This is a genomic window from Bradyrhizobium sp. CCBAU 25338, from assembly GCF_028128965.1.
GTDB lineage: Bacteria > Pseudomonadota > Alphaproteobacteria > Rhizobiales > Xanthobacteraceae > Bradyrhizobium > Bradyrhizobium liaoningense.
In genome coordinates this window covers 1-56,759 of sequence record NZ_LFKY01000042.1, presented here as the reverse complement: position 1 = coordinate 56,759, position 56,759 = coordinate 1, and the positions used below count along the sequence as shown (strand labels likewise).

The 56,759-nt window shown below is 65.2% G+C and carries 51 protein-coding genes and 1 tRNA gene; 23 read left to right on the top strand and 29 right to left on the bottom strand.

Annotation, left to right across the window (positions count from 1 at the left end; genetic code table 11):
- Positions 1-122 precede the first annotated feature (122 nt).
- Complete coding sequence (locus tag ACM42_RS29995; protein ID WP_271531229.1) at positions 123-566, top strand: MarR family winged helix-turn-helix transcriptional regulator; 444 nt, start codon at positions 123-125, stop codon at positions 564-566.
- Positions 567-807: 241 nt separating this feature from the next.
- On the opposite strand, the gene secA is transcribed toward ACM42_RS29995, so the two are convergent.
- Positions 808-3,648, bottom strand: a complete 2,841-nt coding sequence (gene secA, locus ACM42_RS29990) for a preprotein translocase subunit SecA (protein ID WP_271531228.1) — start codon at positions 3,646-3,648, stop codon at positions 808-810.
- 352 nt (positions 3,649-4,000) lie between these two features.
- Here secA and ACM42_RS29985 point away from each other — a divergent pair, with 352 nt between their 5' ends.
- From ACM42_RS29985 to ACM42_RS29975, 3 genes are all read left to right on the top strand, one after another.
- Entirely contained in the window at positions 4,001-4,939 is a 939-nt protein-coding gene (locus ACM42_RS29985) for a peptidylprolyl isomerase (RefSeq protein WP_271531227.1), read from the top strand.
- 130 nt (positions 4,940-5,069) lie between these two features.
- Complete coding sequence (argJ, locus tag ACM42_RS29980) at positions 5,070-6,311, top strand: bifunctional glutamate N-acetyltransferase/amino-acid acetyltransferase ArgJ (protein ID WP_271531226.1); 1,242 nt, start codon at positions 5,070-5,072, stop codon at positions 6,309-6,311.
- A gap of 4 nt (positions 6,312-6,315) precedes the next feature.
- Complete coding sequence (locus tag ACM42_RS29975) at positions 6,316-6,726, top strand: (deoxy)nucleoside triphosphate pyrophosphohydrolase (protein WP_239620167.1); 411 nt, start codon at positions 6,316-6,318, stop codon at positions 6,724-6,726.
- A 79-nt stretch (positions 6,727-6,805) separates the two neighbouring features.
- Here ACM42_RS29975 and ACM42_RS29970 read toward each other — a convergent pair whose 3' ends face one another.
- Positions 6,806-7,684 (bottom strand): methyltransferase domain-containing protein, encoded by an 879-nt coding sequence (locus tag ACM42_RS29970; RefSeq protein WP_271532232.1) that lies wholly within the window; start codon positions 7,682-7,684, stop codon positions 6,806-6,808.
- A 162-nt stretch (positions 7,685-7,846) separates the two neighbouring features.
- On the opposite strand from ACM42_RS29970, the gene ACM42_RS29965 reads away from it, so the two are divergent.
- The 4 genes from ACM42_RS29965 to ACM42_RS29950 are packed head-to-tail and all read left to right on the top strand — an operon-like array spanning position 7,847 to position 10,324.
- Entirely contained in the window at positions 7,847-8,656 is an 810-nt protein-coding gene (locus tag ACM42_RS29965; protein ID WP_271531225.1) for a ComF family protein, read from the top strand.
- A 35-nt stretch (positions 8,657-8,691) separates the two neighbouring features.
- Complete coding sequence (gene grxC / locus ACM42_RS29960) at positions 8,692-8,967, top strand: glutaredoxin 3 (protein WP_028177457.1); 276 nt, start codon at positions 8,692-8,694, stop codon at positions 8,965-8,967.
- Positions 8,964-9,842: a carbon-nitrogen hydrolase family protein gene (locus ACM42_RS29955; protein ID WP_271531224.1), complete on the top strand. Its 879-nt coding sequence runs from the start codon at positions 8,964-8,966 to the stop codon at positions 9,840-9,842. The genes grxC and ACM42_RS29955 overlap by 4 nt, the downstream gene beginning before the upstream one ends.
- Positions 9,839-10,324: a DUF1178 family protein gene (locus ACM42_RS29950; RefSeq protein ID WP_271531223.1), complete on the top strand. Its 486-nt coding sequence runs from the start codon at positions 9,839-9,841 to the stop codon at positions 10,322-10,324. The genes ACM42_RS29955 and ACM42_RS29950 overlap by 4 nt, the downstream gene beginning before the upstream one ends.
- Here the strand turns inward: ACM42_RS29950 and ACM42_RS29945 are convergent.
- The 4 genes from ACM42_RS29945 to ACM42_RS29930 all read right to left on the bottom strand — a co-directional run bounded on the left by ACM42_RS29945 (position 10,321) and on the right by ACM42_RS29930 (position 13,120).
- The gene (locus tag ACM42_RS29945; RefSeq protein WP_271531222.1) at positions 10,321-11,220 is read right to left on the bottom strand and encodes an EamA family transporter; all 900 of its coding nucleotides are present in this window, start codon (positions 11,218-11,220) and stop codon (positions 10,321-10,323) included. The two genes, ACM42_RS29950 and ACM42_RS29945, sit on opposite strands and share 4 nt — an antisense overlap.
- Before the next feature lie 259 nt (positions 11,221-11,479).
- Complete coding sequence (locus tag ACM42_RS29940) at positions 11,480-11,761, bottom strand: GIY-YIG nuclease family protein (RefSeq protein WP_271531221.1); 282 nt, start codon at positions 11,759-11,761, stop codon at positions 11,480-11,482.
- A gap of 110 nt (positions 11,762-11,871) precedes the next feature.
- A complete protein-coding gene (gene ubiG, locus ACM42_RS29935) occupies positions 11,872-12,639 on the bottom strand; it encodes a bifunctional 2-polyprenyl-6-hydroxyphenol methylase/3-demethylubiquinol 3-O-methyltransferase UbiG (protein WP_271531220.1) in 768 nt (255 codons plus the stop codon).
- Positions 12,640-12,652: 13 nt separating this feature from the next.
- Positions 12,653-13,120: a PH domain-containing protein gene (locus ACM42_RS29930; protein ID WP_194390943.1), complete on the bottom strand. Its 468-nt coding sequence runs from the start codon at positions 13,118-13,120 to the stop codon at positions 12,653-12,655.
- A gap of 153 nt (positions 13,121-13,273) precedes the next feature.
- Between ACM42_RS29930 and ACM42_RS29925 the strand changes: the two genes are divergently transcribed.
- The 5 genes from ACM42_RS29925 (at position 13,274) to ACM42_RS29905 (ending at position 20,433) form a co-directional block, all read left to right on the top strand.
- Positions 13,274-14,530 (top strand): aspartate kinase, encoded by a 1,257-nt coding sequence (locus ACM42_RS29925; protein ID WP_271531219.1) that lies wholly within the window; start codon positions 13,274-13,276, stop codon positions 14,528-14,530.
- Between the two features lie 374 nt (positions 14,531-14,904).
- On the top strand, positions 14,905-17,172 hold the full coding sequence (gene ptsP, locus ACM42_RS29920) for a phosphoenolpyruvate--protein phosphotransferase (protein WP_271531218.1): 2,268 nt from the start codon (positions 14,905-14,907) through the stop codon (positions 17,170-17,172).
- Positions 17,173-17,228: 56 nt separating this feature from the next.
- On the top strand, positions 17,229-18,314 hold the full coding sequence (gene prfA / locus ACM42_RS29915) for a peptide chain release factor 1 (RefSeq protein ID WP_271531217.1): 1,086 nt from the start codon (positions 17,229-17,231) through the stop codon (positions 18,312-18,314).
- 3 nt (positions 18,315-18,317) lie between these two features.
- A complete protein-coding gene (prmC, locus tag ACM42_RS29910) occupies positions 18,318-19,199 on the top strand; it encodes a peptide chain release factor N(5)-glutamine methyltransferase (protein WP_271531216.1) in 882 nt (293 codons plus the stop codon).
- Between the two features lie 460 nt (positions 19,200-19,659).
- A complete protein-coding gene (locus tag ACM42_RS29905) occupies positions 19,660-20,433 on the top strand; it encodes a DUF4167 domain-containing protein (protein ID WP_271531215.1) in 774 nt (257 codons plus the stop codon).
- A gap of 217 nt (positions 20,434-20,650) precedes the next feature.
- On the opposite strand, the gene ACM42_RS29900 is transcribed toward ACM42_RS29905, so the two are convergent.
- Positions 20,651-21,394 carry a methyltransferase domain-containing protein gene (locus ACM42_RS29900; RefSeq protein WP_271531214.1) on the bottom strand — a complete coding sequence of 248 codons (744 nt, stop codon included), beginning with the start codon at positions 21,392-21,394 and terminating at the stop codon, positions 20,651-20,653.
- Between the two features lie 108 nt (positions 21,395-21,502).
- Here ACM42_RS29900 and gloB point away from each other — a divergent pair, with 108 nt between their 5' ends.
- The gene (gene gloB / locus ACM42_RS29895; protein ID WP_271531213.1) at positions 21,503-22,270 is read left to right on the top strand and encodes a hydroxyacylglutathione hydrolase; all 768 of its coding nucleotides are present in this window, start codon (positions 21,503-21,505) and stop codon (positions 22,268-22,270) included.
- A gap of 23 nt (positions 22,271-22,293) precedes the next feature.
- Positions 22,294-22,716 carry a cupin domain-containing protein gene (locus ACM42_RS29890; RefSeq protein ID WP_271531212.1) on the top strand — a complete coding sequence of 141 codons (423 nt, stop codon included), beginning with the start codon at positions 22,294-22,296 and terminating at the stop codon, positions 22,714-22,716.
- Positions 22,717-22,797: 81 nt separating this feature from the next.
- Here the strand turns inward: ACM42_RS29890 and yddG are convergent, their stop codons facing one another.
- The 3 genes from yddG to ACM42_RS29875 all read right to left on the bottom strand — a co-directional run bounded on the left by yddG (position 22,798) and on the right by ACM42_RS29875 (position 25,955).
- Positions 22,798-23,667, bottom strand: coding sequence for an aromatic amino acid exporter YddG (gene yddG, locus ACM42_RS29885; protein ID WP_271531211.1), 870 nt, complete (start codon positions 23,665-23,667; stop codon positions 22,798-22,800).
- A 142-nt stretch (positions 23,668-23,809) separates the two neighbouring features.
- Positions 23,810-24,535, bottom strand: a complete 726-nt coding sequence (phbB, locus tag ACM42_RS29880) for an acetoacetyl-CoA reductase (protein WP_271531210.1) — start codon at positions 24,533-24,535, stop codon at positions 23,810-23,812.
- Between the two features lie 241 nt (positions 24,536-24,776).
- The gene (locus ACM42_RS29875; RefSeq protein ID WP_271531209.1) at positions 24,777-25,955 is read right to left on the bottom strand and encodes an acetyl-CoA C-acetyltransferase; all 1,179 of its coding nucleotides are present in this window, start codon (positions 25,953-25,955) and stop codon (positions 24,777-24,779) included.
- A 302-nt stretch (positions 25,956-26,257) separates the two neighbouring features.
- Between ACM42_RS29875 and phaR the strand changes: the two genes are divergently transcribed.
- Together phaR and ACM42_RS29865 are read left to right on the top strand one after the other, a co-directional pair.
- Positions 26,258-26,848 carry a polyhydroxyalkanoate synthesis repressor PhaR gene (gene phaR, locus ACM42_RS29870; protein WP_271531208.1) on the top strand — a complete coding sequence of 197 codons (591 nt, stop codon included), beginning with the start codon at positions 26,258-26,260 and terminating at the stop codon, positions 26,846-26,848.
- A gap of 41 nt (positions 26,849-26,889) precedes the next feature.
- Entirely contained in the window at positions 26,890-27,510 is a 621-nt protein-coding gene (locus ACM42_RS29865) for a class I SAM-dependent methyltransferase (RefSeq protein WP_271531207.1), read from the top strand.
- Between the two features lie 16 nt (positions 27,511-27,526).
- Here the strand turns inward: ACM42_RS29865 and ACM42_RS29860 are convergent, their stop codons facing one another.
- On the bottom strand, positions 27,527-28,414 hold the full coding sequence (locus tag ACM42_RS29860) for a branched-chain amino acid aminotransferase (protein WP_271531206.1): 888 nt from the start codon (positions 28,412-28,414) through the stop codon (positions 27,527-27,529).
- 109 nt (positions 28,415-28,523) lie between these two features.
- Here ACM42_RS29860 and ACM42_RS29855 point away from each other — a divergent pair, with 109 nt between their 5' ends.
- Entirely contained in the window at positions 28,524-29,465 is a 942-nt protein-coding gene (locus tag ACM42_RS29855; protein WP_271531205.1) for an alpha/beta hydrolase, read from the top strand.
- 3 nt (positions 29,466-29,468) lie between these two features.
- Here the strand turns inward: ACM42_RS29855 and ACM42_RS29850 are convergent, their stop codons facing one another.
- Positions 29,469-29,714: a hypothetical protein gene (locus ACM42_RS29850; RefSeq protein WP_271531204.1), complete on the bottom strand. Its 246-nt coding sequence runs from the start codon at positions 29,712-29,714 to the stop codon at positions 29,469-29,471.
- 214 nt (positions 29,715-29,928) lie between these two features.
- On the opposite strand from ACM42_RS29850, the gene ACM42_RS29845 reads away from it, so the two are divergent.
- On the top strand, positions 29,929-30,801 hold the full coding sequence (locus tag ACM42_RS29845; protein ID WP_333922435.1) for a hypothetical protein: 873 nt from the start codon (positions 29,929-29,931) through the stop codon (positions 30,799-30,801).
- Positions 30,802-30,847: 46 nt separating this feature from the next.
- Here the strand turns inward: ACM42_RS29845 and ACM42_RS29840 are convergent, their stop codons facing one another.
- From ACM42_RS29840 to ACM42_RS29830, 3 genes are all read right to left on the bottom strand, one after another.
- Complete coding sequence (locus ACM42_RS29840; RefSeq protein WP_271531202.1) at positions 30,848-31,408, bottom strand: carboxymuconolactone decarboxylase family protein; 561 nt, start codon at positions 31,406-31,408, stop codon at positions 30,848-30,850.
- 107 nt (positions 31,409-31,515) lie between these two features.
- Positions 31,516-32,679: a PLP-dependent cysteine synthase family protein gene (locus tag ACM42_RS29835; RefSeq protein WP_271531201.1), complete on the bottom strand. Its 1,164-nt coding sequence runs from the start codon at positions 32,677-32,679 to the stop codon at positions 31,516-31,518.
- 106 nt (positions 32,680-32,785) lie between these two features.
- Complete coding sequence (locus ACM42_RS29830; RefSeq protein ID WP_271531200.1) at positions 32,786-33,250, bottom strand: Lrp/AsnC family transcriptional regulator; 465 nt, start codon at positions 33,248-33,250, stop codon at positions 32,786-32,788.
- A 163-nt stretch (positions 33,251-33,413) separates the two neighbouring features.
- Here ACM42_RS29830 and ACM42_RS29825 point away from each other — a divergent pair, with 163 nt between their 5' ends.
- Complete coding sequence (locus ACM42_RS29825; protein ID WP_271532230.1) at positions 33,414-34,427, top strand: 1-aminocyclopropane-1-carboxylate deaminase; 1,014 nt, start codon at positions 33,414-33,416, stop codon at positions 34,425-34,427.
- Between the two features lie 203 nt (positions 34,428-34,630).
- Here the strand turns inward: ACM42_RS29825 and recQ are convergent, their stop codons facing one another.
- The 7 genes from recQ to ACM42_RS29790 form a co-directional block, all read right to left on the bottom strand.
- Positions 34,631-36,496 (bottom strand): DNA helicase RecQ, encoded by a 1,866-nt coding sequence (recQ, locus tag ACM42_RS29820; protein ID WP_271531199.1) that lies wholly within the window; start codon positions 36,494-36,496, stop codon positions 34,631-34,633.
- Between the two features lie 494 nt (positions 36,497-36,990).
- Entirely contained in the window at positions 36,991-37,734 is a 744-nt protein-coding gene (locus tag ACM42_RS29815; RefSeq protein WP_271531198.1) for a polysaccharide deacetylase family protein, read from the bottom strand.
- Positions 37,735-37,837: 103 nt separating this feature from the next.
- Positions 37,838-38,839, bottom strand: coding sequence for a homoserine O-succinyltransferase MetA (metA, locus tag ACM42_RS29810; protein ID WP_271531197.1), 1,002 nt, complete (start codon positions 38,837-38,839; stop codon positions 37,838-37,840).
- Between the two features lie 12 nt (positions 38,840-38,851).
- Entirely contained in the window at positions 38,852-40,153 is a 1,302-nt protein-coding gene (locus ACM42_RS29805) for an O-acetylhomoserine aminocarboxypropyltransferase/cysteine synthase family protein (RefSeq protein ID WP_271531196.1), read from the bottom strand.
- A 283-nt stretch (positions 40,154-40,436) separates the two neighbouring features.
- On the bottom strand, positions 40,437-42,017 hold the full coding sequence (locus ACM42_RS29800; protein ID WP_271531195.1) for an amidase family protein: 1,581 nt from the start codon (positions 42,015-42,017) through the stop codon (positions 40,437-40,439).
- 121 nt (positions 42,018-42,138) lie between these two features.
- Positions 42,139-43,173, bottom strand: coding sequence for an aldo/keto reductase (locus tag ACM42_RS29795; RefSeq protein WP_271531194.1), 1,035 nt, complete (start codon positions 43,171-43,173; stop codon positions 42,139-42,141).
- Positions 43,174-43,188: 15 nt separating this feature from the next.
- Positions 43,189-44,370 carry an MFS transporter gene (locus ACM42_RS29790; RefSeq protein ID WP_271531193.1) on the bottom strand — a complete coding sequence of 394 codons (1,182 nt, stop codon included), beginning with the start codon at positions 44,368-44,370 and terminating at the stop codon, positions 43,189-43,191.
- A gap of 99 nt (positions 44,371-44,469) precedes the next feature.
- Here ACM42_RS29790 and ACM42_RS29785 point away from each other — a divergent pair, with 99 nt between their 5' ends.
- Complete coding sequence (locus tag ACM42_RS29785) at positions 44,470-45,420, top strand: LysR family transcriptional regulator (RefSeq protein ID WP_271531192.1); 951 nt, start codon at positions 44,470-44,472, stop codon at positions 45,418-45,420.
- Between the two features lie 153 nt (positions 45,421-45,573).
- Here ACM42_RS29785 and ACM42_RS29780 read toward each other — a convergent pair whose 3' ends face one another.
- From ACM42_RS29780 to ACM42_RS29770, 3 genes are all read right to left on the bottom strand, one after another.
- The gene (locus tag ACM42_RS29780; RefSeq protein ID WP_271531191.1) at positions 45,574-48,720 is read right to left on the bottom strand and encodes an efflux RND transporter permease subunit; all 3,147 of its coding nucleotides are present in this window, start codon (positions 48,718-48,720) and stop codon (positions 45,574-45,576) included.
- Between the two features lie 24 nt (positions 48,721-48,744).
- On the bottom strand, positions 48,745-49,917 hold the full coding sequence (locus tag ACM42_RS29775; RefSeq protein ID WP_271531190.1) for an efflux RND transporter periplasmic adaptor subunit: 1,173 nt from the start codon (positions 49,915-49,917) through the stop codon (positions 48,745-48,747).
- Positions 49,918-50,879: 962 nt separating this feature from the next.
- A tRNA-Ser gene (locus ACM42_RS29770) sits at positions 50,880-50,969 on the bottom strand.
- A 197-nt stretch (positions 50,970-51,166) separates the two neighbouring features.
- Here ACM42_RS29770 and ACM42_RS29765 point away from each other — a divergent pair.
- Positions 51,167-51,508 (top strand): hypothetical protein, encoded by a 342-nt coding sequence (locus ACM42_RS29765; protein ID WP_271531189.1) that lies wholly within the window; start codon positions 51,167-51,169, stop codon positions 51,506-51,508.
- A gap of 131 nt (positions 51,509-51,639) precedes the next feature.
- Here ACM42_RS29765 and ACM42_RS29760 read toward each other — a convergent pair whose 3' ends face one another.
- The 3 genes from ACM42_RS29760 to ACM42_RS29750 form a co-directional block, all read right to left on the bottom strand.
- Entirely contained in the window at positions 51,640-53,103 is a 1,464-nt protein-coding gene (locus ACM42_RS29760; RefSeq protein WP_271531188.1) for a trehalose-6-phosphate synthase, read from the bottom strand.
- Between the two features lie 241 nt (positions 53,104-53,344).
- On the bottom strand, positions 53,345-54,163 hold the full coding sequence (otsB, locus tag ACM42_RS29755; RefSeq protein WP_271531187.1) for a trehalose-phosphatase: 819 nt from the start codon (positions 54,161-54,163) through the stop codon (positions 53,345-53,347).
- 4 nt (positions 54,164-54,167) lie between these two features.
- Positions 54,168-55,655 (bottom strand): MFS transporter, encoded by a 1,488-nt coding sequence (locus tag ACM42_RS29750; RefSeq protein ID WP_271532229.1) that lies wholly within the window; start codon positions 55,653-55,655, stop codon positions 54,168-54,170.
- Positions 55,656-55,837: 182 nt separating this feature from the next.
- Between ACM42_RS29750 and ACM42_RS29745 the strand changes: the two genes are divergently transcribed.
- Positions 55,838-56,212, top strand: coding sequence for a DUF3175 domain-containing protein (locus ACM42_RS29745; protein WP_271531186.1), 375 nt, complete (start codon positions 55,838-55,840; stop codon positions 56,210-56,212).
- Positions 56,213-56,294: 82 nt separating this feature from the next.
- Here the strand turns inward: ACM42_RS29745 and ACM42_RS29740 are convergent.
- Positions 56,295-56,759, bottom strand: a 465-nt coding sequence (locus ACM42_RS29740; protein WP_271527495.1) for a methyl-accepting chemotaxis protein, incomplete at its 5' end; no start/stop codon positions are given.

The window sequence follows — 56,759 nt, the reverse complement described above, 5'->3', positions numbered from 1 at the left end:
CGCCCTTTTGTTAGGCAATGATCCTATTTTGAAAATATTGAATGTTCAAGAATTGAAGTGCATATAGATGCAGCATCGATTGCAAGACATTCACTCATTTGGGTCAAGACGAAGTCTTAGCCGTGGCAAAACCGTCGAAAGAAAACATCCCGATCACCGAACACCTCGCCTACCTGCTCGCGCAAGCTAACCGGGAGATCAACCGACAGCTCGAACTGCGGTTGAGCAAGGAGGGCGTGCCGGTCGAGCAATGGCGCATCCTGAAAGTGCTGTCGGATGGCAACGGCCATTCGATGGGCGAGCTTGCAGATGCCGTGCTGCTCAACCATCCGACATTGACCAAGATGATCGACCGCATGGTGTCCGACACGCTGGTCTATCGCGTGCAGGACCCGAACGACCGCCGCAAGGTCCTGATGTTCATCTCCGACCGCGGCAAGGGGCTGTGCAAGAAGCTCAACTCGCTCGCGGTGGACCAGGAGGAGCACATCCTTGAGAGCTACGGCGACAAGTCGACCAGCGAGCTCAAGCGGCTGCTGGAGAGCCTGATCGATAGTTCGAATTGAGGCAAGCGGCTCTCGCGTGAGAATGACGCAACCAGCCCCGGCGATGGGGCGGGCTTTGCGCCACACCCATAGCTGTCATCGCCCGAATCGGGCGATCCAGTATTCCCGAGAAGGATGTGATTGAGCCGAGAGGCCGCGGCGTACTGGGTCGCCCGGTCCAGTGCGCACTTGCGCGCGAACCGGGCGACGACAGCGGAGGTTGGGGCCGCGACGTCGCGCTTCATGCCCGCGTAGCTAGCCGCTAAGCATACCTGCCGTGGCAGTGCTTGTACTTCTTGCCTGAGCCGCAAGGGCAGTCCTCGTTGCGGCCGATCTTGCCCCAGCTGGCTGGGTTCTTCGGATCGCGTAGCGACGCATCCGTGGCCGGGGCGCCGAGGGTGACGCTGGCAAGCGCCATTTCGTCTTCGCCGGTATTCGGGTCGAACTTGTGCGCCTCCATCGGCGGCAGCACGGGAGCTTCCTGCTCCGGCGGGACGATCTCGACCCGCATCAGCTGCGCCGTGACCGCCTCACGCAAGTGAGCGCTCATCTCCTGGAAGAGATTGAAGGCTTCGGTCTTGTATTCCTGCAACGGATCGCGCTGGCCGTAGCCGCGGAGACCAATGACCTGGCGCAGATGGTCGAGCATGATCAGATGCTCGCGCCAGAGATGGTCGAGCGTCTGGAGCAGGATGGTCTTCTCGACGTAACGCATCACGTCGGGACCCCATTGCCCGACCTTGGCTGCCATGTGCTCGTCGGCCCTGGTCTCGATGCGGGAGAGCAGCTCCTCGTCGGCGATGCCCTCTTCCTTGGCCCATTCGTCGACCGGCAGGTCGAGATCGAGCACGCGCTTCAGTTCGTCCTTCAGACCCGCGACGTCCCACTGCTCGGCATAGGCATGCTCGGGCACGTGCTTGGCGACGAGGTCGTCGATGAAGGCGTGGCGCATGTCGGTGACGGTCTCGGCGACGCTCTCGTCCTTCATCAGCTCGACGCGCTGATCGAAGATCACCTTGCGCTGGTCGTTCTGGACGTTGTCGAACTTGAGGAGGTTCTTGCGGATGTCGAAGTTGCGCGCCTCGACCTTCTGCTGCGCCTTCTCCAGGGCCTTGTTGATCCAGGGATGGATGATGGCCTCGCCCTCTTGCAGGCCGAGACGCTGGAGCATGCTGTCGAGACGGTCCGAGCCGAAGATCCGCATCAGGTCGTCTTCGAGCGACAGGAAGAATTTCGAGCGGCCGGGGTCGCCCTGACGGCCGGAACGGCCGCGCAGCTGGTTGTCGATACGGCGGGATTCGTGGCGCTCGGAGCCGATGATGTAGAGGCCGCCGGGCTTCTTCACGGTCTTGGCGGGCTTGGATCCCTTCGCCGGCTCGATCTCGACGGTCTCCTCGGCCTTCAGCACGATTTCGCGGAAGCGCTCGATGTCGGCCTTGATCTGCTCGATCTTCTTCGCCTTCTCGGCCTCGTCGGTGATGCCCGCGGTCTCCTGCTGGATGCGCATCTCCAGCGAGCCGCCGAGCTTGATGTCGGTGCCGCGGCCGGCCATGTTGGTGGCGATCGTGATCGCGCCGGGCACGCCGGCTTCCGCGACGATGTAGGCCTCCTGCTCGTGGAAGCGCGCGTTCAGCACCGCGAACAGCTTCGCCTGCTTGCCGGCGCGGGCCGCGGCATAGAGCTTGTCGAGCGCGCCCTCCTTGCCGAAATCGATCTGCTTGTAGCCGTTCTTCTTCAGGAATTCGGCAAGCACCTCCGATTTCTCGATCGACGCCGTGCCGACCAGCACGGGCTGGAGCCGCGAATTGGCGCGCTCGATCTCGGCGAGAATGGCTGCGTATTTCTCCTGCTGGGTACGATAGACCTCGTCGTCCTCGTCGAGGCGCGCGACCGACAAATTGGTCGGAATCTCCACGACCTCGAGCTTGTAGATGTCGAACAATTCGTCCGCTTCGGTCGCGGCCGTGCCGGTCATGCCCGCCAGCTTCTCGTACATGCGGAAGTAGTTCTGGAAGGTGATCGAGGCGAGCGTCTGGTTCTCGGGCTGGACCTGGACGTGCTCCTTGGCCTCCAGCGCCTGGTGCAGGCCTTCCGAATAGCGGCGGCCCGGCATCATGCGTCCGGTGAACTCGTCGATGATGACGACCTCGTTGTCGCGGACGATGTAGTCCTTGTCGCGCGTGAACAGGGTGTGGGCGCGCAGGGCCTGGTTGATGTGGTGCACGACGGAGACGTTTTCGACGTCGTAGAGCGACTCGCCCTTGAGCTGGCCGGCGTCGCGCAGCAGGGTCTCGATCTTCTCCATGCCGGCTTCGGTCAGCGTCACCGTGCGCTGCTTCTCGTCGACGTCGTAATCGGTCTTGTCGAGCTTGGGCAGGAAGCCGTCGATGGTGTTGTAGAAATCGGAGCGGTCGTCGAGCGGGCCGGAAATGATCAGCGGCGTGCGCGCCTCGTCGATCAGGATGGAGTCGACCTCGTCGACGATGGCGAAGAAGTGCGGCCGCTGGACCATGTCCTCGAGCCGGTACTTCATGTTGTCGCGCAAGTAGTCGAAGCCGTATTCGTTGTTGGTGCCGTAGGTGATGTCGCAGGCATAGGCCGCCTTGCGCTCGGCATCGTCGAGGCCGTGCACGATCACGCCGGTGGTCATGCCGAGGAAGCCGTAGATCTGGCCCATCCAGCCGGAGTCGCGGCGGGCGAGGTAGTCGTTGACGGTGACGACATGGACGCCCTTGCCGGCGAGCGCATTGAGGTAGACCGCGAGCGTCGCGACCAGCGTCTTGCCTTCGCCGGTCTTCATCTCGGCGATGTCGCCCTCGTGCAGCACCATGCCGCCGATCAGCTGGACGTCGAAATGACGCTGGCCGAGCGTGCGCTTGGCCGCCTCGCGCACGGTGGCGAAGGCCGGTACCAGGAGATCGTCGAGCGTCTTGCCTTCGGCGAGCTGCTTCTTGAACTCGGCGGTGCGCGCTTTCAGCGCCTCGTCGGACAGCTTGGAGACTTCGGGCTCCAGCGCGTTGATCGCGTTGACGCGGGACTGATATCCCTTCACCCGCCGGTCGTTGGCGGAGCCGAAAAACTTGCGGGCGAGCGCGCCGATCATGCCTAGTTCCTGTGTTCGCGATTTAACCGCGTTGCAGCCAAGAAGTTGTCACCCACCTGCCTATCAACTCACCGTGACGCCCCGCGGCATCAGAGCCCGGACTGCGGGTTCATCCGCCATATGGGTGGGAATTGGGCAAGTCTGGGTTCAACGGCCAAAAACGCAGCAAAATAAACGCCATCGCCATGGTCGCGACCGGGCAGAGATATGGCCCGGTCAGGGCCTTGTCAACGGCGGGCGCGTTGCGGCTAATTCATCATTTTGACAGACTTTTCGCGTTGCCAAGCCCCCCTGAATTGGGCGAGTGTCCGCCCCGCTCGAGCAGCCCCCTGCTTCAACATAAGGATTTTCCATGACCACCTCGTTCCCGGTAACCACCGGCCAGCGCTTCCGGCATGCGTCGGCCCTGGCTGGCAGCCTCGCCCTGGCGCTGTCCCTGGCGTTCGCGGGCCCGCTCCGGGCCGCTGACGATCCGGTGCTGGCGAAGGTCAATGGCGCGGAAATCAAGAAGAGCGACGTCACCATGGCCGAGGAGGAACTCGGGCCGAGCCTCGCCCAGATGGACCCGGCGACCAAGGACGAGAACGTCCTGTCCTTCCTGATCGACATGAAGATCGTCAGCAAGGCTGCCGAAGACAAGAAGATCGCCGACAGCGAGGAGTTCAAGAAGCGCCTGGCATTCGCCCGCAACCGGCTCCTGATGGACAGCCTGCTCGCCAATGAGGGCAAGGCCGCCACCACGCCGGACGCCATGAAGAAGGTCTACGAGGAAGCCGCCAAGCAGATCACCGGCGAGCAGGAGGTGCGCGCCCGCCACATCCTGGTCGAGACCGAGGACGAGGCCAAGGCGGTGAAGGCCGAGCTCGACAAGGGCGCCGATTTCGCCGAGCTCGCCAAGAAGAAGTCCAAGGACCCGGGCTCCGCCGATGGCGGCGACCTCGGCTTCTTCACCAAGGAGCAAATGGTGCCGGAGTTCTCGGCCGTGGCGTTCTCGCTCGAGCCCGGCAAGATCTCCGACCCCGTGAAGTCGCAGTTCGGCTGGCACATCATCAAGGTCGAGGAAAAGCGCAACCGCAAGGCGCCCGATTTCGAGCAGGTCAAGGCCCAGATCGAGCAGTACGTGACCCGCAAGGCTCAGGCCGAGTATGTCGCCAAGCTGCGCACCGAAGCCAAGGTCGAGCGGCTCGACCAGCCGGCGGCGGATGCGTCCAAGGACGCCAAGTCCGATGCGAAGCCGGCGGACACTGCCAAGCCGTCCGACAGCAAGATGGCGCCCCCGGCGAAGAAGTAAGAATTCGCTGTCACTTCGCTGACGCCAAGAGTATCTAAGCTTTCGTGATGCCCGGCCCTGAGCGCGAAGCGCGTCTTCGCATATTGGGGCCGGGCATCTGCTTATCCAGATTCCACGAAGGCGCCTCGCGATGTCCTCCTCCGTCTCTCCCCTCGCCCCCAAAACCGTTCCCGACATGCCCGTGATCGCGGGCATCCGTCTTGCGACGGCCGAAGCCGGCATCCGCTACAAGAACCGCACCGACGTGCTGCTGGCGGTGATGGACAAGGGCACCGCGGTGGCCGGCGTCTTCACCAAGTCGAAATGCCCCTCCGCCCCGGTGGAATGGTGCCGCGCCAAGCTGAAGGGCGGCAAGGCCCGCGCGCTCGTGGTCAATTCCGGCAATGCCAATGCCTTCACCGGCAAGACCGGCCACGCCTCCACCGCGCTGACCGCGAAGATCGCCGCCAAGGCGGTCGGCTGCAGCGAGAGCGAGATCTTCCTCGCCTCGACCGGCGTGATCGGCGAGCCGCTGGATGCGACCAAGTTCGACGGCGTGCTCGGCCGCCTCGCCGAGACCGCCGAGCCCGGCGACTATCTCGCCGCGGCCAAGGCGATCATGACGACCGACACATTCCCGAAAGTCGCGACCGCGACCGTCAAGCTCGGCAAGGCCAAGGTCACCATCAACGGCATGGCCAAGGGCGCCGGCATGATCGCCCCCGACATGGCGACGATGCTGTCCTTCATCTTCACCGACGCCCCGATCGCGCCGGCCGCGCTGCAGGCGCTGCTCAAGAGCGGCGTGGAGGATACCTTCAATGCGGTGACGATCGACGGCGACACGTCGACGTCGGACACGCTGCTGGCTTTCGCGACCGGCGCCGCCGCCGGGCATGGCGCACCGAAGATCAGCCGCGCCAGCGATCCGCGCCTGAAGGCCTTCGTCAAAGCCTTCAACCAGGTGCTTGCCAACCTCGCCGAGCAGGTGGCGCGCGACGGCGAAGGCGCGCGCAAGCTGGTCGAGATCACGGTCGAGGGCGCCAAGACCAAGGCCTCGGCGCGCAAGATCGCGATGTCGATCGCCAACTCGCCACTGGTGAAGACCGCGATCGCGGGCGAAGACGCCAATTGGGGGCGCGTGGTGATGGCGGTCGGCAAGGCCGGCGAGCCGGCCGATCGCGACAAGCTCTCGATCTCGTTCAACGGCATCCGCGTCGCCAGGAGCGGCGCGCGCGATCCTGACTATGACGAAGCGCAGGTGTCGGAAGCGATGAAGGCGCCGGAGATCGCGATCAAGGTCTCGCTCGGCCTCGGCAAGGGCCGCGACCGTGTGCTGACCTGCGACCTCACCAAGGAATACGTCGCGATCAACGGGGATTACAGGTCCTGATCGGATGGCCGAACTGAAGCTCACCCTCGTCGTGGCCTGCGCGCTGGTCGATGCCGACAAGCGCGTCCTGATCGCGCAACGTCCCGAGGGCAAGCAGCTGGCCGGCCTCTGGGAATTTCCCGGCGGCAAGCTCGAGCCGGGCGAGCGGCCGGAGCAGAGCCTGATCCGCGAGCTCCATGAGGAGCTCGGCATCACCGTCGCCGAGCCATGTCTCGCGCCGCTGACTTTCGCCAGCTACGGCTACGAGACCTTTCACCTCCTGATGCCGCTCTACATCTGCCGGCGCTGGGAGGGCCTGGTGACGCCGCGCGAAGGGCAAAACCTCGCCTGGGTCCGCGCCAACAAGCTGCGCGACTATCCGATGCCGCCGGCGGACATTCCGCTGATCCCGCATTTGATCGATCTGCTGATGTGAGGTCGTAACGGCGGCGTCGATTATTCGGTCGTCATTCCGGGGCGCGCAACGCGCGAACCCGGAATGACGTTGGAAACGCCTACGTCTCCCCCGCCTTCTTCACCGCTTCCGCCAGACTCGCCTTGGCTGACCCGGGCTTGAGCGGCTGCTGCTGGCTCGCATGCGGGGCCCAGCCGGACAGCCAGATGATGTCGAATGTCGCACGGATGCGGCCGTCGGCATCGGCAAAGCGCTCCGTGTAGATTTCGGCCATCCGCAGCAGCGTCGCGCGCCGGCTCGGCGTGCGGCGGCGTTCGATCAGCACGTTGGCCGCGCCCATGCGGCGGAGATCCTGCATCAGCGCGAACGCGTTGGCATAGCGCACCACGACGCGGTCGACGTCGGTCACCGGCAACGCAAAGCCCGCCCGCTGCAACAGAGCGCCGATGTCGCGCAGGTCGGCGAACGGCGCCACGCGCGGCGACACGCCGCCCTCGCATTCGGCTTCCGCCGCGGCAAAGGCTTGCCGCAGCTCGGTCAGACTGTCGCCGCCGATCATCGCGGCGAGCAGCAGGCCGTCCGGCTTCAGCGCCCGGCGAACCTGCGCAAGCACACCCGGCAGGTCGTTGACGAATTGCAGTGCCAGCGCCGAGACGACGAGATCGAGGCTTTCCGGCGCGAAGGGCAGTGTCTCCGCGCCCGTCGCATCGGGTGCAATCCGCGCGATCGTCGGAAGCCGTGTGCGCAACGCCGCAAGCCCCTCGCCGGGCGTCCAGAGATCGGCCGGCGCGTGAAACTCGCGCATGACCGCAGCCAGCCGGTCGGACATGTCCTCGGCAGCACGATCGAGCAGGAATGTCACCTCGCCCTGCGCCCGTGCACGCCGCTGCCGCGCGTTCAGCAAGGCGCGATCGAACAAGGCGGGCGGGGTTTGCGGGGTCTGAGCCATGCCGCTGGTTACGCCGATCAGGCTGGCCATGGCAATCATTCTCGTGTCCCGGACGCGCTGCAGCGCTCTTTAGCGCTGCTGCGCAAACCCTGGGCCCCGGCTCAGCAGCGCAGCGCTGAAGGAGCGCTGCGCTGCGTCCGGGGCACGAGATGATGGCTTGAGCAATCTATGGTGCAACGCTAGCCTCCTCTCATGGAAGCCGAGACCAGCCCCAGCCGGTCCATCGCCGCGCCGCTGCGGGCCGCGTGGACGGCTGGCCGCCACGTGGTGTCGCGCGCGGCACGGCTCGCGCTCGACATCGCGCTGCCGACGCAGTGCGTATCCTGCCACGAGCCGGTCGACGGCGAGGGCGTTTGCGCTTCGTGCTGGGCGCGGCTGTCGTTCATCGAACGGCCCTACTGCCCGCGGCTCGGCATCCCCTTTGTCTATGACCCCGGCCCCGACATGCTGTCGATGGAGGCGATCGCGAGCCCGCCGGCCTACCAGCGCGCGCGGGCGGCGGTGCGTTACGACGACGTCGCGCGCACGCTGGTGCATGCGCTGAAATACCAGGATCGCACCGATCTGGCGCCAGCCATGGGCCGCTGGATGGCGCGCGCGGGCGGCGATCTGCTCAGCGGCGCCGACATGCTGGTGCCCGTTCCCCTGCATTGGCGGCGAGCCTGGCGCCGCCGCTACAACCAGTCCGGTGCGCTCGCGCGTGTCATCGCGCGGCAGAGCGGCGTCAAGGTGCAGAGCGAGGTGCTGCGCCGGGTGCGCGCCACCGAGCAGCAGATCGGCCTGTCGCGTGCCCAGCGCGCCACCAATGTGCAGGGCGCATTCCAGGTATCTCCCGACCGTCAGGCCGAGGTCCAGGGCCGCCGCATTGTCCTGGTCGACGACGTCCTGACGTCGGGAGCGACGCTGGATGCCTGCGCGCGGGTCCTGCTCCGCGCCAAAGCGGCCCAGGTCGACGTGCTGGTCTTCGCCCGGGTTGTCGAAAGCGGCCCCCGTCCCATATAGTTCAATGAATTCATGACATGAGAGCGCCAGACGAAATGACTGCTGCTGTCGAGATCTACACCCGGCCGGGCTGCGGCTATTGTTCCGCCGCCAAGTCGCTGCTGACCCGCAAGAAGGCGACCTTCACCGAATTCGACGTCGCCAAGAACCCGTCCTGGCGCCAGGAAATGTACGGCCGCGCCGGCCAAGGTTCGACTTTCCCGCAGATCTGGATCGGCGGCACCCATGTCGGCGGCTGCGACGAGCTCTATGCGCTCGACCGCGAAGGCAAGCTCGACGGCATGCTCGAGAGCGTCAAGGCCGTCTCATGAGCGAGAATCGCACCTTCACCGCGGCCATGGTGCAGATGCGCACCGGCCTGATGCCCGAGCCGAGCCTCGAACAGGCAACGAAGCTGATCCGGCAGGCTGCGGCCAACGGCGCCGACTACGTGCAGACGCCCGAAGTCAGCAACATGATGCAGCTGAACCGCAAGGCGTTGTTCGAGCATCTGCAGAGTGAAGAGGACGACGCTTCGCTGAAGGCCTACCGCGCGCTCGCGGCGGAATTGAAGATTCATCTGCATGTCGGCTCGCTGGCGCTGCGCTTCTCGCCGGAGAAGGCGGTCAACCGCTCCTTCCTGATCGGGCCCGAGGGCGATGTGCTCGCGAGCTACGACAAGATCCACATGTTCGACATCGAACTGCCGGACGGCGAGAGCTATCGCGAATCCGCCAATTACCAGCCGGGCGAAACCGCCGTGATCTCGGATCTGCCCTGGGGCCGCATCGGACTGACGATCTGCTACGATGTGCGCTTCCCGGCGCTCTACCGTGCGCTCGCCGAGAGCGGCGCGTATTTCATCACGGTGCCGTCGGCCTTCACCCGCAAGACCGGCGAAGCGCATTGGCACGTGCTGCTGCGCGCACGCGCGATCGAGACCGGCTGCTTCGTCTTCGCCGCGGCCCAGGCCGGCCTGCACGAGAACAAGCGCGAGACCTATGGCCATTCGCTGATCATCGATCCCTGGGGCGAGATCCTCGCCGAGGGCGACGTCGAGCCCGGCATCATCATGGCCAGGATCGATCCGGCCAAGGTCGAGACCGCCCGCCGGGCGATTCCATCGCTCCAGCATGGCCGCCGCTTCGGCGTCTCCGATCCCAAGGCGGCGCCCGATCATTTGCACCTTGTGCGGGGATCGGCATGATCCGCTACGCCCTTCGCTGCGACCGGGACCACGCCTTCGAGAGCTGGTTCCAGAGCTCGTCGGCCTATGATTCGCAGGTGAAGCGGAAGCTCGTGACCTGCCCGATCTGCGGCTCGGCCAAGGTCGAGAAGGCGATCATGGCGCCGCGCATCGTCGGCAAGAAGGGCCGTGGCCGCGCGACACCGCCGCCGGAGCCAGTCGCCACGGCCACGACGCCCGACGCAGCACCGTCAGGACCGACCTCGCTGCTGATGGCGCAGGAGCGCGAGCTGCGCGCCAAGCTCAAGGAGCTGCGCGATCATATCGTCAAGAACGCCGATAATGTCGGCGACCGCTTCGCCAACGAAGCCCGCGCGATGCATTACGGCGACAAGGAGCATCGGCCGATCTACGGCGAGGCCTCGCCCGACGAGGCCAAGTCGCTGATCGACGAAGGCATCGAGGTCTCGCCGCTGCCGGTGCTGCCGGAAGACCGGAACTAAGCTCCCACCAGCACCGCCACGCCGATCACGATCAGTGCGATGCCTGCAAGCTCGCGCGGTGCGATCGACTGCTTGAACGAGTAGTAGGCTACTCCTTGCGCGAACAGCACCTCGATCAGCGCGAGCGTGCGGACATTGGCGGCCGCCGTCAGCGCAAACGCCAGGAACCAGAATTGCGAGGCAAAGGCGCCCGTGAAGCCGGCGAGCATCGACGGCCGCCATAGTCCGAGGATTCCGCGCAACACGTCCGGCGCGCGCCAGAGCAGATAGATTGTCAGCACCAGCGTCTGCACGAACAGGCCAAGCACCAGCGTGAACGAGGCCGCAGTCACGAAGGAGACGCCGGGAACGTTGATGATCGCGCCGCGAAAACCGACAGCGGAGAGCGCGAACGCCGCCGCCGCGACGAGGCCGGTGATGGTCGGCTTCAATTCGGCAAAGCTCTTATCGCCGCCGGGCCGCAGCGCGGTAATGACGACGCCGATCGTCGCGATCACGATCGCCAGTACCTTCAGCCAGGTCAGGTGATCGCCGAGGAAGACGAAGCCGAAGATCGCGGTCTGGATCGCCTCGGTCTTCAGATACGCCGTCGTCACCACGAAGGAACGATCGTTCATCGCGAGCAGCATCAGGCCGGTGGCGACGATCTGGCTGAGCGCCCCTAACAGCAGCCACGGCCAGAACACCGTCGGCGGCATGCCGAGATGATCACCGGTGCCGATCAGCACCACCCCGAGAAACAGCAGCGAGAACGGAAAGCCGAACAGAAAGCGGATATTGGTCGCGCCCCAGGTCCCCAGCGGCTTCGTCAACGACCGCTGCATCGCATTGCGCGCGACCTGCCCGAGCGCAGCGATGACGGTGAAGGGAATCCAGAGACTGGCGATGGTGAGCATGAGGGTGGCGGTTGGAAAGACAGGGCGATTAGCGTGACGGGAACAGACTCACTGGTCAACCACATGGGCGTCATGGGTGCGATGCTCTCGCAACAGGCACACTGTCGTCCCTGCGAACGCAGGGACCCATAACCCCAGGGAGCAGTTTTGCGGAGGCTGCCAACCCGCGCATCCAACACCGTCCGCCATCGATGGATTCCGCGGTATGGGTCCCTGCGTTCGCAGGGACGACAGCATTTGCTTGGCAGCGCTCACACCGTCAAACCAAGAGATCGCTGAGGTCCCGCCACTCGGGGTTATCGCGCTCGATCAGCTCGATCTTCCAGTCGCGCTTCCAGCGTTTAAGCTGCTTTTCGCGGGCGATCGCCTCTTCCGCCCGTTCATACGCCTCAGTGTAGACGAGGCGGTGTACGCCGTAGCGCTTGACGAACTCCGAGCCCTTGCCGGCGCGGTGTTCCTCGAGGCGTTTCTGGAGCGAGTTGGTGATGCCGATGTACAGTGTTCCGTGACGGCGGCTGGCGAGGATGTAGACGTAGTACATGCTCGGAGCGCCTGTCTACGCTAACCACAGGGGCTGGTGGTTATGGGTCCCTGCGTTCGCAGGGACGACACTGTTCTCGGAGTAACAGCTCGTACCTCACCCACGGCAGTTCACACCATGGCTTCCGCCACCACCATGTAGTTCACGTCCATATCGGACGAGAGGGTCCATTTGTCGGCGAAGGGGCTGTAGACCACGCCGGTCTGCTCGGTGATGACGAGGCGGTTGTCGAGCAGGTGTTTTGCGAGCTCGTCGGGGGTGACGAACTTGTTCCATTCGTGGGTGCCGCGCGGCAGCCAGCGCAGCACGTATTCGGCGCCGACGATCGCGAGCGCGAAGCTCTTCCAGTTGCGGTTCAGCGTCGAGACCACCATCAGCCCGTTCGGCTTCAGCATCGAGGCGCAGCGCTTCAGGAAGACGCCGACATCGGTGACGTGCTCGACCACCTCCATCGCCAGCACGATGTCGAAGCGCTCGCGCGGGTCGATCTCCTCCACCGTGGTGCAGCGATAGTCGATCGCAAGATGGCTCTTGTCGGCGTGCAGCTTCGCCGCGGCGATGTTGCTCTGGGAAGGATCGATGCCGATGACCTGTGCGCCCAGCCGCGACAACGGCTCGCACAGCAGGCCGGCGCCGCAGCCGATGTCGAGCACGCGCAGGCCGCCGAGGCAATTGAGGCTGCGCACGTTGCGCTCGAACTTGCGGCAGGCGGCGTCGCGGATATAGCCGAGCCGCAGCGGGTTGATCCGGTGCAGCGGCGCCATCTTGCCCTTGGGGTCCCACCACTCCGCGGAGAGTTTTGAGAATTTCGCGATCTCGGCAGCGTCGACGGTCGAGCCCGGCTGGGCGGAAAGGGAAGTATTTTGCTGCATGCTCATGGTGCGCGCGGTCCTACCGCGTGGTGATCGAACTACGGAAGGCGAGCGGCGAGGCGATGGTCCTGATCGTCTCGATGCCCTCGCCGACGCCGCGAATCGTCACGTCGCCGTAGTTGAGAATACGTCCAAGAATGGACTGGTCGACGTCGACACTCTCGACCTTGTCCAGCGCCATCTCGAAGGTTCGACGCTTGATGAACCCGGTCTTGTGCACGACCCTGAGATTGGTGACGTCGGTCTCGGTGGTGAAGCGATGGAACCAGCCCTTGATGGTCCAATACAGGGCCGCCAGAGCCACGAGACCCGAGGCGACCAGGCAGAGCAAGACGAGCCAGTCGGCGGTGGCCTGCCGGGACAGCACGAACAGGGCCAGCGCCACGATCCAGGCCACGATGGCCGGAAAGTAGAAGATCCAGTGCGCATTGGTCGAATACAGCACCCGCTCGCCCGGTTGCAGAATCTCGTCGATATAGCGCGCCATGATCTCGGTTAACCCACTTCCCCCGCGCCCTGCCCCCGCAGGAACCCGCTTGCCCCCGGCCCCGCCGCTATGTATACGCGCGTCGGTGTCCGCGAGGCACCCGTCCAGTGCGGGTCACCATACTGATCCTTATGAAGGAATGCACGCGTCGTCATGAGCCGCCTCGTGATGAAATTCGGCGGCACGTCCGTCGCCAACATCGAACGTATCCGCAACGTCGCACGCCATGTGAAGCGTGAGGTCGATGCCGGCCACGAAGTGGCCGTGGTCGTCTCGGCGATGGCCGGCAAGACCAACGAGCTGGTCGCCTGGTGCACCGAGGCCTCGCCGATGCACGACGCGCGCGAGTACGACGCCGTTGTCGCCTCGGGCGAACAGGTGACCTCAGGTCTTCTTGCCATCGTGCTCCAGGGCATGGGCATTCAGGCCCGGTCCTGGCAGGGCTGGCAGATCCCGATCAAGACCAGCGACGCCCATGCCTCGGCCCGGATCGAGGACATCGACGGCAGCGAGATCATTAAGCGCTTTAGGGAGCGCAAGGAAGTCGCGGTCATCGCCGGCTTCCAGGGCATCAATCCCGAGACCAACCGCATCACCACGCTCGGCCGCGGCGGCTCCGACACCTCGGCCGTGGCGATCGCCGCCGCCGTCAAGGCGGACCGCTGCGACATCTACACCGACGTCGACGGCGTCTACACCACCGACCCGCGAATCGTGCCGAAGGCCAAGAGGCTCGACAAGATCGCGTTCGAAGACATGCTGGAACTGGCCTCGCAGGGCGCCAAAGTGCTCCAGGTCCGCTCGGTGGAACTCGGCATGGTCCACAACATGCCGATCTTCGTCCGCTCGAGCTTCGACAAGCCCGAGGATATCGACCCGCATGCCAACCAGCCGCCCGGCACGCTGATCTGCAGCGAGGAGGAGATCATGGAAAGCCACGTCGTCACCGGCATCGCCTTTTCGAAGGACGAGGCCCAGATCTCGGTGCGCCAGATCGAGGACAAGCCCGGCGTCGCGGCCTCGATCTTCGGCCCGCTGGCGGATGCCAACATCAACGTCGACATGATCGTGCAGAATGTTTCCGAGGACGGCAAGACCACCGACCTCACCTTCACGGTGCCGGCCGCCGACTATACCCGCGCCAAGGATACGATTACCGCGGCCAAGGCCAGGATCGGCTATGCGCGGCTCGATACCGCCACCGACGTCGCCAAGATCTCGGTGATCGGCAGCGGCATGCGGAGCCATGCCGGCGTCGCCGCCCAGGCGTTCTCGGCCCTCGCCGGGCGAAACATCAACATCCGGGCCATTACAACCTCCGAGATCAAATTCTCGGTTCTGATCGACGCCGCCTATACCGAGCTGGCGGTGCGCACCCTGCATACGCTCTACGGCCTCGATCAGGCCTGAAGCGCGACCATCGTCGCGCTTCAGATTGTTGTCAGAGCATGGTCTTTCCGGAAAACCGCTTGGCACTTTTCCGGACCATGCCTAGGCTAATTTTCCCTTAGCGGTCGCAGCAAACGGGAAGGTGTACACACCTTCGCGTTTGGCAGGCGTTTTGCTTGGCAAAACAAGCCTCAATTCGCTATACGGCGAACAGGGTGGGCTGCCGCAGACTGTGTCCCAGTTCAGGCGGCGCTGATTCGGTACAAGCGCTAAATCTCAGGTAGATTTTGGGCTTGTGCCTGCGCCGGACAAACAATTTGGTTGTTTTTCTGGAATTTTGAGCCAGCCGCCGGCTGATACCGCCGGGCCCGGCAGACGGAGGAGATTGACGGTTCATGCGGAGCGCGTCGGGAGGTCCCCGCGTCTTGTTGAGACGGCTCCGCGAAACCATGGCGGAGCAGGTCTCGGCCCAGGAGCGGCTGGACAAGATCGTGGTGCTGATCGCCGCCAACATGGTGGCCGAGGTGTGCTCGGTCTATGTGCTGCGCATCGACAACACGCTCGAGCTCTACGCCACCGAAGGTCTCAACCGCGAGGCGGTGCACCATACCGTGCTCAGCGCCCATGAGGGCCTGGTCGGCCTCGTCGCCAGCGAGGCGACGCCGCTCAATTTGAGCGATGCGCAGAGCCACCCGGCCTTCTCGTTCCGCCCCGAGACCGGCGAAGAGATCTACCACTCCTTCCTCGGCGTGCCGATCCTGCGCGCCGGCAACACGCTCGGCGTGCTGGTGGTGCAGAACCGCGCCAAGCGCAACTATGTCGAGGAGGAGCTCGAGGCGCTCCAGACCACCGCGATGGTGCTGGCCGAGCTGATCGCCTCGGGCGAGCTGTCCGCGCTGGCCCAGCCGGGCCAGGAGCCGGCGGCGCGCCATTCCGCGCAGAAGGTCGGCGCGATCCTGTCCGAGGGTATCGCGCTCGGCCATGTCGTGCTGCACGAGCCCCGCGTCGTCATCAAGGACTACATCGCCGAGGACCTGCCGAAGGAGATCAAGCGGCTGGACACCGCGCTCGCCAAGTTGCGCGCCGACCTCGACCGCATGCTGGAGCGCGGCGACGTCGCCGACGGCGGCGAGCATCGCGAGGTGCTGGAAGCCTACCGTATGTTCGCCAACGACCAGGGCTGGTCGCACAAGCTGCACGAGGCGGTCGCCACCGGCCTCACCGCGGAAGCCGCCGTCGAACGCGTGCAATCCGACACCCGCGCGCGCATGCTGCGCTCGACCGACCCCTATCTGCGCGACCGCCTGCACGACCTGGAAGACCTCGGCTACCGCCTGATGCGGCAGCTGGTCGGCCAGGATCACGCGCCGTCGCGCGAACAACTGCCCGACAACGCCATCGTCATCGCCCGCGCGATGGGCCCGGCGGCGCTCCTCGACTACGACCGCAAGCGCCTGCGCGGCATCGTGCTCGAGGAAGGCACTGCCAATTCGCACGTGTCGATCGTGGCACGCGCGCTCGGCATTCCCGCGGTCGGCGAAGTGCCGAACGCACCCGGCATCGCCGATCCCGGCGATGCCATCATCGTCGACGGCACCTCGGGCTCGATCTATGTGCGCCCGTCGCAGGAGATCGAGGCCGCCTTCGCCGAGCGCGTGCGCTTCCGCGCCCGCCGCCAGGCCCAGTATCTGGCGCTGCGCGACCGGCCCTGCGTCACCAAGGACGGCCAGAAGGTCGAACTGATGATCAACGCAGGGCTGGCCATCGACCTGCCGCATATCGAGGACACCGGCAGCGCCGGCATCGGCCTGTTCCGCACCGAGCTGCAATTCATGGTCGGCCAGAGCCTGCCGCGCACCAGCGACCAGCTCGCGCTCTATCGCACGGTGCTGGACGCGGCCGGCAGCAAGCCCGTCACCTTCCGGACCCTCGACATCGGCGGCGACAAGGCGCTGCCCTATATGGAAGCCGTGATCGAGGAAAATCCCGCGCTCGGCTGGCGCGCGATCCGGCTCGGGCTGGATCGCCCCGGCCTGTTGCGCGGCCAGATCCGCGCGCTGCTGCGCGCCGGCGGCGGCCGTGCGCTGCGCATCATGTTCCCGATGATCTCGGAGGTCGCCGAATTCGACGCGGCCAAGGCACTGGTCGAGCGCGAGCTCACCTATTTGCGCCAGCACGGCCACACGCTGCCGGAGCGGATCGACATCGGCACCATGGTCGAGGTGCCGGCCCTGCTCTACCAGCTCGACGAGCTCCTGAAGAAGGTCGATTTCATTTCGGTCGGCTCCAACGATCTGTTCCAGTTCCTGTTCGCGGTCGATCGCGGCAATGCCAAGGTGTCCGAACGCTTCGACACCATGTCGGCGCCGATCCTGCGCGCGCTGCGCGACATCGCACGCAAGGCGCACGCGGCGAAGAAGTCGCTCTCGCTGTGCGGCGAGATGGCGTCGAAGCCGATCGGCGCGCTGGCGCTGGTCGCGCTGGGCTATCGCTCGCTGTCGCTCTCGGCGACTGCGCTCGGTCCGGTCAAGGCGATGGTGCTCGACCTCGACGCCAAGAAGGCCGAGGCGACGCTTGGTCCGCTGCTGGACGCGCCGGCGGGCAGCGTCTCGATCCGGCAGAAGCTGACGGAATTTGCCGAGGCCGAAGGCCTGGCCTTGTAGCGGGCCTGTCGCCGCGTCCTGCCGCCTCGCCTCTTGCCGCTATTGAGACTGAACCGATGTCGTCACTCCCCGAAGCCAAACTGGACGTCCTGCTCGCGCATCACGCCTCGCTCGAGGCCGAATCGCTCGGACAACTCACCTCCGATCGATATGTGCAGATCACACGCGAGCTCGCCGAGATCACCCCGCTGGTCGAGGCGGTGAAGGCCTATCGCTCCGCCGTCAAGGAGCTGGCGGACACCGAGGCGCTGATCGCCGATCCCGCGACCGATGCCGAGATGCGCAGCATGGCGGAGGCCGAACGCGACGAGCTGACGCCAAAGATCGAGGAGCTGGTCCAGAAGATCCGCGTCGCGCTGTTGCCGAAGGACGCCATGGACGACCGCAACGTGGTGCTGGAAATCCGCGCCGGCACCGGCGGCGACGAAGCCTCGCTGTTCGCCGGCGACCTGTTCCGGATGTACGAGCGCTTTGCCAGCCTTCAGGGCTGGAAGGTCGAGGTGATCTCGGCCAGCGAAGGCACCGTCGGCGGCTACAAGGAAATCATCGCCGAGGTACAGGGCCGCGGCGCGTTCTCGAAGCTGAAGTTCGAATCCGGCGTGCACCGCGTGCAGCGCGTGCCCGACACCGAGACGCAGGGACGCATCCACACATCGGCAGCGACGGTGGCCGTGCTGCCGGAGGTCGAGGACGTCGACGTCGACATCAAGAACGACGACTTGCGGATCGAGACCATGCGCGCGCAAGGAGCGGGCGGCCAGCACGTCAACAAGACCGAATCGGCGATCCGCATCACCCACATCCCGACCGGCATCGTGGTGATGATGCAGGACAGCCGCTCGCAGCACAAGAACCGCGCCTCTGCCATGAACATCCTGCGCTCGCGCATCTACGACGCGGAGCGGCAACGCGTCGACGCCGCACGCTCCGCCGAGCGCAAGGAGAAGGTCGGCTCCGGCGACCGCTCCGAGCGCATCCGCACCTATAATTTTCCGCAAGGCCGCGTCACCGACCACCGCATCAACCTCACGCTCTACAAGCTGCCGCAGGTGATCGCGGGTGAAGCCTTGGGCGAATTGATCGACGCACTGACGACGGAGCACCAGGCCGCACAGCTCGCTGCGCAAGGCGCGGCGGCCTGAGGCGTGAGCAACCCCTTCACCGGGCAATCCATCGAGGGCGCGCGGCGCACGCTCGCTGCGCTATTGAGATCGGCACAGCTCGACGAAGCCGAGCTCGACGCCCGCATCCTGATCGGTGCGGTGCTCGGCCTCGACCTCACCGGCCTGGTCACGCAGGCTGCCCGTCCTCTGACCGCGGCCGAAGCATCACGGCTGGCGCAACATGCTCAGCGCCGCATCGCCGGCGAGCCGGTGGCGCGCATCCTCGGGACACGCGAATTCTGGGGCCTGCCATTCCGCTTGTCGGAAGCAACCCTGGTCCCGCGCCCCGATACCGAGACCGTGGTCGAGCTTGCACTCGAGATTTTTCGCGAGCGGCAGGCATCTCATCGGCCGCGTATCGCCGACATCGGCACCGGATCCGGCGCGATCCTGCTCGCGCTGCTGCACGAAATTCCGGACGCTTTCGGCGTCGGCACCGATCTTAGCCAGAACGCGCTCAGAACCGCCAGGGACAATGCCGTCGCGCTCGGCCTCGCCGACCGCGCCGCCTTCGTCGCCTGCTCCTACGCCGCGGCGCTCCGCGGCCCGTTCGATCTCATCGTCTCGAACCCGCCCTATATTCCCTCGGGCGAGATTCCGAAATTGAGCATCGAGGTGCGCGGGCACGATCCGCATCTGGCGCTCGACGGCGGCAATGACGGATATGACGCCTACCGCGCGCTGATCCCCCAGGCGGCCGAAAGGCTCGCGCCCGGCGGAGCGCTGATCGTCGAGGCCGGACAGGGCCAGGCGCAAAATATTGAAACCTTGATGAGGGGCGCCGCGTTATCACTGGACCGGCCGCCCAAGGCTGACCTGGCGGGCATTCCCCGGGCCGTTTCGGCCCGAAAAATGCCTCCATAAAAGCCGATTGGGCTGCAAAAACCTCTTGGAATATCGCCTGGGAACGACTACGTTCCGTCCAACACATCGGTGCCGGCCCCGTACACGTACGGGCGAAAGCCGGGCTCTCGGGCGAGAGCATTACTGATTTAAAGGTTCCAAGCCGCAGGTCCTGTTGAGCGCGATGGCCAGTGGAGCTGCGCTGCTCTCCGACCGCAAGTGAACGAAAGCCTGATATTGCGCTTGAAGACTTACGCAAGAAAGCTGGGCTTGTTTCGGCAGGCGAAATGAATGGGTTCGCTGGCAATGAATGCTGGCGGGTGGGGAACGCGTCTTTGTTGAACGCGACGGTCGACGAACATTGGCAGGGCTCGATCCGGCTTGCGCGCGGTGCGCGCGAGAGATGTGAGCCGCTGTCCCCAGGTCACTCCTAGCAATCAGTAATGCGTGCAACCTTTAGGGCTGGAATCGAAGGCAGGACATGAGAAACGGTCAGAACAAGCAGCGGATGCGCAACCGCAACAACAATAACAACAACCGGCGCGGCCAGAACCCGATGACCCGGGTCTACGAGTCCAACGGACCCGACATCAAGATTCGCGGCACCGCTTCGCACATCGCTGAAAAGTATCTCCAGCTTGCGCGTGATGCGCGCTCCTCCGGCGACCCCGTTGCAGCCGAGAACTACTACCAGCATGCCGAGCATTATTTCCGCCTGATCGCTGCGGCCCAGGAGCAGTTCCGCCAGAGCCAGCAGCCGCGCGGCGATGAGCCCATCAGCAGCAGCAGCGACGACGGCGAGGATGACGGCGAGAATTTCTCGGCCTTCGGCCAGGAGCCGGGTTTCGTCCCGCAGCCTCCGCAGCAGCCCTTCATGCGCGACCGCGATGGCCAGCGCGACCACCACCCGCGTGATCATCAGCAGCGCGACGGCCAGCAGCCCTATCAGCGCGACAACCAGCAGCCGCGCGAGCACCGCGAACGCGATCATCGTGCACAGCCGCAATATCAGCCGCAGCCCGCCAACCAGCCGCAGCCCGTCATCGCCGATGCCGGCAGCGTCGATCGCCTGCCCTCCTTCATCACCGGCGCGCAGCCGCAAGTGAATGTCGCCGCGAATGGCGGCCAGGGCGGGTTTGAGGGTGCCGGTGGCGGCGAGCGCTATCCGCGGCGGCGGCGCCGGCCGCATGGCCCGCGCCCCGAGCGCGAGGCCGCCCCAGTCGCGTCCAGCGACGAGGTCGCCCCCGGCGAGTAGCCACTTCTGATTTCAGACCTGACTCGTCCCGGCCTCGCCGGGACGATTTGTTTGTGCCTGACTGAAGCGATCAGCGCTTGGGGCACGGACTACCTCTCCCGGTAGGGGGCGATGAGCCCAAAGCATGATCCGGAAAAGTGCGCAGCGGTTTTCCGAAAGGATCATGCTTGAACAACAGCTAAAGCGCGTTGGCGATTCATCCTAATCGCATCGCGCTTTAGCGCGTCACCGTCGTCTGGGACGGCACCAGCACCGGCTTCGCGAGCGAGGGAATCAGCCGCGCGCGCTCGCGCTTGGCGGGGATCGCGCGGTAGACCTGCTTGGTCGCCTCCACGATATGGACGCCGGCAAAGGGCAGCGACAACGCTGCGCCGGCGCGCTCCCACATCTGCGCCGATTTCAGCACCCAGCCTCCGGCATAAGGCGGCATGAACAGCGCTTCGCCCCAGGCGGTTGGCGTGAACCAGGTCTGGCGCAGCAGCTCGGTGATCTGCGAGCGCGAATAAGGCCGGCCGTGACCGAAGGGCGTACTGTCGGTGCGGGTCCACACCCCGCGCCGGTTCGGGATCACAGCGATCACGCGCCCGGACGGCGACAGCACGCGCCACACCTCGCGCAGCAGCGCGGCCGGATCGTCCGACATCTCCAGCGCGTGGACCAGGAGGATGCGGTCGACCGCGGCGTCAGGAAGCGGCAGCGAGAATTCGTCGACCAGCGAGGCCAGCGCCGGTCGTCCCGTCGGCCATTTCAGGACGCCCTGGGCCGCCGGCATGAAGGCGATGCAGCGCTCGGCGTCCTCGCGGAACAATCCCAGATAGGGCGTGGGATAGCCGATGCCGAGGACGCGCTGGCCCTCGGCGCTTGGCCAGCGCTCCCTGATGCCGCGATTGATCATTTGCCGCGCCACGATCCCGAGGCGGCGGGAATAGAACTCGCGGAGGTCGACGACGTCGATGGTCATGACGGCAATGTAACATGCGCAAGGCCGCCCCTGCGCGCGGAATATTGCATTGCCTGCGCAACGTTAACGCCATATTTGTCTGGCGGGGCTGAGCCCGATGGAGATGACATGGCCGCCGAAATTCGTACTTTCACCTGTTTAAACGACAATTTCGGTTATCTGATCCACGACGTGGAAACCAAGGCGACCGCGTCGATCGACGCGCCGGAGGCCGGCCCCATCCTCGAGGCCCTGGAGCGCGAGGGCTGGCAGCTCACCGACATCCTGATCACCCATCATCATGGCGATCATGTCGGCGGGGTTGCCGAACTCAAGCAGAAGTACGATTGCCGCGTCGTGGCGCCGCACGACAAGACGACGAAGATCGCGAATGTCGACCTGCGCGTCGCCAACGCCGACGTGGTGAAGATCGGCAATTTGCTGGCGCGCGTCGTGGAGACGCCCGGCCACACGCTCGACCACATCTCCTACGTGTTCGACACCGAGAAGACGGTCTTCGCCGCCGACACGCTGTTCTCGATCGGCTGCGGCCGCGTCTTCGAGGGCACCTACCCGATGATGTGGGATTCGCTTCTGAAGCTGCGGGCGCTACCCGACGACTTCAAGCTCTATTGCGGCCACGAATACACGGCGTCCAACGTCAAATTCGCGCTCACCATCGAGCCGGACAATGCGGCGCTCCAGGCGCGCGCCGCCGAAGTGACGAAGCTGCGGGCCGAGAACAAGCCCACGATTCCCTCACTGCTTGGTGACGAGAAGCGAGCAAACGTGTTCCTGCGGGCTGATGCGCCCGAGGTCGCAGCCAGGCTACACATGAAGGGCGCGGATGCCGCCGCGGTGTTCGGCGAACTGCGCGAGCGCAAGAACAAGTCCTGAAGAACAAGTCCTGACGGGGATCGATGCCGACCGCAGCCGAGATCATCGCGCGCCTCGAACTCCGACCGCATCCCGAAGGTGGGCACTACCGCGAAACGTTTCGTGATCTGGCCACGGACGCCAACGGACGTTCGCGCTCGACGCTGATCTATTTCCTGCTCGCACGCGGCGAACGCTCGCACTGGCACCGCGTCGATGCGGTCGAGACCTGGCATTACTACGCCGGCCACCCTTTGATCTTGCGCATCGCCCATGAAGGCTGCTCGCAGCATGAGGTGCGGCTGGGCAGCGACCTCATCGGCGGCGAGCGTCCGCAGGGTATCGTGCCTGCGAATGCCTGGCAGATGGCAGAAACCACGGGCGAGTGGACGCTGGTCGGCTGCACCGTGGCGCCAGCGTTCGAGTTCGCAGGCTTCGAGCTCGCGCCGAAGGGCTGGGAGCCCTGATGAACTTTTCGGAAAGCCACTGGCTGTAGCTCCACACTGTCATTCCGGGCTGACGCGCAAGCGAAGAACCCGGAATGACAATCATCGCTTCCGCAGCACCATGTCCTTCGCCGCGATCAGGCCGCCGCCGGCGATCAGGATCGCGGCGATGGCGATGTTGGCGCTGGCCTTGGCATAGCCGGCGGCGATGAGGAAGCCGGTCGAGAGCAGCGGCGTCGCGTAGGAGGCGGCGCCGAGCACGCGGATGTCGCCGCGCTTCATGCCGATGTCCCAGGCGTAGAAGGCGGCGCCGACGGGGCCGATGCCGAGTGCGATGACCGAGAGCCATTGCACCGTCGTCTCCGGCCAGACCGTGGTTTCAAGCAGACCATGCGTCAGCGCGGCCAGTACGGCCGTGGCGAGGCAAAAGCCCGCGACCGCGTCGGTCGGCACCGCCTTCAACCGGCGCGACAGCACCGAATAGGCCGCCCAGACGAAAGCGGCGATGAAGGCCGCGATCAATCCCGGCACCGCGCCCGGCGCGAAGCCGGAGGTGTTGCCGGCGAACAGCAGCACGGTGCCGACGAGGCCGAGCACGGCGCCGATGATATGATGCGCGGCCAGCCGCTCGCCGGGCAGGAATGACGAGAACAGCACGATCAGCAGCGGCCACAGGTAATTCAGAAGGCCGGCTTCGGCCGGCGGCGCGAAGCGCAACGCGAGAAAATACAGCGCGTGATAGCCGAACAGGCCGCCGACGCCGACGACCCAGACGACGAGCGGCTGGCGCAGGCTTTTCGCCGCCTCGCTCCGCCCGATCCAGGTGAACAGCCCGACGACACCGCCGATCGCGAAGGTCATCGCGGCGAGCTGGAACGCCGGGATCCTTCCGGTCGCCACCGTCATCACCGACAGCAGCGACCACATCAGGATCGCGGTCAATCCGATCAGCGTCGCGGTGCGGGGAGTCATCGGCCCAATGTTTCCGTCATGGCCGGGCTTGTCCCGGCCATCCACGTTCTTCCGTGGCGACGGCTGTTGTAAGGCCGTGGATGCCCGGGACAAGCCCGACCATGACGACGCGGAAAATATCAGCCCGCGTGATGCGATCGCATCACACCATGTACTGGCCGCCGTTGACGGTCAGGGTCGAGCCGGTGATGAAGCCGGCCTCGTCGGCCGCGAGGAACACCACCGCGCGCGCGATCTCTTCGGGCTCGCCGAGCCGGCTCGCCGGGATCTGCGGGATCACGTTCTTCTCCAAAACGTCCTTCGGCACCGCCTGCACCATTTCGGTGTTGATGTAGCCCGGGCAGATCGCATTGACGGTGATGCCGCCCTTGGCGTTCTCGAGCGCGAGCGCCTTGGTGAAGCCGATGTCGCCGGCCTTCGCGGCGGAATAGTTGACCTGACCGAACTGCCCCTTCTGGCCGTTGATCGACGAGATCGAGATGATGCGGCCGAACTTGCGCGTGCGCATGCCCTCGATGACCTGGCGCGTCATGTTGAACAGCGAGCCCAGATTGGTGTTGATGACGGCGGTCCACTGCTCGAGCGTCATCTTGTGGAAGGCGGTATCGCGGGTAATGCCGGCATTGTTGACGAGCACCTCGATCGGCCCGAGATCGGCTTCGACCTTCTTCACGCCCGCCGCGCAGGCATCGAAGCTGCTGACGTCCCATTTGTAGGTCGCGATGCCGGTCTCGGCCTTGAACTTCTCCGCCGCCGCATCGTTGCCGGCATAGTTCGCCGCGACCTTGTAGCCGGCCGCCTTCAGCGCCTTGCTGATTGCCGCTCCGATGCCCCGCGTACCACCCGTCACCAGTGCAACACGTGCCATATCGTATTCCTTCCCTTGGACTCTTCGGACGCTTCTGACGTGATTGTTTTTAGCTGCGGATTATGCGGGACGTTTGACGGACATCAAGAACAAAACGCCCGGCGTGAGCCGGGCGTTTCTCTTTAGTCGAGGCCTGCGTGGTTGCGAAGAATATTTGATTTGCAACCGCTGCCTTTTTAGTCGCGTGCAACGCACGCGCTGACGTGTGCGGCGCACGCGTCAGCTCCGTGCAAGGTCGTCGTCAGTCGCGCGCCACGCACATGGCGATGCCCATGCCGCCGCCGATGCACAGCGTGGCCAGGCCCTTCTTCGAATCGCGCTTCTGCATTTCGTGCAGCAGCGTCACCAGCACGCGTGCGCCGGACGCGCCGATCGGATGGCCGATCGCGATCGCGCCGCCGTTGACGTTGACCTTGGAGGTGTCCCAGCCGAGGTCCTTGTTGACGGCGCAGGCCTGCGCCGCGAAGGCTTCGTTGGCCTCGATCAGGTCGAGATCGCCGACGCTCCAGCCGGCCTTCTTCAGCGCGGCGCGCGAGGCCGGGATCGGGCCCGAGCCCATGATCTTCGGATCGACACCGGCCTGAGCCCAGGACACGATGCGCGCGATCGGCTTCTTGCCTTCCTTGGCCGCCTGCTTGGCGGTCATCAGCACCACCGCGGCGGCGCCGTCGTTGATGCCGGAGGCCGAGCCCGCGGTCACCGTGCCGTCCTTCTCGAAGGCGGGCTTGAGCTTGGCCATCGCGTCGAGGGTGGCGCCATGACGCGGATACTCGTCGGCGCTGACGACGACGTCGCCCTTGCGGGTCTTGATGGTGACGGGCACGATCTCGTCCTTGAACCTGCCGGCCTTCTGCGCGGCCTCCGCCTTCTGCTGCGAAGCAACGGCGAATTCGTCCTGCTGGGCGCGGGTGATCTGCCACTGCCGTGCGACGTTCTCGGCGGTGTTGCCCATGTGGTAGCCGTTGAAGGCATCCCACAGGCCGTCCTTGATCATGGTGTCGACCAGTTCGAGACCGCCCATCTTGACGCCGCCGCGCAGGTGCTGGGCGTGCGGGGCCATGCTCATGGATTCCTGGCCGCCTGCGACCACGATCTCGGAATCACCGTTGAGCAGCGCCTGATAGCCGAGCGCAACCGTGCGCAGGCCCGAGCCGCAAAGCTGGTTCACGCCCCAGGCCGGGCTCTCCACCGGAATGCCGGCGGCGATCGAAGCCTGACGGGCCGGGTTCTGGCCCTGGGCGGCGGTCAGGATCTGACCCATGATGACCTCGGAGACCCGGCCGGGCTCGATGCCACCACGCTCCAGCGCGGCCTTGATGGCGATGGCGCCGAGATCGTGGGCGGGAAGGGTCGCGAACGCTCCGTTGAAGCTACCGACCGGGGTGCGGGCGGCGCTGACGATGACGACATCGTCTGACATGGGCATCTCCTGGGTTTGAAGGGGGCAGGCGGGGCTGGGGAAGGGCTCGCCAGTCTCGAATGGCATCCTGTTAACGTCGTTGAGGCATGTCAATCGGACGGTCTCCGAATTCATGCCGCAGCGCATTCAAAATAGCGTTCTTGGCGCTTTCGCAAGCAAGATTTTGCTCTGCAATTAACCGTGCCGCACAAAACGGTAGCGTGAGCCCGTTGAAAATGCTTATTTTGTTGCGTTGCGTACTCTTCCCGCCCTGCGGCATTGCCCGGCAGGTTCCCGTTCTCCGCGTTTGCAAGTGAGAGCCCATGGCGAAATCAGACCAACCCACCACCATCAAGAAATACGCGAACCGCCGGCTCTATAACACCGGAACGAGTACCTACGTGACGCTGGAAGACCTCGCCGCCATGGTCAAGGATGGCGAAGATTTCCTGGTCTATGACGCCAAGTCCGGCGACGACATCACCCGCTCCGTGCTCGCCCAGATCATCTTCGAGCAGGAGAACAAGGCCGGCCAGAACCTGCTGCCGACCACCTTCCTCCGCCAGCTCATCCGCTTCTATGGCGACAGCATGCAGATGGTGGTGCCGAAATATCTGGAGCAGTCGATTGCGACGCTGACGCAGGAGCAGGAGAAGTTCCGCAAGCAGATCGCCAATACGCTGTCCGGCACTCCTTTTGCTCCGCTGGAGGAGCAAGTCCGCCGCAACATGGAGCTGTTCCAGCAGACCTTCTCGATGTTCAAGCCGTTCGCGGCGCCCCGTCCGACCACCACTTCCGAGCCGGAGCCCGATGCGAGTACCGAGGCGCCGAAGGACAGCAATATCGATGATCTGCGCCAGCAGATGAAGGAGATGCAGGAACGCCTCGAGCGGATGTCGAAGAAGGACGAGTAGTCCTTCATTGCACCGGCCCCTGGCGAGCCGGAGGACGAGCCATGTCTGACCGAGCCACCCATTGGGAGCATGTCTACGCCACCAAGGGCGAAGCCGAGGTCAGCTGGTTTCAGGACAGCCCGACAATCTCGCTCGAGATGATTCACGCGGCCAATCCGGATCATGGCGCAGCCATCATCGATATCGGCGGCGGCGCCTCGCGGCTGGTCGATGCGCTGCTGCAGGACGGATATCGCGACGTCGCCGTGCTGGATCTCTCTGCCAACGCGCTTGATGCGGCGAAGAAGCGAATCGGCGGAGCCGGTTCGATCGTCGACTGGATCGTTGCCGACGCCACGACGTGGCAGCCGGCGAAGACCTACGACGTCTGGCACGATCGCGCCGCGTTTCACTTCCTGACCGACCCGCGCGACAGGGCGGCCTACGTCGAACGCCTGCGATCAGCGCTTCCCCCCGGCGGACAAGTCATCATCGGCACGTTCGCGCCCGATGGTCCGGAGAAATGCAGCGGCCTGGCGGTTCAGCGACACGACAGCGCGAGCCTTGCGGCGGAGCTCGGGCCTGAGTTTGGGCTCGTCGAGACGCGCAGCGAGACGCATCACACGCCGTGGAATTCGACGCAGGCGTTTCAGTTCAGCCGGTTTCGGAGACGCGGCTTGTAAGCACGCGACAGCCAGCTCAAGCCGCCAGCTTCACCGCATGCGCGAAATCCCAATAGAGCTTGCGCGCCCTCGTGTAGAACGGGCCCGGCTTCAGCTCTCGCTCGTCGATGCGGATCACGGGCGCGACCTTGGCGAAATTGCCGGATGAAAAGACCTCGTCGGCGGCAAGGAAATCGGCATAGCGCAGCGTCTTCTCGACCACGGTGACGCCGTCGGCGCGAAGCAGGCTGATGACACGCTGGCGCGTGATGCCGTTCAGGAAAGTGCCGTTCGGCACCGGCGTAAAGACCACGCCGTCCTTCGCCATGAACACGTTCGAATTGCCGAACTCGGCGACGTTGCCGAGGATGTCGAGCATCAGCGCGTTGTTGAAGCCGCGCCCGGCGGCCTCGGCGAGCGCGCGCGAATTGTTCGGATAGAGGCAGGCCGCCTTGGCCTCGACCGGCGCGCATTCGGCGGTGGGCCTGCGGAACGGCGACAGCGTGATCGCGTTGCCGACCGGCTTTGGCATCGGCGCCACGTAGATGCACAGGCACCAATTGGTGGTCTCGGGGTCGAACAGCACGCCGCCGCCGCTCCCGTTCTGCGCCCAGTACATCGGACGGATATAGAGTTCGGCATCCGCCGCAAATCGCGCAATGCCTTCCTGCGCGAGTGTAAGCCAGGCGCCGGTATCGAGCACCGGCTTCAGGCCAAAATGGATCGCCGATTGATTGACGCGGGCGACGTGCCGGTCGAGATCGGGCGCAACACCCTCGAACGCGCGCGCGCCGTCGAACACGATCGAGCCGAGCCAGGCCGCATGCGTGCGCGAGCCCATGATCGGCACATTGCCCTCGTGCCATTCGCCCTCGAAGAAGGTCCGGCTCGGCGAATAGTCGATGGGCTTCTTGATCTCGGCCATGACCGGCCTCCCCTTGGAAATATCCGGGCACTATTGACCCAATTTCTAAAAGATTCCCTGCGGGGACCTGGTGAGTTACCCTCCCCTCGTGGGAGACAAGGAGAGATCCATGCCGCTCGATCCGCTCGCCAAGCGTTTGTTGACCATGATGGCTGCGGCTGCGCCGCAGGCGCGGAGCCGCCCCAGCGTGGAAGCGCGGCGGCAATCGCTGGCAAAGCTGATGCAGTTCGCGCGTGCCGAGGCGCCGGATGTGACGACCTCCGACGGCGTGCTGACCGGCCGCGCCGGCGAACTGCCCTATCGCCTCTACACGCCGGCGAGCGCCGAGGAGCTCGCACCGGGGTTCGTGTTCTTTCACGGCGGCGGGCTCGTCGCCGGCAGCATTGCCACGCACGACCGCATCGCGGCCGCGCTGGCGCATGCCACCGGCTGCCGCCTCGTGTCGGTCGACTACCGGCTCGCGCCCGAGCACAGATTCCCCGCCGCCGTCGATGACGCGATCGCCGCCACCGAATGGGTGGCGCGCGAGGCGGCATCGCTCGGCATCGACGCGGACCGCCTGGTGATCGGCGGCGATTCCGCCGGCGCCACGCTCGCTGCGGTCGTGTGCCAGGAGGCGGCGCAGACCGCCGGCCTCTCCATCGCCGCGCAATGCCTGATCTGCCCGGTGCTGGATTTCGAGGAGACCTCGCCCTCGCGCGAGGCCTTTGCCGAGGGCCACCTGATCGACCGCGTCACGATCGAAGCCGATCTTTCCGACTATCTGCCCGAGGGCATCGACGCCGCCGATCCCCGCGTCTCTCCGTTGCGCGCGACACGGCTGACGGGCCTGCCGACCGCGATCATCCATACCGCCGAGTACGACCCGATGCGCGACGAAGGCAATGCCTATGCCCGCAAGCTGCTCGCCGCGGGCGTCGCCGTCGAGCATGTCTGCCACGACGGCATGGTCCACAATTTCCACGCCATGGGCGCGATCCTGCCGCAGGCTCAGCTTGTGCTGTCGCAGATCGGCGAGCAGGTGCGGAGGGCGGTGAGGAAGTCAGTGTGAGAATCACACTCTTGCGTCGAGAACGGCTCGGGCTGCCACGAGATATTCAGGCCAATGCGCATCCGCATAACGCTCGGCCTGCCGTGCGCAAGTGACGTCGGGCGCATGTGCGGCGGCGATCATGCGCGCAAAGCGTTCTTCGGCAACCGTCACATCATCGACCACTGGCGCCGGTGCGGCCGCCACGGCGGTCGGAGCGAGGGCGAGCCCCGCCATTCCGGCGAGCAGGATGCGGCGTGACGTGTTCATGGCTGTCGTCCTCCGTTGTCCGGCCTGCACTCCGGCAGGCGAGAGTGTCGGTGCAGTCACGACAGGGTAGCCGCGCGCGTCGATACAGTCCATCGTTTGCGGATAACGCTTGACCACGGGAACGATCACGTTCCATCTAGCATGAGACTCCGCAACCAAGCCCCACGCGTCGGATTGTCACGTGTCAAACCGCAGCCCATCGCATCGTCCGGCTTTGCGCGCTGTCGCGCTGGGACTGGCCTGCCTGACGGTTTCAGCAAGCGCTGCCTTCGCCAACGAGGCGGAGGAGGACGCACCGGCAAAGCCGACTGTTCCGAACATCTACCTCGACCTCCGCACCAGCTACGCGACGATCCCCGCAGGCACGCTCGGGCTCGGCTTCGGCACCACCTCGCTGTCGGCCGCGTTCCAGGCGCTGGCGGCGCGACGAGGCACGACGCTGCCGAACGGCTTGCCGGCGGCGAAGTCGATTGCCGTTGACCTGCCGCTGACCGTCGACGTCACCGACCGTGTCTCGCTCTATGGCGGCGTGTCCGGATCGACGACGGATATCGGCGGCGGCTGGTCGTCCTTCGACATCACCAGCTGGAACATCGGCGTGCAAGCCGACCTCCACCAGCAGAATGGCGGCAAGATCCCGACGATCACGCTGCAATCGACGCTGACGCAGTCGGTGCCGAACGAGCAGGGCATGGTGAATTCCTTCAACAACATCCTGGAATTCGACTACGCGCTCGACGAGGACGAGACGCGGGGCTGGTTGGCCGGCGTGCAATACACCACCGCCACCATTGCCAGCCCGTTCGCCAGCATCCGGCCGAACACGGTGCTCTATGCCGGCGGCTATTACCAATGGCCGAGCAACTGGAAGTTCACCGGGCGCCTCGGCATGCAGTCCTTCGGTGGCGCACAGCTCGCGGGACGGACGCTCGCGGAGTCCTTCACCCAGCCGATCCTGCGGCTCGACCTTGACCGCATGGACGACAACGACAACCGCCTGTTCGGCATCACCGCGCTGATCGCATGGACGCCGAAGCCGTCCTATCAGGTGACGTTGCGAACGCCGCTCTACGCCGTGCGCAACTGAGCATGATCCCGGAAAAGGATCGTGTTCAAACGAAACGAAGCCGCTGCTAATCCGGCACCGGCACGTCGAACGTGTTGAGCGTGACCGAGACCATGCAGTAGACGCCGACGAGATAGGACAGCTCGGCCGCGCCGTGTTCGCCGAACTCCTTCACCGCCGCGCGATAGGTCAGCTCCGGCAGCACGCCACCGCTGACCAGTGCCGAGGCCATGTCATAGGCGACAGCCTCCTGCCTGGTGAGGTCCACCGGTCGCTGCCCGGCGACGATGGTCGCCAGCTTCTCGTCGGAGAGACCGCGCTGCTCGGCGACCAGAACGTGGGCATAGAGCTCGTAACCGGACCGGAAATGCGAGCCGGTGACGAGGATCGCGACCTCGCGCACCGGCGCGGGCAGCAGCGGGTTCGACGCGACCGCCTTGACCAGCTCCCACACCGGCTTGCCGAAGCGCGGCTCGCGGATCCAGGGATTCCAGGGCCCGAGCAGCGCGCCGTCGTCGCGCATGTTCACAAAGCCCTTGAAATGGCCCTTGATGCCGGCTCGCATGTCGTCATAGAGCGGCTTCTGTTCGTCAGTCAGATCCTTGGGATCGAGAATGGGAAGGCGCACGGCAGGATCTCCTCGTTGAGACCACAACCGTCACCTGCATGCGTGCGCAGGGCAAGTGAAGTTGCCGTGACGACCGTGCCAATTTGAAAAACGGCGGGAAGACGCTGCTATGACGCGGCGGGGCTTCGCACGCCCTGCGGATTGAAGACGTCATCGACATCGAGCCTCAACGGCTCGCCTGTCGCGAGGAACGACGACAAGGCCGCCTCGTACGGCGCCGGATCGAGGCCGCGCGCTTTCAGCCATGCGGGCTCGTAACAGGTCTGCCGATAGCGCTCGCCGGAATCGCAGATCAGCGTCACGAGCGAGCCCGTCACGTTCGCTTGGCGCATTTCCGAGGCGAGCCGGCACAACGCCAGGAAGTTGGTGCCGGTGGAGCCGCCGACCGCGCGGCGCAGCCGGCGCGACAGCACGTTCATCGCCGCGATCGTCGCCGCATCCGGGATTTTCATCATGCGATCGACCACACCCGGCACGAAGGACGGCTCGCAGCGCGGTCGGCCGACGCCCTCGATCAGCGAGGGGCGGTCGCAGACATGGGAGCGGTCCTGCGAGCGGAAGCAGTCGAAGAACGCGGAATGTTCGACATCGGCGACGCATAGCCGCGTCGGATACTGCCGATAGCGCAGATAGCGCCCGATGGTGGCCGAGGTGCCGCCGGTGCCGGCACCCATCACGATCCAGTCCGGCAGCGGGCGCGGCTCGCCCTGCAATTGCGTGAAGATGGACTCGGCGATGTTGTTGTTGCCACGCCAGTCGGTGGCGCGCTCGGCGAAGGTGAACTGATCCATGTAGTGGCCGTTCAGACGGGCGGCGAGCGCCGCGGCGTCCGCATAGAGTGCGCGACCGTCGTCGATCAAATGGCAGTTGCCGCCATAATGCTCGATCGCGGCAATTTTCTCCGCCGAGGTCGTCCGCGGCATCACGGCGTAGAAGGGCACGCCGATCATCTGCGCGAAATAGGCTTCCGAAACCGCCGTCGATCCCGACGATGCCTCGACGACGGGGGTGCCTTCGCCGATGTGGCCGTTGCAGAGCGCATAGAGGAACAGCGAGCGCGCGAGGCGATGCTTCAGGCTGCCGGTCGGATGCGTGGACTCATCCTTGAGATAGATGTCGATGCCGGAGAGCGCCGGCACGATCAACCGGATCAGATGCGTGTCGGCGGTGCGGCACTGGTCGGCCTCGATCGCGGCGACGGCCTCGTCGACCCAGCCGCGTCGATAGGCCGGCCCGGCCCGATTGGACTGGCGGAGGGGGAATGTCTGCATGGTATGAATCTCTCATGATGCGGATCGCGCATCAAGTGCGCTTGATTTTGTTTTGACGCGCTTTATGGCGCGAACCGGTTTCCACTTCGCTGGACAACGCTCCAGCTCAAAACTCCAGCGGCGCGTTGTCGACGACTTCCTTCATCACGAAGAAGGTTCGGGTCTGGCGCACGCCGGGCAGCGCGATGAGCTGCTCGCCATGGATGCGGTTGAAATCCTCCATGTCGCCGACGCGGATCTTGAGGAAGTAGTCGAAGTCGCCGGCGACCAGGTGGCAGTCGAGCACGAATTTCAACTTCGCGATGGCCTTTTCGAAGGTGGCAAAACTCTCAGGCGTCGAGCGGTCGAGCACGACGCCGACCATCACCAGCGTGCCCTTTGCCAGCTTCTTCGGCGCGACCATGGCGCGCACGGTGGCAATGAAGCCATCCTCGAACAGGCGCTGGGTGCGGCGATGGCAGGTGGCGGGGCTGATCGCGACCGTCTCGGCCAGCTCGGCATTGCTGAGCCGTCCGTTATTTTGCAGCAATCTCAGTATCTTAAGGTCGATGCGGTCAAGTCGAGAGGCCACGGAAGAAGCTTTCACTTATGACGAATTATTTGGAAGAAATCTGGCTCATCTGGCCAATCTCTGCAAGAGACAAGCAATGTTGACCCAATATTCGAGAGCACATTTTTCCGGGGCGGTGCTAGCTCCGTCCCCAGACGCCACCGCCAAATCGGGATAACCAATGATGCTGGAAAAATTCGCGCGCTACCCGCTGACCTTCGGCCCGACGCCGATCGAGAAGCTGGAGCGACTGTCAAAACACCTCGGCGGCAATGTCGAGATCTATGCCAAGCGCGAGGACTGCAATTCCGGCCTCGCCTATGGCGGCAACAAGCTGCGCAAGCTCGAATACATCATTCCCGATGCGATCGCCTCCAACGCCGACACGCTGGTCTCGATCGGCGGCGTGCAGTCCAACCACACCCGCATGATCGCCGCGGTCGCGGCCAAGATCGGCATGAAGTGCCGCCTCGTGCAGGAGGCCTGGGTGCCGCACGAGGACGCGGTCTATGACCGGGTCGGCAACATCATGCTCTCGCGCATCATGGGCGCCGACGTCCGCCTGGTCGACGACGGCTTCGACATCGGCATTCGCAAGAGCTGGGAACAGGCGATCGAGGAGGTGAAGGCGGCGGGCGGCAAGCCTTACGCGATTCCCGCCGGCGCCTCCGTGCATAAGTTTGGCGGCCTCGGCTATGTCGGCTTCGCGGAAGAGGTGCGCAAGCAGGAAGCCGAGCTCGGCTTCAAGTTCGACTACATCATCGTCTGCACCGTCACCGGCTCCACCCATGCCGGCATGCTGGTCGGCTTCGCCGCCGACGGCCGCGCCCGCAAGGTGATCGGCATCGACGCGTCCTTTACGCCGGCGCAGACCAAGACGCAGGTGCTCGAGATCGCGCAGAACACCGCAAAGCTCGTCGAGCTCGGCAAGGACCTCGTCGCCGACGACGTCGTGCTGATCGAGGACTACGCTTATCCCGCCTATGGCGTGCCGTCGGAAGAGACCAAGGAGGCGATCCGCCTCACCGCGCGGCTCGAAGGCATGATCACCGACCCCGTCTACGAGGGTAAGTCGATGCAGGGCCTGATCGACCTCGCGAAGAAGGGCTATTTCGAGAAGGGCGCGAAGATCCTCTACGCCCATCTCGGTGGCGCGCCCGCGCTGAACGGATATGCGTATGCGTTCAGGAATGGGTGAGTGAGGGCATAGCCCTCGCCTTGTACACAGCTGTCGTCCCGGACAAGCGCAGCGAAGCGAAGCGCTGATCCGGGACCCATACGCCGCAGCAATAGTTTTACGAAGGCTCGTAGTTGCCAGCCTGCCGTCCCACACCGGCCTGTGGTTATGGATCCCGGATCTGCGCTACGCTTGTCCGGGATGACGGCGGAGTTTTTGGCTTGCTACCGCGTCCTGACGATCTGCAGCAGCTCGTCGCCGTAATGCTCGAGCTTCTTGTCGCCGATCCCCGGCACGTTGCGGAGTTCGTCCAGCGTCGTCGGCCATGCCCGGACGATGCCGTCGATCGTTGCGTCGTGCAGCACCACGTAGGCCGGCACGCCACGTTCGCGCGCGACGTCTGAACGCCAGGCGCGCAGGCGCGCGCGCAGCTCGGGATCGACTTCGCCCTGCGGCGCGCTGGCCGCGGGCGCAAGGTCGCCGCGGCGGGATTTGGCCCGGCTCGAACGGATCCGGGTGCCCGGCGCCTCCTCGCGCAGCCACACGTCCGTTTCGCCGCGCAGCACACCGCGCGAGGACTCCGTCAGCTTGAGCGCCCCGAAAGCTTCGCTGTCGCTTCGTAAATGTCCCATGGCCACCAGTTGCCGCAGCACCGTGCGCCATTGGTTCTCGTTGAGCTCGCGGCCGATGCCGAACACCGACAGCTTGTCGTGGCCGAACTGCGTCACCTTCTCGGTCAGGCGCCCCACCAGCACGTCGATCAAATGCATCGCGCCAAAGCGCTGGCCGGTGCGATAGACGCAGGACAGCAGCTTCTGCGCCAGCACCTTGCCGTCGCGCATCTTGGGGGGCGTCAGGCAATTGTCGCAATTGCCGCAGCTCTCGCCCATCACGATCTCGCCGAAATAGGCGAGCAGCCGCCGGCGCCGGCAATGCGGCGTCTCGGCAAGGCCGACCAGCGCATCGAGCTTGCCGATCGAGACCCGCTTGAATTCGTCGGAAGCGTTGGACTCGTCGATCATGCGGCGCTGCTGCACGATGTCCGAGAGGCCATAGGCCATCCAGGCCGTCGACGGTTTGCCGTCACGGCCGGCGCGCCCCGTCTCCTGGTAGTAGGCCTCGATGCTCTTGGGCAGGTCGAGATGGGCGACGAAGCGCACGTCGGGCTTGTCGATGCCCATGCCGAACGCCACGGTCGCGACGATGACGATGCCGTCCTCGTTGAGAAAGCGGTCCTGGTTGCGCGAGCGCACGCTGCCGTCGAGCCCGGCGTGGTAGGGCAGCGCCGCAATGCCGGCGTCTTGAAGTGCGGCGGCGACCTCCTCGACCCGGTTGCGCGACAGGCAATAGACCACGCCGGCATCGCCCATGTGCCGCTCGCGGATGAGTTCCTTCAGCTGCGACACCGCGTTGCGCTTGTCGACGATCTCGTAGCGGATGTTGGGCCGGTCGAAGCTCGAGACGAATTGCGGCGCCCCCGTGAGCTGGAGCCGATCGACGATCTCCTTGCGCGTCATCTCGTCGGCAGTCGCGGTCAGCGCGATGCGCGGCACGTCGGGAAACCGCTCGGCGATGATGGAGAGGCCGACATATTCGGGACGGAAGTCATGGCCCCATTGCGAGACGCAATGCGCCTCGTCGATCGCAAACAGCGCCACCTTCGCCTGCGCCAGCAGCGACAGGCAGCGCGGCGTGACCAGGCGTTCCGGCGCGACATAGAGCAGGTCGAGATCGCCCGCGAGAAGGCGTCGCTCGATGTCGGACGCCTCCTGCGGCGTCAGCGACGAGTTCAGCGCGGCGGCATTGACGCCGGCCTCGATCAGCCCGGCAACCTGGTCGCGCATCAGCGCGATCAACGGCGACACCACGATGCCGCAGCCCTCGCGCAGCAAGGACGGAAGCTGATAGCACAGCGACTTGCCGCCGCCGGTCGGCATCAGCACGAGGCAATTGCCGCCGTCGGTGACATGCCGGATGATCTCGCCCTGCGCGCCGCGAAAACCGGGCAGGCCGAACACCGAATGCAGCACCGACAGCGCGTCGCGGCCGTTGGCCGGCGCAGAGAGCGGAGCGGTGGAGGGAGCGGACATGGGCGTGTCGGGAACAATGCCGTGAGATTTGTCACAACGCCAGTCGCATGGCAGCGCGAGCGTGGCAAGGCCATCTTCACCCTCTCCCCGCTTGCGGGGCCGGGGGAATCGCATATGGATTTCACGAGAACTGTCTGCGGGCTTGCTCCGCCTCTCCCGCTTGCGGGAGAGGCCGACGCGCTCGCAGAGCGCGGCGGGTGGGGGCTCTCGCCACGCAGGGACATTCTCCTCAACCCTCAACAATCCCGACGCGGAGACACCCCCATCCCAGCCCTCCCCCGCAAGCGGGAGAGGGAGTCCAGTGCCGATGCCGCCACATCGTGCACACCATATGCGATAGCCCTGCGCGAGCGGGGAGAGGGTCGGTGTGAGGAGGAGTCCCCGCAAGGAAGGCGGCATATGAAGATGAAGTCGGGGGAGAGTACCTCCTTACCCGGATCACATCTTCGATGCGATCCGACCTCTCTCCGCAAGCCGGGAGAGGTGAAGAAAAGCTACGCTCCGATCCGTCGCAGCGCCTCTGCAACGGTCACGATCGGCATGTTGCGCTTGCCAGCGGCCTCCAGCGCATGACGCATCAGGTGCGGCGTGCAGCCATAGGGGCTTGGCGTATCGGCGACGTCGTGGCCGTAGAAGATCAGCCAGCCGCCGCTTGCGACCGCCTCGTCGAAATAGCGATCGACGCCCGCCGCATCGATCTCGCAATCCACAAGCGGCGAGGCGCGCAGGAACTGGAGATCGATGACGTCGCTGTTGACGCCGGGAAGAATGCCGCGCGCGGAACGGAAGGCTTTTGCGAGTTGCGGCTTGCGCCAGACCGAGGCGATCCCATAGGGGTAGGCGAAGTTCTCCAGCGTGATCGAGGAATCGATATCGCGGAAATGACTGCGGTTCCGCTCGATCTCGCAAGCCATCGCGGCCTCATCGAGAGTGGCCGAACTCCGGTGCGAGAAGGTGTGGCAGGCAATCTCGTGACCCGCCCTGTGAAGCCGCACGATCGCATCGTTCGACAGACCGTGCCAATGGTCCGACGGCTGATCGATCAAGCTTCCGGCGAGATAGAACGTCCCCCGGCCGCCATGCTTCTCCAGAAGCTGGGCACCCTCGCCTGCGGCGCTATCGGGGGCATCGTCGAAGGTGAAGCTCACCATCGGCGCATGCGCGGGCAATCGGTGCGGCGCCGCGTGGAAATGCCGGGCCAGCCGATTGTTCACGCGTCCCTGGAGTGCCGACCACACGCTGCGCTTCCCGTGATTCCCTATTTCTCTACTGAAACATTCGTGCAGGTTGAGGCAAGCCTAACGCCTGGGTAATCCTAACGTGAGACCAAAACCGCTTCGGCTAGCGCGCCGCTACCGACGCGTCGGCGCCCGCGCCGAGATAGCGCAACCAGTTGCGGAATAGCATCGCCGCCGCGTTGCCAGCGCCGATATCGGCGCGCAGGTTCAGCCCAGGCAGCTCGTTGGCGAGTGCCGGATGACGCTGATGCGCCGCCTTCTTCTCGAAGCGAGCCAGTTTCTCTTCCGTCACTGCGTCAAAATAGCTCACCGGCAGGCGCGGATAATTCTCGCGCTCCCGCACGAGATAGCGGCCGATGTCGCGCAGATACTCTCGCTGGAGCGACAGCGCGTCATATTCCGGGTGGCCCTGAAAGAACACGAAGCGGCTGGCATATTGGCGGACGAAGACGTCGACGCCGGCTTGGGCCGAGCGTGTCAGCACCTGGTAACCGGCCTGCACGATGTCGCTCTCGGCGATCTCGTTCAGGCGCGAATGCGAGACCTTGAGCGGCGCAGGCGCAGCCCGGGTCAACCAATCGCGCGTCACGACGTCGCAATCGAAAATGCCGTGACATTTGGCCGGCAGCCGCCGCCGTTCGATACCATCGAGATGCAGCACCGCGGCATGCGCGGCAAGGCACGACCAGATCGTCGAGCGCGTGTTGGCCTTGGCCCAGTCGATGAGGTTCGTGAGGTCCCGCCAGTATGGCTCCTGGTCGAGCTCGGGCGCGATCGGCTCTGCGCCGGTCACGATCAGTCCGTCGAACTTGCCGCGCTCGAGATCGGAAAGGTCGGAATACTCGCTCTCGACATGCCACTTCGCTTCGGGCGACCGCTTCACGCTGGGAAGCGAGAAGCAGTGGAAGCGGATGCGGTGCGGGCCCGCAGCGGCCTGGAGCAGCTTCATGAACTGCCGCTCGGTCGCCTTCAGCGCAGGATCCGGCATGTTGTTGATCAGTCCGATCGTGAGGTCGGCGCCTGCATGGTCGCGCACGAGATCGCCCTCGCCCGGCACCAGGGCCGGACTCGATATGACTTGATCCCTGTCGATCAGGATCGTCATGGGCGACGCCGCCTACTCCGCGGCCTCGAGCCGCGCCGACGGGCAGGCCTTTTCCAGCGCCTGGTCGATGTCCTCGATGATGTCTGAAGCATGCTCGATGCCGATCGACAGACGGATGGTCTCCGGCAGCACGCCGGCAACGCGTTGCTGCTCCGCCGACATCTGCCGATGGGTCGTCGAAGCCGGATGGCAGGCCAGCGACTTGGCATCGCCGATATTGACGAGCCGCGTGATCAGCTTCAGCGCATCATAAAACGTCTTGCCGGCCTCCATGCCGCCCTTGATGCCGAAGGTGAACAGCGAGGAGGCGTTGCCATTCAGGTACTTCTGCACCAGCGGATAATAGGGACTGTCCGGAAAACCGGTGTAGTTGACCCATGCCACGCGCGGATCGCCGCGGAGGAATTCGGCGACCTTGCGCGCATTCTCGACATGGCGCTCCATGCGCAGCGCGACGGTCTCGATGCCCTGGAGCAGCAGGAAGGCGTTGAACGGCGACAGCACCGAGCCCATGGTGCGCTGATAGACGCTGCGCGCGCGCTCGATATAGGCCGTGCGGCCGAACCGCTCGGCATAGACGAGACCGTGATAGGAGGCATCCGGCTTGTTGTAGGCCGGGAAACGCTCGGCATGTTTGGCCCAGGGGAAATTTCCGGAATCGACAATGGCGCCGCCGAGCGTGGTGCCGTGACCGCCAAGGAACTTGGTCAGCGAATGCACGGCGATGTCGGCACCGTAGTCGAAGGGCTTGAGCAGGATCGGAGTTGCGACGGTGTTGTCGACGATCAGCGGCACACCATGCGCATGCGCGATCTTCGCCAGCGCCTCGATGTCGCAGACATTGCCGGCGGGGTTGCCGATGGTCTCGGCAAAGACGGCCCGGGTGTTCTCATCGATCAGCTTCTCGATCGCCTCAGGCCTGTCGCTCTCGGCGAAACGGCCGGTAATGCCTTGGCGCGGCAGGATGTGGGAGAGCAGCGTGTGCGTGGTGCCGTAAAGCTGCGGCACGGAAACGATGTTGCCGCCGTGATCGGCGACGTTGACGAAGGCGAAATGCAGCGCTGCCTGCCCGGTCGCGACTGCAAGCGCGCCGACGCCGCCTTCAAGTTGGGCGATACGCTTCTCCAGCACCGCACTGGTCGGATTGGCGATGCGGCTGTAGCGAAAACCTTCGGTCTCGAGATTGAACAGGGCGGCGCCATGATCGGCGCTGTCGAAGGCATAGGCCGCAGTCTGGTAGATCGGCACGGCCACCGCATGCGTTGTAGCCTCGGGCTCGTAGCCGGCGTGAATAGCGATCGTCTCGTTGCGCATCGTGCCACCTCCGCGTGGAGCGGGCCGCACTTATTGGCCTGTATGAGGCATGTGCGTTGTCCGCCGTCCTCGTGTTAGAGGCGGGTGGTAAAGCGGACAATAATTCGCCTAGAGATCGAGGAAGTAACCCTAACGCTTGCTGGCGAATTGGCCGAAATCCAGGTTAAATTCGATTAACCGATCACGCCATATCTTGCTCGGCGTCATCCATCTCGCCGCTGCGCGGCGAGCACCCCTCGGCCACGCGGGGAGAGGGGTGCATCGTCAACGTGGCGGTGCTTGCTTAGACTTGAGCCATGCTCGCCCAGAGGCGGTGGGAGAGCACGCCGACGCGCTTCTCTATCGCGGCCGCGGCATCGAGTGCGAGATCCTCGCGATAGCGCCCGGCAATCAGCTGCACGCCGATCGGCTTGCCGTCGTGGAGCGCCACCGGCACCACCGCGCCGGGCAGGCCCAGCACGTTGATGGCGGAGATGAAGCGGATCTCGCCCCAGAAGATCTCGCGCACGCGCTCGGAACTGACGGTGTCGTCACGCGGGCCCGGCGTCGGCTTCACCGTGGTCGGCGCCAGCACGACCGGATACTCCTCGAAGAACAACTGCCAGGCGCGGATGTGGCCGTTGCGCGCGGCAGTCGCCTGCATCCAGGCTTTGAGATCGAGCACGTTGGCCTTGGCCTTCATGCCGCCCCAGGCTTTGTGGAAATCCTCGGACGTGACCTTCAGCATGCCGGCCTCCTGCATCACCACGGTCTCGTTGGTGATGATGTCGCACCAGGTCTGCCAGACCCCGTTGATGTCGGGCACCTCGACCTCGCTGACGCGATAGCCGGAACGCTCGAGATGGTCGGCGGCCTGGCGCAGCGCCGCGGCGACAGAGGGATCGACGTCCATGTCCTCGGGGATCTTCGCCAGCGCGACCTTGATCGGCCCCTTCGGCTTGGGTCCGATCAGCGGTGCCGGCACCCACCAGGGGTCGCGCGGATCGCGCTGGCTCATCGCCTCCAGCGCGAGGCGGACGTCGGCGACATGGCGGGCGAGCGGCCCCTGCGCCGACATCAGATGCGCCAGCATCGGCCTCTCCGCCGTTGCGCTTCCGTTGAAGGCGGGGATGCGGCCCTGCGTCGGCTTGATGGTGGCGACGCCGTTGCAATGCGCCGGCCAGCGCAGCGAGCCGCCGATGTCGTTGCCATGGGCGATGGTGCCGATGCCTGCCGCGACCGCCGAACCCGCACCGCCCGAGGAGCCGCCGCAGGTGATACCGGGATCCCAGGGATTCAGCGTCAGCCCGTGCAGGGGATTGTCGGTGAAGCCGCGGAAGGAGAATTCCGGGGTGTTGGTGAGACCAAGGACGATGGCGCCGGCCTTCTTGAGGTTGCGGACAACAGGCGCATCCGACGGCGCGATGAGATCCTTGTTGGCGGGAACGCCGTTGAAGTTGGGCCGGCCTTCATAGTCGACATTCTCCTTGATGGTGATGGGCACACCGTGCAGGAGGCCGAGCTCGCCGCCCTTGGCGCGCTGCTTGTCGGCGGCGTGCGCCGCCGCGAGCGCTTCTTCCGAGAGATCCACGACAACCGCATTGAGCCCTGGATTGACGAGGCGCATCCGTTCGAGATGCGTTTCCACGACTTCGACCGCGGAGATTGCGCCGGAGCGGATCGCGGCCGCGGTATCGACCGCGGACCATTGCCAGGCCGGTCCTCTGGGCCGGCGCCCGGTGGCTGATTTGCGCGCGGCGGCCTTCTTGGCTGGCTTGATCACTTTCGCAGCGACGCCCTTTCGGGCTGAGGCCTTCTTGCTCGATGTCTTCGTTGCCGCTTTCCTGGAAGTACTTTTCTTCTTGGTTGCCGTTTTCTTCGCCACGTCGCATCTCCTGAAATTGCGCGGCGGAGGTTACGGACGACGATGCGGCGTGTACAGCGGCGTTTCTGCATGGCGCATTGCGACGGTACATCGATGCGACGAATTGCCGGCGTCCCCTGGCCTAAACAGGCGGCGGATTCAGCCGGGCAAAACCCTGCTGGACGCGATAGGGATAGTAGGGATAGGGCGGCATCACCGCGCTGGCCTCGTCGAGACGCTTGATCTGATCCGCGCTCAGAGGCCAGCCTACTGCGCCGAGATTGTCGCGCAGCTGCGCTTCGTCGCGAGCGCCGATGATGACGGAGGCGATCGTGGGGCGCCTCAGCAGCCAGGCGATCGCGACCTGCGGCACGGTGCGGCCGGTCTCCATCGCGACCGCGTCCAGCACGTCGACGACGGCGTAGAGCGTCTCCTCGCGCACGGGCGGACCGAACTGTGCGGTCGCGTGCAGGCGGCTGTTCGGCGGCAGCGGCTGGCCGCGCCGGATCTTTCCGGTGAGGCGGCCCCAGCCGAGCGGACTCCAGACCAGTGCACCCACCCCCTGGTCGCGCGCGAGCGGCATCAACTCCCACTCGTAGTCTCGGCCGAGCAACGAGTAGTAGACCTGATGCGCGACATAGCGCGGCCAGCCGTGCCGGTCCGCAATGGCGAGCGACTTCATCAACTGCCAGCCGGCGAAATTGGAGACGCCGACATAGCGCAGCTTGCCCGCGCGCACGAGCATGTCGAGCGTCGACAGCACCTCCTCGATCGGGGTGAAGGCGTCGAAAGCGTGGAGCTGGAGCAAGTCGATGTGGTCAGTGCCGAGCCGGCGCAGCGCCGCGTCAACCGAGGTCAGGAGCCGCTGCCGCGACGAGCCCGCATCGTGCGGCCCCTCGCCCATCGGCAAGCTCATTTTGGTCGAGATTAGCACCTTGTCGCGCCGGCCCCTGATCGCAGCGCCGAGAATCTCCTCGGACGCGCCGTTCGAATAGACGTCGGCGCTGTCGAACAGATTGACGCCGGCATCGAGGCAGATGTCGATCAGCCTGCGCGCTTCGTCTGCATTGCTGCGGCCCCAGGCCGAGAACAGGGGGCCCTGACCGCCGAAGGTGCCGGTGCCGAAGCTGAGGACGGGGACCCTGAGTCCGGAGGCCCCGAGATTGCGGTATTCCATTGTGGGTCTCCTTCGCTATTCCGCCGGGCACACCGCGGCGACGACCGACGCGCGCTCGAGCCGAAGGCTCCACAGCGCCAGCGCGAGGCCGATCGCGGTGATGCCGGCAGCGACCAGCGGCAACGCGGGAAGGCCGAACCCGCGGTCGATGGTGAAGCCGCCGGCCCAGGCGCCGAGCGCGTTGCCGAGATTGAACGCGGCGATGTTGAGGCTGGAGGCGAGCGTGCGGCCGCCGGGGCCGGCTGCCTCCAATACGCGAAGCTGGAGCGGGGCGACGGTTGCGAAGGCGGCGATGCCGAGCAGCAGGATCACCGCGATGGAAAGGATCTTGATTGATAGCACGGCTGCCAGCCCAAGCAGCACGATCGCAAGCGCGGCAAGCGTGCCGGTCAAGGCCCGTGCCAGGCCGCGGTCCGCAAGCTTGCCGCCGGCGACGTTGCCGATCGCGAGACCGACGCCGAACACCAGCAGGATCGGCGAGACGGCAGCCTCCGAGAAACCGGTGAAACGCGTCAGGATCGGCTGGATATAGGTGAAGACGACGAACAGGCCGGCGAAGCCAAACACGGTCATGGCGAGGCCGAGCAGCACCTGCGGACGACCGAGCACAGCGACCTCTTCGGCTAGCGAGATCGGCTTGTCGCCATTGCCGACATGGCCAGGCACGAGCGCGGCGACCACCGCGAACGCGATCACGCCGATGACCGTCACGGCCCAGAACGCGGCGCGCCAGCCGAGCATCAGACCGAACCACGCGCCGAAGGGTACGCCCAGGAGCGTGGCGACCGTCAGACCGATGAACATGGTGGCGATCGCGGAGGCACGCTTGTCCTCGGCGACGAGGCCGGTGGCCACGACCGAGCCGACACCGAAGAACGTGCCATGGGCGAGCGAGGTCAGCACGCGCGCAGCCATCAGCAGTTCGTAATTCGGGGCCAGCGCGCAAGCCGCATTGCCCAGCGTGAAGATCGCCATCAGCGCGAGCAGTACTGTTTTCCGTGGCATCCGCCGCGTCGCCAGAGTCAGCACCGGCGCGCCGACGAACACACCGAGTGCATAGCCCGATATCAGCAGGCCGGCGACCGGCACGGAAACATGCATGTCGGCGGCGACCTGGAGCAAGAGGCCCATGATGATGAATTCGGTGGTGCCGATGCCGAAGGCACCGGCGGTGAGCGCGAGGACGGCGGGAGGCATGCATGGCTCCGATGGATGAGACGAAGCCCCGCAGATAGCGGCATGGCCGCAAAACCATTAGAATGTCGGCAATCCAATCATTTGTGACGTGAATTCAACATGGCCCGTTTCGACACCAACCGCTCCGCCGAAATGGAGGTTTTCGTCCGCGTGGTCGATCTCGGCGGCTTCACCCAGGCTGCGCGAAAGCTGCGCCTGACGCCGTCGGGCGTCAGCAAGCTGATGTCGCGGCTGGAGGCGCGGCTCGGCGCGCGACTCGTCAACCGCACCACGCGCAAGCTGACGCTGACCGAGGAGGGCCAGGCCTTCTACGAGCGGGCCGTGCGCATCCTTGCCGAAATGGAGGAGGCCGAGCGCGAGGCGGCCTCAGGCGCGGCGCCGCGCGGCCGCCTCACGGTCAATTGCAACATTCCCTTCGGCATGCTGCATGTGGTGCCGTTGGTCCCGCGCTTCCTGGAACGGCATCCCGACGTCACGCTCGATCTCGTGCTGACCGACACGCTGATCGACCTGATGCAGGAGCGCGCTGACGTCGCCATCCGCGTCGGCCCGCTGCGGGCCTCGCGTCTCGTCGCGCGAAAGCTCGGCAGCAGCCGCATGGTCGTGGTCGGCGCGCCGGACTACCTCGCCCGTTGCGGCACGCCGAAAACGCCGGCGGACCTTGCCGATCACCGTGGCATCGGCTGGACTTTTCCGCGCAGCATCCGCGGTTGGCCGTTCAGGCGCGGAGATCACACCGAGGAGGCCGTGCCCACACCCGTCGCGCGCGCCAGCGACGGTGAAGCCGCCCGCCGCCTTGCGCTGGGCGGCGTCGGGCTTGCCCGGCTCGCCCTCTTCCACATCGGCCCGGACATCGAATCCGGCCGCCTCGTCCCGGTGCTGCAAAACTACAATCCCGGCGACCGCGAAGACATCCACGCCGTCTATGTCGGCCACACCGCGCCGCTGCCCGCGCGCGTGCGTGCGTTCATCGATTTCCTGGCCGAGCACGTGCAGGTGAGCGATCCGGCGTTGAAGAGGGCGGGCGATGGAAGGTGGGGATTGGTATGATGAGGCTGGCGAAGGGACTGTCGATCGACTGCGCTAATATGAGCCGAACGTTCCAGCTCCGGCGCTGCGGCGAGCAAACGGACAAACCACCGCGGCGGCGTCTCAGGAATCCACCGCCGCAGAGTCGGCTGAGTTGCGCCACCCTGGCCGAAATCACGAAGCCGCAGTCGCCCGCTTCGTCCTCGCTGCCAATGCAACGCTCAGCCGTTCGAGCACCACGAAGAACGGCGGCACGAAGAGCACGGCGAGGAAGGTCGAAGCCAACATGCCGCTCACGACCGCCAGCCCGATCGAAACACGGGCGCCGGCGCCTGCCCCGCTGGCGAACACCAGCGGGAGCATGCCGAATATGAAGGCGCACGAGGTCATCAGGATCGGGCGCAGGCGCAGCCGTGCCGCCTCGATCGCCGCCTCGGCGATCTCCATGCCCTCGGCCCGCTTCTCGCGCGCATATTCGACCACCAGGATGGCGTTCTTGGCAGCGAGCGCGATCAGCAGGACGATGCCGATCTGGGTGTAGAGGTTGTTCGGCATGCCCGTCGCATCGAGCGCGATGACCGTGCCGAGCAGCGCGAGCGGCACGGCGAGGATCACCGCGAGCGGCTGCAGCCAGCTCTCATATTGACCGGCGAGGATGAAATAGACGAGCACCAATGCAATGAGGAAGACGCGATAGATCTGGTTGCCGACGATCTGTTCCTGATAGGACATGCTGGTCCAGGCGGTACCCATGCCGGGCGGCAGCGACTTGGCCGCGACCTCGCTCATCAGCGACATCGCCTCTCCGGAACTGAAACCGGTAGCCGGACTGCCGGTGACGGTCGCCGCGGGATAAAGATTGTACAGCGTGATCAGCGGCGGGCCGACCTCATCCTTGATGGCGGCGACCGTGCCCAACGGCACCATCCGGCCATCGGCACCCTTGACCTTCAGCTTGAGGATGTCGTCGGGCTGGAGCCGGAACGCGGCATCCGCCTGGACGTAGACCTTGAACACGTAATTGTACTTGGTGAACTGGTTGACGTAGGTCGACCCCATATAGGTCTCCAGCGCCGAGAAGACCTGGCCGACGGTGATGCCGATGGCCTCAGCCTTGGTGCGATCCACCACCAGACGGAACTGCTTGACCGCCCCCTTGAAGTTCGGCGCGACATGGGCAAGTCCGGTCTGCGTCGACGCATTGGCGGCGAGCTGGTCGACGGCGTTCTGCAACGCCACGAAATCGGAGCTGCCGTCCTTGATCTGCACCATCATCGTGAACCCGCTGGCATTGCCGATGCCCTGGATCGGCGGCGGCAGCATGATCAGCGCCGTCGCGCTGTCCATGCCGTCGAGGGCGGCTCGGGCATTGGCCGTAATGCTGCCGATGCTGAGATCGCCCGTCTTTCGGTCGTCCCAGGGCTTGAGCACCACGTAGAGCATGCCGGCGTTGTACAGCGTCGCGTTGTTGTCGAGCGGCGAGATGCCGGACACCGCAATCACGTCCTCGACGCCGGGGACCGCCTGCACGAGCTTTACCGCGTCCGCGACGGCAGTTTCTGTCCGGTGCGCGGAAGCCGCGTCGGGCAGCTTGAGACTGACGACGAAATAGCCCTGATCCTCGTCCGGCAGGAAGCCGGTCGGCACCGTCGAGAGGCTGTAGAACGCAACACCGATCAAGGCGATGCCGAGCAATGCAACCGGAATGCTCAAGGCGACGATACGGCTGATCAGCGCCGTGTACAGCATCTCGGCGCGCCCGTAGACGGCGTTGAAGGCGCGCGCGGCGACGTTGCGCTCCTGCGGCGGCACCGACGGCCGCAGCCACAACGCGCATTGCGTCGGTTTCAGCGTCACGGCGTTTATCGCGGAGATCACTGCGGTCGCGGCGATCACGAGCGCGAACTGCTGATACATCTTTCCAGTCAGTCCGGACAAGGTCGCTGCCGGCAGGAACACCGCCATCAGCACCAGGGTGATGCCGATCACGGGGCCGAACAGCTCGGACATCGCCTTCACCGCAGCTTCGCGGCTGGACATGCCGCCATCCAGATGACGCGCCACGCCCTCGACGATCACGATGGCGTCGTCCACCACGATGCCAATGGCGAGAACCAGCGCGAACAGGCTCGTCGTATTGACGGTGAAGCCGAGCAGCGACATCGCGGCGAACGCGCCGATGATGGTTACCGGCACCGTCGTCGCCGGCACCAGCATCGCCCGCCAATCCTGCAGGAACGCGAGGATCACGATCAGCACGAGCCCGGCGGCGATCACCAGTGTCTCGTAGACTTCGCGGACCGAAGCGGTGATGAACTTGGTGCTGTCGAACGAGACCTTGTAGGCGAGCCCGGACGGGAACGATTTCGACAGCTCGTCCATCTTGCTCTTGACGCTCTCGGCGACCGTCAGGGCGTTGGCACCGGACAGCTGCGAGACCGCTATCGCCGCCGATGGCCGGCCGTTCAGCGTCGCGGTCTGGCCGTAGGACGCAGCGCCGAGCTCGATCCGGCCGACGTCGCGGATGCGGACGATCCTGCCGCCCTCGCCGCTCGCCACCTTGACCACGATGTTCTCGAACTCGGCCGCCTCGGAGAACCGGCCGGTGACATTGAGCACGTATTGGAAGTTGACGGTGTCCGGCGTGGGCGGCGCCCCGACGAGACCGGCGGTCACCTCGTTGCTCTGCTGCTGGATCGCCGAGGTCACATCGCTCGGGGTCAAGCCGAACGCCTGCAGGCGGCCGGGATCGAGCCAGATGCGCATCGCGTAGGCTCCCGACCCCAGCACCGTGACGTTGCCGACGCCGGGAACGCGCGCCAGCTCGTTCTGGAGGTGGATGGTGGCGTAGTTGGCGAGGAACAGGTTGTCGTAGCGGCCCTCGGGAGAATAGAGATTGATGAACTGAAGAATCGAGGTCTGCTTCTTCTGGACATTCAATCCCTGCGTCGAGACCGCGCTGGGCAGTTGCGCGCTCGCCAGCGAGACCCGGTTCTGCACCAGAACCTGCGCCGTGTCCGGATCCGTGCCGATGTCGAAGGTGACGACAAGACTATAGCTGCCGTCGCTCGCACTGGTCGACTGCATGTAGATCATGTGGTCGACGCCATTGACCTGCTGCTCGACGGGAAGAGCGACCGTATCCATCACGGTGCGCGCGCTGGCGCCGGGATAGGTCGCCGTCACCGATACGGTCGGCGGCACCACATTTGGATATTGCGACACCGGCAGGCTCGCCAACGCCAGCGCGCCGACCAGGACGATGAGGAACGCCAGCGTGTTCGAGAGCACAGGCCGTTCGATGAAGAAGCGCGAGAACATGAGAGCCTTGTGTGTGCCGGTGACCTATTGCAAGCTTCGTCCCGACCCCGCCGCCGGGACCGGAGAGGCAGGTGCGGGCGTCGAGCCTTGGCCGGCGGCGGCCATTGTGCCCGCGACGGGATCGACCGTGTTGCCGGCGACCGCGCGCTGGATCGATCCGATCACGACCTTGTCGTCGGCCTTGAGCCCGCCGGTGATGACACGAAGCTGGCCTTCCACCGGACCGGTCGTCACCTGACGCTGCGCGACCACCTTGTCCTCGCCGACCACCATCACATAGCTGCCGGCCTGGTTCGACATCACAGCGGTGTCATTGACGAGCAGCGCGTTCTCGATCTTGCCGACCGGAACGCGAACACGCACGAACAGGCCGGGCACCAGCGCGATATCCTTGTTCTCGAACACCCCGCGCAGTTGCAGCGTGCCGGTATTGGGGTCGAGTTGCGGGGCGATGTAGTCGATTTTGCCCTTGTACTGAAACGCGGCATCCGCGGCGAGCGCCACCTCGACCGATCGCTCCTCGGCCTTCTCGCGCAGGTCCCTGAGCGTCTTGCCCTGCTTGGCAAGGGCATCACGCATGTCGATCTGCTGCTGCTCGGAGATGTTGAAATAGACGTGGATCGGATTGACCTGAAGCACCGTCGCGAGCTTGGTCGGACCGGACTGGCCGACCAGCGAGCCGACCTCGGCAAGGTGCCGCGTAACCACTCCGTCGAAGGGCGCGCGCACCGTGGTATAGCCGAGCGACGTCTGCGCGAGCCTGAGGCTGGCTTCGTTGGCGGCGAGCTGGGCGTTCGCCATCTCGTAGTTCATCGTCGCCTCGTCGACCGCACGCTGGGTGGAAACGTCCTTCTGACCCAGCGTGACCTGCCGATCGTACTCCCGCTTGCTATTCACCTGCTTGGCTTTTGCGCTCTCCACCTGCGCCTGCTGCAGATCGAATTGCGCCTGGTACTGGTCCCTCTCGATCTCGAACAGCACACGGTCCTTCCTGACCGCTTCGCCATCGCGATAGCCGATCGCCGTGAGGAAGCCCTGAACGCGGGCCTCCACGTCGACTGCGGCGAGCGGCGCGGTGTTGCCGGTGAACTCTGCGTACAGGGTGACCGGCCGCTGGATCGGGCTTGCCACCGCCACCTTTGCCGGCGGCGGCGCAGCATACCGGTTCTTCTCGTTACAGCCGGACAGAGCCGGCATGGCGCAAGCCAGGCCCGCTAAAATCGCCAAGCGAGCCGACCGGCCGGCAAAACCACGCCCCGTTAGTACCAACGTCTCCATCTCTACTATCCCCCGCCATGCGGACCATCCATGTCGGCCGCGGTCTGTTTCGTCTGCATACTCCATCGCCCCGGTGCTTCGCCCTGCATCCGGCGCACCGCCCGCAGTCGTTCCGAAAACGTGCGGACATCCCCCGCGTCCGGGCTCACGGCATGAGCCCATGTCGGCGCAGCGATCGTTTGGGCGCGCCCGGCTCGATCGCAACGTCACCTCATCGGCGCAAGCGGCCACGGAATTGGCCAGGGGCCCCAGGCCTGGCGCTCATGAATGCCTCTTTGATGCCCCCTTGGCGCATTGCGGCAGCCGCAGCATTGCCAATGCGGATCAAGTTACCGCGCTTACGCAATCGAGAATCAATCGACTGGCCCAGCTATATACAAAAGAATCAGGGCCGGGGCATTTCCCGCGGAAGGTGTTTGGGAGGCGGAGATTGCAGCCGGTCGCGGCAAAGACGGCATTGGCAGCGTTGCCGCTTCGCAAGACAATGCCGCCTTGCGAATCGTACCTTCATCAAAGGTGCGAATGTAGTGTTGCTGATCGCCAGCCACTCATCCGCCCTTCACGCTTCGCCGCGGATTTCGGAGATAGAGAAACTTGAATCGCGGAAGATTGTCTATCTGCACCCCATTCACGCAAGCGCCCAACCTGGGAAGGCCGGCCTTGTCCTCGTCGTGCAAAATGTCATGGCCGGCGATGTCGGTACCAGGCGCGCGTTGCAGCGGAATGAAGACTTCGCTTGCAGCATGGGGGTGGTGGACTTGCCACTCGAGCTTGGCGGCGAGCTTCCTGGGGATTGCCCACAGGGTCCGGCGGGCCGCCTCCATCGGTCGTACGAACAAAGAGGTCGTGAGCCGGCGAACGAAGCGGTCAAACCGCGCAGATGGCGGAGAGAGTGGGATTCGAACCCACGGTACGGTTTCCCGCACACACGCTTTCCAAGCGTGCGCCTTAAGCCACTCGGCCATCTCTCCGGAGCGCCCTCTCTTGAAGGGGCGCCAATGATTTTGCAAGGGATCGCGGGGCAAATCGGGCGATTTTCCGCAACTTATTGTATTTACGGGATAATATCTGGCGCTCTACGTGTGCCTTGACCCGCCTGTCGGCTGAACCGCAGGCCGGTTTGGCACGACGATTTCACGGTGAGCCGCCAAACACGATCGGGGACGCCATGCCCATCTGCAGGACCATCGCCGCCCTTGGCCTGATTTCGGCCCTTGGCTCCGCCTTCGCTGTGCCCGCCGCCGCGCAGGTGTGCGCCCGGCAAGGCGTCGACGTCAGCTGCGACGACGGCCGGCGCGGGGTGCTTTCGGGCGATGCCATCCTCTGGCCGGATGGCACGCGCTCGAGCTCGACGCCGCATCAGAGCGTGGTCATCGGCAACAAGAGCTCGGTCCATGTCGGGCCAGGCGTGTTCGTCGGCCAGGGCAAGGGCGTGGTGCCGCTGGACGATCCCAACGCGCCGAACAAGCGACAATGCGCGATTCTGGAGGGCGTGTCGTATTGTTATTGAGGTTCGCGCCATTCGCCTGAGCCGTCATGCCCGAGGCTCCTCCCGGGCATCCACGTTCTCGGATCCGCGTGGCAAGACGTGATGGCCGGGACATGGCCGGCCATCACGCGCGGACCGAGCCTGCGAGACTCTTAAATCAACCGCACGCCTGATATCGCCGACTTCAGCCAGCGCAGTGCCTGCGGCGGCTGGGCTGCGAGCGGCGCGACCGCCGCCTTCTCCGTCCGGCACTTCTCAAGCTCAGCGACGAAGTCGGCGGACCATTGCTGGATGGTGTGGCCGCGCAGCTTCTTCATCATCGCGTCCCAGCGCATCTTGCGCTCGGTGAGCGGCATGGAGGCCGCGACCGCGATCGCACGCGCCATACCGTCGACGTCGTGAGGATTGACCAGCAGTGCGGTGTCGAGCTCGTTGGCGGCGCCCGCGAATTTCGACAGCACCAGCACGCCGGGATCGGCTGGGTTTTGCGCGGCGACATATTCCTTGGCAACGAGGTTCATGCCGTCGTGCAGCGGCGTCACCACGCCGATCTGCGCCGTGCGGTAGAGACCCGCGAGCACGGCCTGGCTGAAGCCCTTGTTCAGATATCGGATCGGCGTCCAGTCGACCTCGCCGTGGCGGCCGTTGACGTCGGACACGAGGCGCGCCACCTCGCTCTGGAGACTGCCATAGGCCTCGATGCCGCCGCGCGAGGGGTTGGCGATCTGGAGCAGCGAGATGCTGCGTGCCAGTTGCGGCTGCTCGGTCCAGAGCCGGTCGAACGCGCTGATGCGGTTGACGAGACCCTTCGAATAGTCGAGCCGGTCGACGCCGATCGCGAGCCGCTCGCCGTTGAGGCTGCGCCGCAGCCGCGACACATCGGGGTGCGAGGCAGACTTCGCAGCATATTGCGCGAACTTCTCCGCATCGATGCCGATCGGAAACACTTCACAGCGGGTACGCCCGTGCTGCGAGGTCACAACGCCGTCCTCGACGGCGAGGTCGAGCTCACCGCCGACATAACCGAGAAAGTTCTGGCGATCTTCCTCGGTCTGGAAGCCGAGCAGGTCGTAGGCCAGCATCGCCGTGATCAGCTCGCGATGGTTGGGCACGCCCTGCATCACCGCGGCGACGGGCCACGGCGTATGCAGGAAGAAGCCGATGGGATCATCGACGCCGAGGTCACGCAGCTCGGCGCCGAGCGCGAGGAAATGATAGTCCTGCACCCAGAACGCCGTCTTGGCTTTTCGGAAGCGCAGCAGGGCGCGCGCCATGAAGGCGTTGACCTCGCGATAGCTGACATAGTCCTCCCGCGAGACGCGGATCAGATCGCTGCGCGAATGCAACGCCGGCCACAGCGCCGAATTGGCAAAGCCTTCATAGTAACCGCCATAATGCGCCGCCGGCAGGTCCAGCGTCGCAATCGCGCCGGTCCCGAGCGCCTCGATCTCGGCAAAAGGCTCCTTCTGATGGCCATCGCGCACACGGCCGGAGGAACCGACCCAGATCGCACCAGAATGTTCCACCACGGGAAGCAGTGCCGCCGCAAGGCCGCCCGTCATGGGCTCGTTGGGTTTGCCGCGCGCGACGCGATTTGAAACGATAACCAAGTTCACAGGTCGTCCCCTCCTGTTCATTCCACCTCGTTTAACTGCCGTTCATCAATATGGTTCCTGATCATCGTTTCAACCAATTGAAACCAAAATCAGGCGCGCGCGTTGGAACTGGTTTCGCTTGCGGAACCCAGGAATATCGCTGCAAAGACGGCTTTTCCGGTCGTGTTGCGCAGCATGTATCGCGGTACGCAATGACGCTGCGCTCAGGGCTTTGTGTCTGCGAGGTGGCGCTGCCTTCGTTTCACCTCGGATCGAGCAGGTGCGCAAGGAACGCGCGCACGTCCGCCGGCGCATCGAAGTGGCCATTCACGCCCATGGCGCGGCGACCTACGGAGAAGGCGAGCCCGTTCATGTCGGGCATGATCGCGAATACCGTTTCGTCGGTGACGTCATCGCCGATGAACATCGGGCGTCGTCCCCTGAACGGCTCGTGCTTCATCAATTCGCGCACGCCGCTCGCCTTGGTGAAGCCGGAATGCTTGATCTCGCAGACGAACTTTCCGGGCAGCACCTCGATCGGCGCATTGGGCAGGTCGGCGCGGATCAACGAGACGGCTTCGTAGATCGCCTTCTCCGCATGCGGCGCGAGACGGTAATGCAGCGCAAGCGAGTAGCCCTTGTCCTCGAGCAGAATGCCCGGGCTGAGCTTGGCGACCGCAGCCAGGCGCCGCTTCAGCTCCTTGTCGAGCGGGGGCGCATGGACAGCATCGGCCTCGTTGTCGACCGACAGCCGCATTTCGGCGCCGTGGCCGGCGACGGCACGAAACACGTCCGGCGCGAAGATCAGGTCGATATCGTTGAGCGAACGGCCGCTGACCAGCGCCAGCGCGCCGGACGTGCACTCGGTCAGCCGGCCCAGCGTTTCCGACAGGCCCGGCGGCACCCACACCTCGCGCGGTGTCGGCATCAGGTCGAGCAGCGTGCCGTCGATGTCGAGCAAAATGGCGATCTCGTCGAGATGCGGCACCAGCGCATGCGGCACCGGCACCGCTTCGGGCGCATCGTCATCCAGCATGGTGCGCTTCTGGTCCAACGCCATCTCCGCAAGTTCCGATTTCATCAGTCTACTCCATAAAGGCGAGCGGCCGCGCGATTTGTTCGAGCGATTTGCGCTCCGCTGAGACGGCGTAGCGCCACGCCACGATCGCAGCCGCGATCATCAGGACTGCCCCCAGCAAATAGCCGGCGAACACGCTATTGCGTGATCCCGTGTCGATCAACGCGCCGAACAGCGCCGGCCCGATCACGCCACCGATGCCGGTACCGACGGCGTAGAACACCGCGATCGCCAGCGCGCGAACCTCCAACGGAAACGTTTCGCTGACGGTAAGATAGGCCGCGCTCGCAGCAGGCGAGGCAAAGAAGAAGATCACCATCCAGGCCACGGTCTGCCCTTGCGCGCTCAGCACGCCGATCGAGAACAGATAACCCGATATCGCCAGTAGCACGCCCGATGCGCCATAGGTGAACATGATCATGGTGCGGCGGCCGAGCGTATCGAACAGACGGCCGAGCAGCAGGGGCCCGAGGAAATTGCCGGCAGCGAAGGGCAGCAGGTACCAGCCGACTTGATCGGCACTGATGCCATAGAAATCGGTCAGCACCAACGCGAAGGTGAAGAAGATGGCGTTGTAGAAGAACGCCTGGGCGCTCATCAGCACGAGGCCGACCACCGCGCGCTGGCGATAGGCCGAGAACAACGTATGCGCGACCTCGCGGAGCGGCGTGTGATCGCGCATTCTCAGGCGGATCTTCGTGAAGCGCCAGTCCGTCAGGTCCTGATCATGCCCGATCACCGAACGCTCGATCCCGTCGACGATGACATGTGCTTCGTCGGGACGGCCATGGATCATCAGCCAGCGCGGACTTTCCGGGATCCACATTCGCATCAACAGCACGACGAGGCCGAGGGTCGCGCCTATGAGAAAAGCCAGGCGCCAGCCGAGATCGGGATCGATCACGGCCGGATCGAGCAGCACGATGGCCGCCACCGCGCCCATCGCGGCGCCGATCCAGAAACTGCCGTTGATGACGAGATCGGTCCAGCCGCGATAGCGCGCCGGCACCAATTCCTGGATGGTCGAATTGATCGCGGTGTACTCGCCGCCGATACCGGCGCCGGTGAGGAAACGAAACAGTGCGTAGCTCGCGACGTCCCATGACAGCGCGGTCGCCGCCGTTGCCGAGAGATAGAGCGCAAGCGTGATGAAGAACAGCTTCTTGCGGCCGATGCGGTCGGTGAGCCAGCCGAAGCCGAGCGCGCCGAGCACGGCGCCCGCCAGATAGGCGGAGTTGGCGATGCCGAGATCGAGATTGGAGAACTGCAGCGAGGGACTCTGCTTCAGCGCCCCCGATAGCGCACCGGCCAGGGTCACCTCGAGCCCGTCGAGAATCCAGGTGATGCCCAGCGCGAGCACGACGCGGGTGTGGAAGCCGCTCCACGGCAGCGCGTCGAGCCGCGAGGGAATGCTGGTCTCGACGATACGGTCGGTCGCGGTCGCCGCCGGGACTACGGGTGCATAGTTCAGCGCTGGGCTTTGCTGCAATTCCATCGGGTTGTTGCGTCTGATCAATGGAAAGGACCCCTCTCACGTGATGTGGACGGGTCGATCCGATCATCGGGGGTTGCGGCAATTCGCCTGCCACCTGCGACAACGCCTGCGGCGAGGCCAGGTTCCCATGGGAACGCCCGTTGGCACCGCTCGTTTCCGATGGAGCCGCAAGGAGTTGACGCATGGCTCACGTCAGAAAGACGACACATTCAAGGAAGACAGGCGCGCGCAACACCGCGCGTCGCAAGGCGAGCACGACACGCAAGAGGTCAAATCGCCGTGCAGCACCGAAGCGCTGGTCGCAACGGGTGACGCAGGAGAGCGACGCACTCGATCTCAAGCGCGGAGTGTTCAAGCTCAAGGATCCCGGGAAGATCGCGCCCTCCCTGAAGCGCTCGGCGGAGCACAGCTCGCGTCGCAAGACCGGCGCCTATCGCTCGGCGCTGTCGATGCTGACCTTCTACATCAACCGCGCCGGCAAGACGCTGCCGAAGACGCAGCGCACGCGACTGGAGCGCGCGAAGGTGGAGCTGAAGCGAGCCTTCGGGAAGGAGTGAGGCTCACATGGCGTCTGCTACTCCGCTCTCGTCGCGCGACGACAGCGGAGATGAGGCAGCGCGGACTTCGGAGGCCGTGAACCTACGCCGCCCTTATGTTCGCCATGAAGCGGTCGAGCTCGGCGCGCAGGCGGGTGCTTTCGCTCGACAGGGTCTTGGCCGAATTCAGCACCTCTTCCGAGGCCGAGCCCGTCTCGGCGGCGCCGCGATTGACCTCGCCGATATCGGTGGCGGCCGTCTGCGTGCCTTGCGCGACCGTCTGGACGCTGCGGGCGATCTCCTGGGTGGCGGCGCCCTGCTGCTCGACCGCGCTCGCGATCGACGTCGAGATCGACGAGATCTGGCCGATGGTCGCGCCGATCTCCTTGATCGCGGCGACCGATTCGGCGGTGGCCCCCTGCATGCCGGCGATGTGCGAGGAGATCTCGTCCGTCGCCTTCGCCGTCTGGCTCGCCAGCGATTTCACTTCGCTCGCCACCACCGCAAAGCCGCGGCCGGCCTCACCCGCGCGGGCCGCCTCGATGGTGGCGTTGAGCGCGAGAAGGTT

Excerpts from the sequence above, each read along its gene's own strand:
- ACM42_RS29780 (WP_271531191.1), bottom strand. The coding sequence starts at position 48,720 with ATGTTCTCGCGCTTCTTCATCGAACGGCCTGTGCTCTCGAACACGCTG.
- gloB (WP_271531213.1), top strand. The coding sequence starts at position 21,503 with ATGGCCGCCGAAATTCGTACTTTCACCTGTTTAAACGACAATTTCGGT.
- ACM42_RS29925 (WP_271531219.1), top strand. The coding sequence starts at position 13,274 with ATGAGCCGCCTCGTGATGAAATTCGGCGGCACGTCCGTCGCCAACATC.
- yddG (WP_271531211.1), bottom strand. The coding sequence starts at position 23,667 with ATGACTCCCCGCACCGCGACGCTGATCGGATTGACCGCGATCCTGATG.
- secA (WP_271531228.1), bottom strand. The coding sequence starts at position 3,648 with ATGATCGGCGCGCTCGCCCGCAAGTTTTTCGGCTCCGCCAACGACCGG.
- ACM42_RS29795 (WP_271531194.1), bottom strand. The coding sequence starts at position 43,173 with ATGGAATACCGCAATCTCGGGGCCTCCGGACTCAGGGTCCCCGTCCTC.
- recQ (WP_271531199.1), bottom strand. The coding sequence starts at position 36,496 with ATGTCCGCTCCCTCCACCGCTCCGCTCTCTGCGCCGGCCAACGGCCGC.
- ACM42_RS29850 (WP_271531204.1), bottom strand. The coding sequence starts at position 29,714 with ATGAACACGTCACGCCGCATCCTGCTCGCCGGAATGGCGGGGCTCGCC.
- ACM42_RS29965 (WP_271531225.1), top strand. The coding sequence starts at position 7,847 with ATGGAAGCCGAGACCAGCCCCAGCCGGTCCATCGCCGCGCCGCTGCGG.
- ACM42_RS29805 (WP_271531196.1), bottom strand. The coding sequence starts at position 40,153 with ATGCGCAACGAGACGATCGCTATTCACGCCGGCTACGAGCCCGAGGCT.
- prfA (WP_271531217.1), top strand. The coding sequence starts at position 17,229 with ATGTCGTCACTCCCCGAAGCCAAACTGGACGTCCTGCTCGCGCATCAC.
- ACM42_RS29775 (WP_271531190.1), bottom strand. The coding sequence starts at position 49,917 with ATGCCGGCTCTGTCCGGCTGTAACGAGAAGAACCGGTATGCTGCGCCG.
- ACM42_RS29875 (WP_271531209.1), bottom strand. The coding sequence starts at position 25,955 with ATGTCAGACGATGTCGTCATCGTCAGCGCCGCCCGCACCCCGGTCGGT.
- grxC (WP_028177457.1), top strand. The coding sequence starts at position 8,692 with ATGACTGCTGCTGTCGAGATCTACACCCGGCCGGGCTGCGGCTATTGT.
- metA (WP_271531197.1), bottom strand. The coding sequence starts at position 38,839 with ATGACGATCCTGATCGACAGGGATCAAGTCATATCGAGTCCGGCCCTG.
- otsB (WP_271531187.1), bottom strand. The coding sequence starts at position 54,163 with ATGAAATCGGAACTTGCGGAGATGGCGTTGGACCAGAAGCGCACCATG.
- ACM42_RS29900 (WP_271531214.1), bottom strand. The coding sequence starts at position 21,394 with ATGACCATCGACGTCGTCGACCTCCGCGAGTTCTATTCCCGCCGCCTC.
- ACM42_RS29930 (WP_194390943.1), bottom strand. The coding sequence starts at position 13,120 with ATGGCGCGCTATATCGACGAGATTCTGCAACCGGGCGAGCGGGTGCTG.
- ACM42_RS29890 (WP_271531212.1), top strand. The coding sequence starts at position 22,294 with ATGCCGACCGCAGCCGAGATCATCGCGCGCCTCGAACTCCGACCGCAT.
- ACM42_RS29865 (WP_271531207.1), top strand. The coding sequence starts at position 26,890 with ATGTCTGACCGAGCCACCCATTGGGAGCATGTCTACGCCACCAAGGGC.
- ACM42_RS29785 (WP_271531192.1), top strand. The coding sequence starts at position 44,470 with ATGGCCCGTTTCGACACCAACCGCTCCGCCGAAATGGAGGTTTTCGTC.
- ACM42_RS29825 (WP_271532230.1), top strand. The coding sequence starts at position 33,414 with ATGCTGGAAAAATTCGCGCGCTACCCGCTGACCTTCGGCCCGACGCCG.
- ptsP (WP_271531218.1), top strand. The coding sequence starts at position 14,905 with ATGCGGAGCGCGTCGGGAGGTCCCCGCGTCTTGTTGAGACGGCTCCGC.
- ACM42_RS29905 (WP_271531215.1), top strand. The coding sequence starts at position 19,660 with ATGAGAAACGGTCAGAACAAGCAGCGGATGCGCAACCGCAACAACAAT.
- ACM42_RS29940 (WP_271531221.1), bottom strand. The coding sequence starts at position 11,761 with ATGTACTACGTCTACATCCTCGCCAGCCGCCGTCACGGAACACTGTAC.
- ACM42_RS29765 (WP_271531189.1), top strand. The coding sequence starts at position 51,167 with ATGCCCATCTGCAGGACCATCGCCGCCCTTGGCCTGATTTCGGCCCTT.
- ACM42_RS29975 (WP_239620167.1), top strand. The coding sequence starts at position 6,316 with ATGGCCGAACTGAAGCTCACCCTCGTCGTGGCCTGCGCGCTGGTCGAT.
- ACM42_RS29950 (WP_271531223.1), top strand. The coding sequence starts at position 9,839 with ATGATCCGCTACGCCCTTCGCTGCGACCGGGACCACGCCTTCGAGAGC.
- ubiG (WP_271531220.1), bottom strand. The coding sequence starts at position 12,639 with ATGAGCATGCAGCAAAATACTTCCCTTTCCGCCCAGCCGGGCTCGACC.
- ACM42_RS29970 (WP_271532232.1), bottom strand. The coding sequence starts at position 7,684 with ATGGCCAGCCTGATCGGCGTAACCAGCGGCATGGCTCAGACCCCGCAA.
- phaR (WP_271531208.1), top strand. The coding sequence starts at position 26,258 with ATGGCGAAATCAGACCAACCCACCACCATCAAGAAATACGCGAACCGC.
- argJ (WP_271531226.1), top strand. The coding sequence starts at position 5,070 with ATGTCCTCCTCCGTCTCTCCCCTCGCCCCCAAAACCGTTCCCGACATG.
- ACM42_RS29750 (WP_271532229.1), bottom strand. The coding sequence starts at position 55,655 with ATGGAATTGCAGCAAAGCCCAGCGCTGAACTATGCACCCGTAGTCCCG.
- ACM42_RS29860 (WP_271531206.1), bottom strand. The coding sequence starts at position 28,414 with ATGGCCGAGATCAAGAAGCCCATCGACTATTCGCCGAGCCGGACCTTC.
- ACM42_RS29790 (WP_271531193.1), bottom strand. The coding sequence starts at position 44,370 with ATGCCTCCCGCCGTCCTCGCGCTCACCGCCGGTGCCTTCGGCATCGGC.
- ACM42_RS29955 (WP_271531224.1), top strand. The coding sequence starts at position 8,964 with ATGAGCGAGAATCGCACCTTCACCGCGGCCATGGTGCAGATGCGCACC.
- ACM42_RS29945 (WP_271531222.1), bottom strand. The coding sequence starts at position 11,220 with ATGCTCACCATCGCCAGTCTCTGGATTCCCTTCACCGTCATCGCTGCG.
- ACM42_RS29855 (WP_271531205.1), top strand. The coding sequence starts at position 28,524 with ATGCCGCTCGATCCGCTCGCCAAGCGTTTGTTGACCATGATGGCTGCG.
- ACM42_RS29985 (WP_271531227.1), top strand. The coding sequence starts at position 4,001 with ATGACCACCTCGTTCCCGGTAACCACCGGCCAGCGCTTCCGGCATGCG.
- phbB (WP_271531210.1), bottom strand. The coding sequence starts at position 24,535 with ATGGCACGTGTTGCACTGGTGACGGGTGGTACGCGGGGCATCGGAGCG.
- ACM42_RS29745 (WP_271531186.1), top strand. The coding sequence starts at position 55,838 with ATGGCTCACGTCAGAAAGACGACACATTCAAGGAAGACAGGCGCGCGC.
- ACM42_RS29835 (WP_271531201.1), bottom strand. The coding sequence starts at position 32,679 with ATGCAGACATTCCCCCTCCGCCAGTCCAATCGGGCCGGGCCGGCCTAT.